We start from the raw sequence: 57,671 nt of genomic DNA, 5'->3' as shown, positions 1-57,671 counted from the left end.
TATAGAATATTAAATAAATAGAATATAAATGGAGGGTTTAGATATGGAAAGACCTAAGTTTGCTTTTATGCTTATGGGACCTAAATATGATAAAGATAAACATAATGTGTGTTTTGAAACAGAAACCAAAGATACTTATATTGTGTCTGTAAATAATTTTGAGGAAGCTTGTGAAAAGGCTAAGGAACTTTCTGAAAAAGGTTTTGGGGCGTTGGAACTATGTGGTGCCTTTGGGGAAGAAAAAACAAGAAAACTTATAGAAATAACTGAAGGAAAAATGGCGATTGGATATGTAACTCATTTTCCTAGTGAGGATGATAAGTTTGTAAAATTTTTTGGAAGAAAATAAATTACGATAAATGAGCATAGGAGGAAAGATGTCTGATATTAAAGATTTTGAAGTAAATAGCGTAAACAACTCAGCAAAACCGCTAGGAGAACAGATTTCGGAACGTATAATTCAATTAATTATAGAGAATGATTGGAAAGCTGGTGATAAGTTACCTAATGAGTACGAACTTGCAGATAAACTTGATGTAGGAAGAAGTACTATTAGAGAGGCTATAAAAGCTTTAGTTTCGCGAAATATTTTGGAAATAAGACGTGGCGCTGGAACTTTTATTTCTGAAAAAGGTGGAGTTGCAGATGATCCGTTGGGGTTGACGTTTGTTAAGGATAAATATAAGTTGGCTCTTGATTTATTAGAAGTAAGATTTATGATAGAACCATCCATAGCATCTATAGCTGCAGTAAAGGCTACGAATGAAGAAATCGAAAAAATGTCGAGCTTGTACGATGAAATAGATGAGCTCATTCTGAAAAAACAACCGTATCTAGAGAAAGATATAGAATTTCATGCTGCTATAGCGAAAAGTAGTAAAAACTTAGTTGTAGGAAATTTAATTCCTATTATTAACAGATCCATTGCAATATTTATTGATATTACTAATCAAAAGTTAAGAACTGAAACAATGGAAACACATAGAGAAATTTTAAATGCAATTAAAAATCATGATGCTAACGGTGCACGTGATGCTATGTTTTTACATTTAGTATATAATAGAAGAAATATTAAAACTATTATAGGGAAAGAAATTACTAGCTAAATATTTGATATAGGAAAATACATCCGATCTGATTAGAGAACGGATGTATTTTTTTGGAATTATTGGTTATACATCAGATGTATTTTAAAGAAAGAGAAGAAAAAATCAAGAGTATAAGTTGGGTTATGGATAGAATATGTAAAAATATTTTAAGAAAAAGGTTTTTGAGAAATAATATTGACAAAAACATAGGTTGTGATATTATAAATACATCAGATGTATTTAAACGGTATCAAATATTAACTAGGAGAGAAGTAGTATGATTAGTCAAGAAATAAGAAAAATTGCACCAGAAATGGACCCACTCCGTAGGGGAATGGGATGGACAACCGAGGACCTGGCAAAGCCACAAATTATTGTAGAAAGCACATTTGGGGACAGTCATCCAGGGAGTGTTCATCTCTTGAAATTTGCTAACAAAGCTGTAGAAGGGATTACTCAGTCGGGAGGAAAAGGAGCAAGATATTTTGCAACAGATATTTGCGATGGAATGTCACAAGGACATGATGGAATAAATTATTCTTTGGCATCTAGGGATACATTAACTTCATTAATAGAAATTCATGCCAATGCAACACCGTTTGATGGTGGAGTATTTATTTCAAGTTGTGATAAAGCAGTGCCTTCGCATCTTATGTCTATTGGAAGATTAAATATACCAGCTATTATAGTTACTGGAGGAGTAATGGAAGCAGGTCCAGATTTATTAACATTAGAGCAAATAGGTGCTTATAGTGCTATGTGTCAGCGTGGAGAAATTACTGAAGAAAAATTAACTTACTATAAAGAAAATGCTTGCCCGTCTTGCGGGGCTTGTTCATTCATGGGAACAGCAGCTACAATGCAGGTAATGGCAGAAGCGCTTGGATTAATGCTTCCAGGAAGTTCATTAATGCCCGCTACATGTGAAGATTTAGAGGATGTTGCATTGAAGGCTGGTAGACAAGCTGTAGAATTAGCTAAGATGAATCTTCGTCCAAAGGATATTGTTACAATTAAAGCCTTTGAAAACGCTATTCTTGTTCATGCGGCTATATCAGGATCTACTAATTCACTTTTACATTTACCAGCTATAGCTCATGAATTTGGATTATATATTGATGAAGAGACTTTTGATAGAATACACAAAGATGCACATTATTTGTTAGATATACGCCCAGCTGGGAAATGGCCTGCTCAGTATTTCTATTATGCTGGAGGAGTACCGGCAATAATGGAGGAACTAAAACATTTACTTCACTTAGATGTAATGACAGTAACAGGTAAAACTTTAGGTGAAAATTTAGAAGAACTAAAGAATAATGGATATTATGAAAAATGTAATAGTTATTTAGAAAAAGTTGGATTAAAGAGAGAGGATGTCATTCGTCCGTTTAATAATCCAATAGGTACCAATGGATCAGTTTCAATATTAAAAGGAAATATTGCTCCAGAAGGTGCAGTTGTAAAACATTCTGCGGTTCCAAAAGAAATGCATGAAGCTGTATTAAAAGCAAAACCTTTTGATAGCGAAGAGGATGCAATTAATGCGGTTTTAAAGAAAATAATTAGACCAGGAGATGCAGTTATTATAAGATATGAAGGTCCAAAAGGAAGTGGAATGCCAGAAATGTTCTATACAACAGAAGCGATTTCTTCTGATGAAGAGTTGGCTGCAAGTATAGCACTAATAACAGATGGTAGATTTTCAGGAGCGTCTAAGGGGCCGGCAATTGGACATGTTTCACCGGAAGCTGCAGTGGGTGGACCAATAGCATTAATAGAAGAAGATGATTTGATTGAAATTAATATTTCCAAAAGAGTACTACAGATTATCGGAATAAAAGGTAAGAAGTGTAGCGAAGAAGAAGTAAAGAAAGCACTAGAAGAACGTAAAAATAATTGGAAGCCAAGAAGGCCTAAGTATGAGTCGGGCATCTTAAAGCTATTTTCAGAAAATGCAGTATCACCAATGAAGGGTGGATATATGAAATAAATTAATATACATAAAGTAAGGTTTCTACCAATCTAAGATATAGATTATCTATCGTTAGGTAGAAACCTTATTTGTAATATATAAATAAAATCTATTTTTGCTCCTCAACAGTATATTTTCTGCTCTGGATAGTTTTATTTTGTTTCATAAGATTTATATCGATATGTTTACCGTTTGCAAGTATTCTTAGATATAGATAATCTATAATAGTTATTTGTGAAATATACGATGAAAGCTTTTCAATAACCGTTTTAGGATTAATAGGGTAAGTATATATAAATTCATTAACCATTTTCGCAAAAGGAGAATTTGGATTACTTGATAAACCTATTATAGGAACATTATGATCTTTTAATATATCTACAAGTGCAATAGTATCTCTATTCATACCAGAGTTGCAAAACACTAGTGCTAAATCATCAGAACTTAACTGTGATGTTAATTTTAACTGCATATGATAATCTGCATTGCATATACAAAATAAACCGGTATCTATGAATTTATTATATGAATTTAAAGCTAATTCTCCAGATGAACCTAGACCTAAAAAAGCTATTTTCTTGGCTCCCATCATAGTTTTAGCTATTCTATCTAATAAGGATGTATCTAGTTTATTAGAAGTTTCTTGAATATTATTCGCATATAAATCGGTCATATATTTGTATGCATTTGATGAAGCATCAATACTATTTTTTTTATTTTCGTTCAAATTGTTTGTAACTTCACCAGCCAATGATACTTTAAAGTACTGATAGCCAGAATAACCAAGCTTCTTTACAAATCTGAATACTGTGGCATCAGATACATTAAGCTCTGTCGCAAAATCTTCAATTGTATAATATAAGACCTTTGTTGGGTTTTTTAATATAAAATCAGCTATAATTCGTTCTTTTGAGCTGAAACTATCATATCTATCGCTAATTTGTAATAAGCAACTATTTTTCAAGTAATTCAACACCTTTCAAGTAATTCCTAGATAGTTTTAGAATAAAGATTTTAGAATCTTTATTTTATTATAGCATAAAATACTAATTAGAAAAAAAGAAAATGAAATAAAATTTCATGTATTGAAATTTTATTTCATATGTAGTATAATTTGAATCAAGATAATGAATAATAAATTTAGCGGCCGAAAATATTTGATGTCATTATTGTAAACATTTAAATAATATTTTGGAGGTACAATTATGAATGGATTTATAAATTTCCTAGAAGAAAAAGCAATGCCTGTTGCAGGTAAAATTGCAGCTCAAAGACACATTAGAGCTTTACGTGATGGTTTAGCAATAACAATGCCTTTAATAATAATAGGATCTATATTTATGATTTTAGCAAACTTCCCTGTGACTGGCTATGCCGACTTTGTAAACGGTATATTCGGCGCTGGATTTACTACTAAACTTTTATATCCAGTAAGAGTAACCTTTGATATTGTTGCAGTACTTGCAGTTATTTCAATTTCATATCAATTAGCGAAAGATAAGGAAGTAGATGGCTTATCAGCCGGAGCGCTTTCGCTTGCAGCATTTTTAATGTTAACTCCAGTGCAAACTATTAATGTAGTATTAGAAAACGGGGATAAATTAAACTTGGGGAAAATTTTACCAACAGCTAATTTATCAGCAGGCGGATTAATAGTTGCTATACTTACAGCTATAATTGCCACAGAAATATTTATATTTGTAGTTAAGAAAAATTGGGTATTAAAAATGCCTGAATCTGTTCCGCCAGCAGTTGCAAAATCTTTTACAGCAATAACACCAGGGCTTATTATATTAGTTTCATTCTTCTTCATACGTTTAGGCTTTGAAAGTACATCTTATCAAACAGTATTTGCATTTGTAACTAAATTTGTTGGAGCACCATTAGCTTTAGTAGGATTATCTTTTGGTGGTATGGTATCAACCATTTCACTTTATAGTTTCTTCTGGACTTTAGGAATACATGGAACTCGTGTAGTTTTCGGAGTTATGGATTCGATATTATTACCAGCAATGGATCAAAATCGATTAGCATTAGAAGCAGGGCATCAAGCTCCTAATATAGTAACATTACAATTTTATGATAATTTCGTTAACAGTTTAGGCGGATGTGGAGCAACTTTAGGACTAATTATATGTATAATATTGCTTGCAAAATCAAAACAAGCAAAATCGATAGGAAAATTGGCGCTTGCACCAGCAATATTTAATATCTCTGAACCAATAATATTTGGTATTCCAATTGTTATGAACCCAATAATGATGATTCCATTTATTTTAGCACCTTTAGCTGTAGGATCACTTACGTATATAGCGATGGCAACAGGATTAGTTAGTTATCCAGCAGGAATAGCAGTGCCTTGGACCGTACCATCATTTTTCTCTGGATTTTTAGCTACAAATGGAGATTGGAGAGCAATAATTCTTCAAGGAGTAAATATAATTGTTTCAGCTTTAATTTACTGGCCATTCTTAAAGGCTTGGGATCATAAGATGGTTCAGCAAGAACAAGAAGATTCAAATGCAATCTAATTAATAATAAATATGTAGGTTTATGAAAGGAAGAGATTATTATAATGGAGAATTTAGAACAACAAGCATTTTCTTTAATAGTTCACAGTGGAGATGGAAGAAGTTATGCGTTTGAAGCTATCAGGGCATCAAAGGAGAAGGATTTCGAAAAAGCAGAGGAGTTATTAAAATTATCAAGTAAAGAGTTTGAACAAGCACATCATGTTCAAACAGAATTATTAACAATGGAGGCTGATGGTAATTCAAGTATACTTTCATTATTATTAATTCATGCTCAAGATCATTTAATGACAGGTATAACTGTAAAACAATTAGCTGAAGAACTTATAGAAATACGAAGAGAAATAAATATGGATAAAGAAAAAAACAAGAATATTCAATAAAAAATGAGATGTGTGAAATGGGCATATTTCACACATCAAATTAAAAATAATTGATAAATATTTTCAAACTATAGTATAACATAAAAAATAAATTAATTAAATATTTAGTATATTACTGGATAAGTTTATGGTGATTAAATTAACAAAATTAAAGTAATACTAAAATTTATAATATATTTGGAGGTAGGACATGGAGTTAAATAAAAGCACATTTAAACTACCGGAGAACTTTTTTGTTGGAGCATCATCATCTGCGTGGCAGACAGAGGGATGGACAGATAAAAAGGATGGACAAGATTCATATATGGATTTGTGGTATAAATCTACACCACATCTTTGGCATAATGGTTATGGACCTACATTAGCAACGGATTTTTACAGAAGATATAAAGAAGATGCAAAACTTATGAGTGAAGTGGGTTTACAAAAATATAGAACATCAATTGATTGGTCTAGATTTATAAAAAACTATGAAACTGCCGAAGTTGATGAAGAAGCCCTTGCGTATTATAACAACATGATAGATGAAGTTATTAAAAATGGTGTTGAGCCAATGATATGTCTTGAGCATTATGAGTTACCAGCAATATTGTTTGAAAAATACGGTGGATGGGGTTCTAAGCATGTAGTAGATTTATTTGTGAAATATGCTGAGAAAGCTTTTGAGGCATTTGGAAACAAAGTCAAGTATTGGTTTACTTTTAATGAACCTATAGTAGTTCAGACTAGAGTATATCTGGATGCTATAAGATGGCCATTTGAGCAAAATACAAGAACTTGGATGCAATGGAACTATAATAAGATTCTTGCAACAGCAAAAGTAGTAGAAGCTTTTAAGTCAGGTAATATCGGAAAAGATATTGGAGGAAAAATTGGTGTTATTTTAAATCCAGAAGTAACTTATGCAAGATCCTCTGCACCTCATGATGTAAAAGCTGCTGAAATGTATGACCTTTTCTTTAATAAATTATATCTTGATCCAAGTGTAAAAGGAGAAATTCCACAAGAATTATTTGAAATTCTTAAGAAACATAATTGTTTATTTGATTATAGCGATGAGGAATTAGATATTATTAAGAATAACACAGTTGATTTATTAGGGTTAAACTTATATTTTCCGCATAGAGTAAAGGCTAGAACAAGTGGCTGGAATTCAGAAGCTCCATTTCATCCATCCTATTATTATGAGATGTTTGAACTGCCAGGCAAAAAGATGAATCCACATAGAGGATGGGAGATATATCCTAAAATAATGTATGATATGGCAATGAGAATCAAAAATGAATATGGAAACATTGAATGGTTCATTGCTGAAAATGGAATGGGAGTAGAAGGAGAAGAAAAATATAAAAATGAAGAAGGCGTAATACAAGATGATTATAGAATAGAATTTATATCTGATCATTTAGTATGGTTGTTAAAAGCTGTTAAAGAAGGCTGTAATTGTACTGGATATATGTTGTGGGCGTTTACTGATAATGTGTCGCCGCAAAATGCATTTAAAAATAGGTACGGTTTAGTTGAAATAAATCTAGATGATAATAGAAATAGAACTATTAAAAAATCGGGTCATTGGCTTAAAAAATTATCTACTGATAGATGTTTCGAAGCAAAAAATACAGAAATAGTTTATAAGTAAAAATATTTAACACAAGAATTTAAAGCAAAATATGTAAAAAAAAAATTTATTATGAGGTGATTTTAATGAAAATTTTATTAGTGTGTTCAGCAGGAATGTCAACAAGTTTATTAGTTACAAAAATGGAGAAAGCAGCAAAGGAACAAGGAATAGAGGCAACTATATGGGCAGTGTCTACTGATGCAGCAGATTCTAATATGGCGAAGGCAGATGTAGTATTAATTGGGCCACAAATCCGTTTTCAACTTCCAGAAATGAAGAAAAAGGGTGAAAAGTATAGTATTCCAGTAGAAGCTATCCCATCTGTAGATTATGGTATGTGTAATGGACCAAAAGTTCTAAGCTTTGCAATTAATTTAATAAATGACAATAAGTAAGCCTAAAGTTATAGCTTAAGGATACTAAAATAAACCGTGTCAAATAATTTTGGCACGGTTTATTTTAAGTGAATAAAATTATTTGATCCTCATATTTTTCTTGAAGTGCTAATTTATAGATTAATTTTGAAGTGTTGAAGGTATAAAGAGAAAAGTTAATTGAATTATATACATGAAAGAGCACATAGATTAATAAAAATTATAGTAAATAGAATTCTGGAATGATATAATTTTGAAAAGGATCTATTTGTAGGATAATTTATAATAGCTTGGAGGGTGTTATGGAAAAAAAGCTTTACTTATCATCAACAGATAAAAAGTTAGCAGGTGTATGCGGTGGATTTGCTGAATACTTCGGACTTGATTCAACTCTGGTTAGGCTTGGTTACTTGGCCATGGTTCTTTTAGCAGGAACTGGAATACTTTTGTATATAATTTGCGCATTAGTCATGCCTAATAAACCAGTAGAGTAGTAAATATATAAATTCGAAAATGTACTTAAATTATATTTTTAATCCAACGTTATACAGATAGAAAACTTAAGTAATAAAAAAATAATATAATAAACATATTGAATATAGATTATGGTAAACAATTAGGAGGAATCCATGGAGAAAATAAATAATTTAATAAACCAAGGTCAGCTACATATAACAACAAATACACTAGTTTTATTAGTGATAGCTATCGTTGCCATATATATACTACTAAAGGCAATTGGGAACTTAATAAAAATAGTAGCGATGATAGGAGTATGCTGGTTCGTGTTAATGTCTCTTCAAAGTACAAATCTTGTAAATATACCAGTTATAAAAGAGACATATACAACAATAGAAAAAATGATTCCATCAAAAGAATTATGGACGGAGGCTTTGGATAAAGCCGATAAAATCAATAAAGTCGTTAATGACCTAAAGTAGAATTTATTGTGAGCTTATTAATAAAAGTTAGAAAAAGATATACATAAATTATAGTTATAAAACAGAGAATAATCATAAAATATATTTGATAAAAAAACGGGCAGAATAATTTGCGCCCGTTTTATTATATATAAGGAGTGAAAAAACATGAAGACTTCGATTCATAGAATTGCTATTCCATCAATCTTAGAAGTAGGAAAAGGGAATATCAATAATGTAGGAAACTTGATTAAAAAGGGAATGTTTCAAAATGTATCATTATATTTTGGAGAAGGTATAGAAGAATTGTTTGGAGCGTCTATTCAAAATTCTTTAAAGGAAGCTAATATTGAAGTATCCAATATAGAAACTATCTCAGATATAAATTTTGAAGAGGTAAGTGTAAAAGCCTTTGAAATATCAAATGAGGTAGAAGCTCTAATTGGTATCGGAGGCGGAAAGGCCATTGATGCAGTAAAGTATATGAGCTTTTTAAAAAAGCTGCCGTTTATCAGTATTCCAACTTCTACTTCAAATGATGGATTTTCAAGCGCAGGCGCATCACTTTTAGTTGCCGGAAGGCGCATGTCTCTTCCGGCTAAAACACCTTATGGAATAATTATAGATATTGATGTAATTAAGGGAGCACCAGAAAAATTTATTTATTCAGGGATTGGAGATTTAGTTTCAAATATAACGGCATTGTACGATTGGAAGTTTGAAGAAGAGAATGGTAAAGTGATTATTGATGATTTTGCAACTATGATTTCTAAAAAGGCAGTAAATAGCTTCGTACGAACTGAATTTAAAACTATTAAAGATGATTTGTTTTTAAAAGAACTTGTGGATTCACTAACATTAAATGGTATATCAATGGAGATAGCAGGAAACAGTTCTCCGGCTTCGGGATCTGAACATTTAATATCTCATGCTTTAGATAAATTTTTGGAAGTGCCTCAGCTCCATGGTATACAGGTAGGAATAGCAACTTATATTATGGCTAAGGTACAAAATCATAGATTTGAAAGGATAACAAAAGTACTAAAGGAAACAGGATTTTTTGATTATGCTAAAACATTAAATATGAGAAAAGATGATTTTAAGAGAGCTATAGATATTGCCTCTTCAATGAAACCGAATAGATATACGTATATACACATTGAAGAAAATAGAATACTTGCTAAGAAAATTGTTGATACAGATGAAATATTAGATTATGTATTAGTATAGATAATTTACTTAAGTAAATTATGTTTTTACTGTGAAAACAACAGGCGAGCGAATTGTTTATTTAATAAAATCAGGTATTAATTTTAGTTAATGATGATAATTGTATTTATATGAATAAAAATGGTATAATTAACCGTAATTTAGTTGTAAAAGTTTATGTGAATACATATTAATATATAGGAGGAGTGAATAGGTTGGAAAAGGGAATTTACGTACTTCAAAATAAGTTGAAAGAATCAAAGATTGAATTCATATTTTCGGGAACATTTTCTCAAGGATTAATAGAGGAACTTGGTGTTGCATTAAAACAAAGATTACAGCTTCAACAAGCAACGAAAAGTAAGATTAGTACAGCATTTTTTACTTTTGTTGAGCAGACTCAAAACATAAAACAGTATGAAGTATCAAAAGAAGAAACAAAGGATTTTTCGGTTATTGCAGGATCAGCTATAATAGCTATTTCAAAAATAGAATCAGGTTACCGCGTGTATTCTGGGAATACAATATTAAATGAGGATATTGTGGATTTAAAAGAGAAGCTAGATAAAATAATATCTATGAATAAAGATGAACTAAATAGTTACTTTAGAGAAGTTTCCAGGAAAGAAATAGATATGAGTAACGGAAGAGCAGGACTTGGACTGATTCAAATTGCTAGAAAAGCAGCTGGAAAAATAGAGTATAAATTTGAAAAGATAGATGACAGTTACTCCTATTACACATTAACTGTTACAGTGTGAGGTTAGATAGATGAATGATTTTATTACACAAAATACAAAAAGTACTCCATATGTTGAGTTCATTAATGAGCAAAAAAGATTGATTTTTAAGGGAGAATCTTATCCGGAAAATGCTTATAACTTTTATGAACCTATTTATAAATTTATAGATGAATATCTAAGTGATTTTAATGAATTAATTATAGAATTTCAACTTTCTTATATAAATACTAGCAGCATAAAATGTTTAATTATATTATTTGATAAACTTAATGAGAACTATCAAAGTGGGAAAAAAATCACTATAAATTGGTATTACGATGAAGATAATGGCTTTGATTATGATATGGGACAAGACTTTAGTATGGATATAGATATTCCTTTTAATTTTATTTCAATAAGTGATGAGGAATAGGAAGTGAAGGAAAAAGAGACTCTTAAGGGGTATAGTCAATCATATATAAAAAATATTTTTAGAATAATTCTTATAGCTAGTATAATTATATCACTTGCTGTTATAATTACAGGACTTTTAGGATATACAAATACAAAAAAGTCACTAATTGATAAGGAAAAATCACAAGATATTGTTTTTATAGTGAAATCAATGGCATCTAAGATAGATAGTCGTATCAATAGAGCGGTAGAGACTTCTTATATTTTAGCAAGAGATCCCTTAAATATAAAATGGTTAGCAGATGAAGAGAAGGATAAGGATTCAGGGAAAATTGTATTAAGTAAAATAGAGAGTATAGCTAATTCCTATGATTACAGTAATACATTTATGGCAGGTGTAAAGACAGAACATTATTATTTTAGAGAAAATTCATATGTAAACAAGAATAACGAGGATTTTGTGGTGTTATCTAAAGATAATACTGCGGATAAGTGGTTTTATGAAATGCTAAAATCCAAGAAAGAAATTCTTCTTAATGTTGATTATAATAGAACAATGGATGACTTTTTTCTCTTCGTGGATGCAATTGTGGGCAGTGTAGATAATCCTGTTGGAATAACAGGAGTTGGATTAAGCCTTAATGAAATAACAAAGGAATTTAGAGAATTTAAGGTGGGGAAGAATAGTAAACTCTGGATGGTAGATGACAGGGGTATAATACAATTGTCTGATATACGTGAAGATATAGGGGAAAATTATTCAGAATTTCTACCTAAAGAGGTAATATCAGAAATTAAAGATACATATTCAGATAGTAAAGAAAACGTAAAGGTATCAGAATACACAAATAGTAACAAAGAAATTGTAGATTATGCGTATTGCAAGTTAAGTTCAAGTGATTGGATTTTATTTTATGAAATACCTAGAATGGAGAATTTGTCTCAAATTAATTCTCTCAGAAACAATACAATAGTAAATGTTGTTCTGGTTTTATTATCTTTTATGATATTATTTTATATTATTTCTCGTAAAATTGCTAATCCGTATAAACAGGCTCTTTTAATTAATATGGAGCTTGAAGAGAAAGTTAATATTAGAACTCAAGAATTACAGGAGTCTAATCAAAAGATAAGTGACAGTATAGAATATGCAAAAAGGTTACAAGAAGCAATATTGCCTTCAGAGTACGAATTAAAAAGAATATTTAAGGATCATTTTTCTATCTGGAGACCCAAGGATACAGTTGGAGGAGATTTTTTTTGGTTAAGGGAAATAGATGATGTAATTATATTGGCAGTTGGAGATTGTACAGGTCATGGGGTTCCAGGTGCATTTATGACAATGACTGTGAACGCAATATTGCATAATATAGTAACAACAATAAATAAAGATAATCCTAGTAAAATTATTAGAGAACTTCATATACAGTTAAAACAAGCTTTGAATAAGGATTCTAATAGAAATAGCGTTGATGACGGGTTAGATATCGCAATATTTTGTATAAAGAACAAATCTAAATTGATATATTTAGGAGCTAATTTGGATTTATATATTAAGTGTGGTAAAGAAGTTCAGATTGTAAAGCCTCAGAGTAAAGGAGTAGGATACAGTTATATAGAACTAAAGGAAACGTTAAATAATGAAATCATAGATATAAAAGAAGGGGATATATTTATAGTTACGACTGATGGATTTATTCATCAAAATGGAGGACAAAAAAATTATCCTTTTGGAAAAAAACGATTATATGAAATGATACAAGGTTATGATAGTGAGAATTTCGATTCTATAAAAGATGAATATGAAACCAATCTAGAAACATATATGAATAATGAGCAGCAAAGAGATGATATTACTGTCTTTGCATTTAAGGTAAAATAGATACAAATATTGGGGTGATTATATGACAGGAATTGAACCAAGTTTTTTTGAAAATGAGAAAGCTCTACTCAAAGACGCAAAAGAATTAATTGAAGATGAAAAAAGAGATGAAAAAAGTGTATTTAACAACTTCTCAGTAATTGTTAAACAATTTGATAAGGTAATTAGAGATGTTGAGAAAATAATTAGAATTAGTGATGGACAACAGGAATATCTTCATAGAATTCAAAGTGATTTAAAAAAGGAAATTGAAGATAGAATAAGGGCAGAAGAAAAGCTGAAATATTATGCTGCAATTGACACACTTACTGGAGTTTACAATAGAGGAATGGGGCTAGCTTTATTGGAAGCAGAAATTAAATCAATAAGAAGAAATAAAGATGTTTTTTCTATGTGCTATATTGATCTTGATGGATTAAAACATGTAAATGACAATTATGGACATCCTGAAGGGGATGAACTTCTTGTAATAACATGTAAATTAGTAAAAGAAGTAATAAGAAATAACGATATTTTATGCAGGGTTGGTGGAGATGAGTTTATAATTCTTTTTCCAAATATGCAAAAAGAAGATGTAGATGAAGCTATGAGAAAAATAACATTAAATATAGTTAAAGAAAATGAAAAGAAATTAAGACCTTATGATATTTCTTTTAGTTATGGAATAGTCCAAGTAGAATGTGATGATGGTAAAAGTATTGATGAAATCATTCAAATGGCCGATGCTGATATGTATAAATTTAAGAAAAAATATAAGAAAAGTTGTTTTTGCTAGTGCTAAGAATATGGTTTCATAATAATTTTTATAAGATAGCTTGAGTAGGATTTTGAATAAATATTTTTCTGATGGTAAAACTACCTTTAGATTTTAGTATAACTAAAGGAGGAAATCTAATGGAAAAGTTAAAAAAAGGCGAGCATGAAAGAGCCATGGAAAAGGCAAAAGAAATGTTAGATAAAGGTTATGGAATGGGAGAAATCGTAGAGGGAACAAAACTTAGTGAAGAAAATATATTAAAAGCAAAAAGAAAATGGGAAGATCGATCATAACACTATAGTAGATATAGCGTGTGTTGTATAAAAAATAAGGTTAACGGCATAAATGCTATTAAGTTATTCATAATAACTTAATAGCATTTATACTTATAATAGATAGGTATAATATCGTTTATTATCAAAATAGATATCTATATTCTTAAGTTCATAATTTTTATAATACAATTTCATTGTATGAATAATATTTCTTATAAGTAAAAACATATAATATCAGCATTAAATTATGAATATTTATGAATAAATATACAAAAATGATGAATATGTTGTATAATGAGATTATAAAATGAAAAGTAGAGGAAAAGATTATGGATAATATTACATATAAATATATAAAGTATGATGGTAAAGAATTTGAGCAGGTTATTAATTTGAGATTTGATGTACTTTTTAAACCATATGGGAAAATTACTAAGTATGATTATGATGAATTAGATAATATAAGCTTTCATTTAGTAGCAGTATGCGAGAATACGGTTGTTGGATATTCAAGAATGACTAATTTTAACGGTGAAGGCAAAATAACAAATGTAGTTGTTTCTCAAGATTATACTAAAAGAGGAATAGGTTTTGAAATGTTAAAAAAGCATATAATTAAAGCAAAAGATGAGATGATGATGAATTTACATTTAAATTCTAGATTGGAGACTGTTAATTTTTATGAAAAGGTTGGATTTATCAGTATTGGAGATACTTTTTTATCTGATAAAAGTGGGTTGATACTACAAGAAATGTGTTTTAAGGTAAGTTGAAAATTACAAGATATATATTAATGCAATAAAAATCATGTATGAAGAGATTAGATTCTTTTTGTGTATGATTTTTTTTATCTATAGAAATTTATATGATATGTTTTTTTGAGTCAATTTTTACTTATCAACTTAAGAAATAATTAATCCTAAATAAAAAAATAAATTGGAAGTTATAACCATATAATGTAAAATTGTTATATGGTTATTAGGAAGATAAATTTTATTTAATATTTGATACAAATTAGTAAAAGCTTCAAATATAAAGTTAAGGTGGTTTTATTATTATGTCAACGTTTAAAGAAAATGGTTTTTTAAAATCAATTTTCTCATTATGGCAATCTAAAGAACAAGTAAATGAAGAAATATACGTAAATGATAAGGAATCTGAAAACATAATTTTAGTTGAAAAACCAAAGGGTAAAAAAAGAATATGGAAAAAGGATTGTAGTCCTATAAGAAGTGTAGTCTTATGGGGTAGAGATAACGATAATAATCCTTCCTTTCTCATTCTTTATGGTGAACATAAATTTAAGAGTACTGAGGATGATGGAGAACCAATTAATAGAGTTTTAGAAGATAATGTGAAATACACTAGTTATGCAGTATTCAAAGGAAAAGAAGGACATTTTCCTGCTTTCCAAGCTGTAAAAATTATAGATGAGGGAGGATATCATAATAGAAGAGGAAATAATTTACCCAAAATGTATTATAAGACTGGAATAAAATCTTATTGGAAAAGAGATGAAAATTATACAGTACAAGAATTTGTGATTTTAAAATCAGAAGAGCAGATTATATTACCTTACTTTAAATTTTCTTATAAAGAATGTATAGAAAAAATTGAGGAGCAAGGCATTAACTTTCAAGATTTTATCTTGGCAAAGCATCCTAACGAAATTTTAGAATTAAGTGAAGATTTTTTAGAATATTATCAACTAATTTATGATCTAGTAAGTAATGAAAATCTTTATTCCAGAAAAAAGAGATTAAACGAGTTACTTGATATGAAGCCATCAAAAGCAATGTACGAATATCTTATTAAAATAGGAAGTACTGAGCACGTAAGTGGTCTATTTTTGGAACTTGCAAAAAGGAAGGATTCAATATTAGTTGAAGAAGCAAAAATTATTTATGAATCAGAAATACATTGGGGAGAAGAAAGTTATATAAAGGGTGTAAAAAGATGCGCACGAATATATATTTCAACTTTAGATGATAAATTAAAAGAAGATCGAGCTAAATCCATTTGTGAATCATTACCATATATGGATCTGCACCTTATTAGGATTAAGGACAGCAATATCTTAGAGGGGAAGATAATTGAAGGGGCAACTTATCGAAAGTATGCTAATCAAGGACTACTAAGGGAATATCAAGGAAGATACGATTATTCTAAGCGTAAATGGATAGAGCAGAGATGCTCCCAGCGCTATAAGATAAGTAATTATAGTGATGGTGTAATATTAAATACTTTAGAACTAAAAAATACAATACAAGAAGCAGAAGCTTATGGACTTGCGGATGTTATTGGGAAAATAGCATATTACTTAGACTCGCCAAGGCTGACATATTATTTTAGAGGTAATGATAAAACGAAAGAGCTAAAATATTATAAACGATATATACAAAAAATTATTGATTTTTATGGACAAAATGATCCAGAGAGATTTATGCAAGCTATGAAATCTCTACTAACAAGCTATACAAAATATGATTATGTATGTAAATTTCGAGGTAACTTTCAATTTAATGAGATTTTAAAGCATTACTTATACTATGAATTTAAGGATAAACCACCTGTTGGATGGGAAAACTGGGAAGCTAGAAGCAGGTGGATGGAAAATGATCAATTAATGAAGCTTCAAGGGCGATATGAATTTATGAAGAAAATTTGGGACAATCATCTTGAAGATGTATTGGATATTGCTAGCAAAGCAAAAATAGACCCAATTTTAAAGGCTTGCTATTATATTCTAAAAGATTCTAAGAATACTAAACAATTTGTTAATAATATGCCTTACACAAAATTAGTAAAATTGACAGAGGGATCTTATGAACCACTTGCAAATATTTTTAGGCAATTACTTTCAGAGAAATTAAAGTCTGTTGGTATCTTTAAATCTGAGATAATGTTTGCTTTAATGAACAGTTGCAAGAAGGAAAATCATGATTTGGCTAGAGACTATATGAATAAAACCAATGGAGCTTTTTCAGCAAGTGATTTAGTAGTTTTAATTAGGATGAATAATTTTGAAATATGGTCTGAAGTGTTTAAAGAAAACTTACTTTTTTTAGATGCAAGTGAATACTTTAATTTTGTGAAAGCTATCATAAAAAATAGTGAAAAGTTTATAAGTGTTAATTTTTCTAAAGAAATTAAAGATATACTTTCATTTTCTACTAGCAAAATACAGAAGGTTTCAGAAAGTGAAAAAGTAAATCTTTTAGAAAATATGATTTATGAAATATGCAATGCTAATAAAATATCTGACTGGATTCATGAATTTGTCGAAGAAGTTATATTCTCAGTATCCTATGAAGAATTAGACGCTTTACTTAAGAAAGCAAAAATACGACAAGTGACTAAGGCCATTTCACAAAGGAGTAGACAAGTTATTTCGATACTTGAAACAATACAAAATAAGAAATTGCCTTCAGATTCGGATTTTATAGGTATATTAGAAACGGGCACTTCGAAAATGATAACTGTATTATTTACAGCAATTACTGAAAGTAATGAGGAACTAAGTTTAAGATTTTCAACTTTACTAATCATGCTTGAATCAGATATTACTATCCTTAATAAAAAGGCAGAAGAAATTTTTGATAACATGACTGAAGAAAAAAGAAGAAAATTACATGCTATGATAATAGATTCGCCTGTTAATAAGGTGTATTCTTTTGGAATTAGAAAACTAGATGAAATATATAAGGAGTTGATTCCTAAAGAGATCATTATTCAGATGTTAGAACACACATCAAGTGAAGTTAAGGCCTATATTTCTAACAAGACAAACGAGATATTAAATAATTTAGGCAATGGAGATAAGGAACTTTTTATATATTATATTAGGACTTTGCTATTCTTGCCTAATAAGATTTCTAGAAGTAAAGACAATCTCTATGAGGCTATTCCAAAATTTGTACTAAAATATATTGATAAACGGGAGGAAGTTGAGGATATTTTGCTTGATATTGGAGGCTCAAATATAATAAAAGATTCAGAGCGCGCTCTTACTACTCTTGCCCAAATTAGAAAGGGGGTCGTGCTAATTGAAGGTTAATTATCAATACGCAAGTCCATCGATGTGTGTAAACAAAGGAGAAGAGACTGTTTTAGGTCTTAGTCCAGATCTTTCTAGAGATGAAAAAGTTTCCTTCTTAGGTAAGTTAAAGCATCCGTTAATTTTTAGAGATGCAATGTTAATGCTTCGGGAAATTGTTATTTCAGATGCTCGTATAAAGAAAAAAGAAAGAGTAGAATTCTTTGAATGGCTTGAGAGTGAAATTGAGAGGAGAATTCTAAAGCATGAACAATATTTGCCGGGAGTTAGGGAAAATTTAAGTAAGGATATGAGTAGGTTATTAAATACATTGGATGAAAATAATAGTCAGATATCCAAGTTTATTGACATTAAAAATAATCTTAAAAAGGAAATTGATAATCATGATATATGGAAAGATTATTACAAAATTGAAAGGGATTTTTGGAAATTTATAAAAGATAGGGATTTAGATCTTTGGTTTGTGTTAGACCCGGTAATAACAGTACATCCAGATCAAGTTTCATTTGAGGCCTTTTCAATAGATGAGTCAACCTATGGGTGTTTATCGATAGATATGGAGGAATTTGAACTTCTTCAAAAGCCTGAATTGGGTACTACTAATATAGATTTTTCATCTAAATTAGCTAAAGAAATAGAAAGGTTTAGAACCTATAATGAGGTTCAATTATCAGTTAATCCAGAAGGTTTTACAGTAGATACGGGGATAATTCCAGAGCATATGGAAAAGAAAATAGATTTGCCGGAAACTTGGATAAAAGGATTTAACCAGGTTTCATCAGCTGCAAGTTTAGGAGGTACTAATATAGAATTATCCCCTACTGATATATATGATATTTGTTCACTTTTAAGAAGGCATAAAGAACAAAAAAGTCCGAGATATATGAAGTGGATATTAGAGCCTCAAGAGCCAGTTAAAATCATTTTTGAACCCTTTGGCAGTGAACTGACTTTAAAAGCAATATATAATGGAGAAAAATATAGAGAGGAAAAAATATGGGGAAGAAGGAGATGGCTTGTAATAGAAAAAATAATTCCTTTAGCTAAATCTTTCAAAGTAAGGTTACTTGGTTTTGGAATGCCGCAATTTATTACAGCAGACCTTGGTAGAATGAAAATGACTATAGGATTTTCATCATGGTCATCTAATGATTGGGTTAAAGGAACGGCCCTTAACATTCTAGGCGGATTTATTGGTGATGGAAACTATGACAAAGTATATAATTTATTGAAAGAAAAAAGATGTTTATCCATGGAAAGCATATATGATTATCTAAAGAGAGATTCAAATGCTAAAAACAAAGCAGAAATTAAAGCTGGAATTGGCATGCTCTTAAAACGTGGTGAAGGTTATTTTGATGCTATAAATGATACTGTAAGGTTTAGAAAATTATGCAATGAACCTATTCCGAAAGAATTATATGAAACCACAGAAATGGAATTTAAAGTTAAAGAGTTTATGAATGAAGGAATGGATAATTTCTCAGTAGGGGTAAAAGAAAATAATGAGTTTATATTTAAACATTCCTTCAAAATGCCTAATAGTAAATATAAGAATTGGAAATTTCGAGGAACAGAAGACTATAATAGAGAACATGATTTAACAGAAACTCGATTAGAGATAGATGAAGATGGACAAATTTCTAAGGTGAAATGCAAATGCAGAGAGTTTAATAGGGGACCTAGAAATATTTCAGCTCCATGTGCACATATTCTGGCACTATATTTAATATCTTCAAAATTTACAAGATTACAATTAGAAAAAGATAGAGAATATAAAATAAATGATATTATGGAGAGTTTATTATGATGGAGAATCAAGAAACATCTAAAAATAAAAGGCAGGACTATAGAGAAATAGTAAATCAAATGGGTAAAAAAGAATTTACCTTATTAAAGATGCAGGAATATGGATTTTGGCCAAAGAATTTACCTACACCTTATGAAAGACAAGAAAATGAGACGCAAGAGGAATATGCACATAGAAAAAGTTTAATAAAGAAATATGAAAAAATAATAAAACAAATTTCTGACTTGTATAATGAAAAAGATAAAATAAATCAGAAACTTCGTGAGCTTAAAAAAAGATATAATGAGACATGGGACTATGAAAAAATTAGATCAGATGTTGCGAAAGCAATAATGGAAGAATCTATAGCTAGGCGTAAGGAGAGAAAAGAAAAAAGGGCACTTGAAAAAGAGCAAAAAAGTGAAGATTGGAAGAAAGAAAAAGAAAGAAGAATTGTTTTTATCGGTAAAGGTTATTCTAATTCACTTTTTGACAAGGAGAGCGATACGGAGAGATTATTATCACTAGGATTGCCTATTATTGAAGATGATAAAGAGCTATCTGAATTGTTTGAGATTGAATACACAAAGCTGAGATTCTTAGCCTTTCATAGAGATGTAGTAACACTAGATCATTATCATAGATACACAATTCCAAAGAAAAAAGGTGGAGAACGAAATATAGCAGCTCCAAAATCTATCTTAAAAAATGTTCAACGAAAAATCCTAGAGAAAATTTTATCAAAAATTCCTGTATCACATTATGCACATGGATTTCTAAGAGGAAGGTCAGTTGTCTCAGGAGCGAAGGCTCATGCAATAGATGAAAAACATGTAATAATTGAGGATAGCAGAATAAGTAAAAATATTGATACTGAGAGATCTGCCCAGGAAAGAGTTCCATTATTAATTAATATAGATATTGAAGATTTCTTTGGAACTATAACATTCGAAAGAGTTAGAGGAATGTTTAAATCATTTGGTTATTCAGGATATGTTTCATCACTTCTTGCTATGCTTTGTACTTATTGCGAACGAATGCCTATAGAAGTGAGAGGCGAAATAAAATATGTTAAAACATCAAATAGAATTCTACCTCAAGGATCGCCAGCAAGTCCTATGATTACAAATATTATTTGCGGCAAGTTGGATAAGAGATTAAGCGGAATGGCATTAAAAAATAATTGTGGTTATACAAGATATGCAGACGATATGAGTTTTAGCTTTAAACAAGAAATAAATAAGCAAGAACTTAGGAATTTCATAGGATTAACATCAAAAATAGTAATGGAAGAAGGGTTTAAAATAAATCATAAAAAAACACATTTTCTAAGAAATAACAATCGTCAATGTATCACTGGGATTGTTATAAATAACCACGAAATCGGAGTGCCTAAAAAGTGGATAAAAACACTAAGAGCAGCAATTTATAATTCTAAGAAACTTATAAAGAGTGGAGAAAAGGTGCCGATGAGTACCATAAATGAAATAAGTGGGATGGTTTCATGGATCAAAAGTGTCAATGAGGAAAGATATGTAAATATAATTGAGGAGGGCACGAATTTAATAAAAGAATTAACTTATACTCCATATTCTTAAAAATACTTTTAATTGTAAGGTAGACAGATATAGGTACGCGTAGTTTAATACATTAAAACTTAAAATTATTAGAAGTACAAATTTATTATTACTAATATTATGTAAAAAGTTGAATCAATTTCCTTAATATGTTATAATGATTGAGGTAAAGCTGAATCAAAGAGATAGGTTTCTTGGCCTTTATACTATGGTGGTGCGCCATGGTGGAGATTTGTTAGACACACATCATCAGGTTGCGCGCAATTCGCTACGCTACCAATACTGTGCGCTTTTAAAACCGATCCTTCGGTTAAGCGACAGTATTGGTGCTACGCTGAAGTGTCACAACCAAATACAAGAATAGTTAGCAAGAAATCTATCCAACTATATTAGGATTATCTCCAGTTCTATTTAAGTGGAGGTAATCTCTTTTACTATAGAATGTATATTTTATTAAATTTATGAGACGAAGATTGAATAAAATATGTATTCTAAACTAAGAAATGAGTAGAGAGGGTTGTAGTATCATGTGGTTAAAATTCTTAATTGAGTATTTTAAATCGCCAAGAACAGTAGGCGCTGTAGCACCTAGTTCAGGAAAACTTGCTGAAAAAATGTCTGATGATATTGACTTTGAAAATGCAAAATGTATTGTAGAGTACGGTCCAGGAACAGGGGTATTCACTGAGAAGCTGGTTGAAAATCTAAAGAATCATACAGTATTGATTCTTGTGGAATATAATGAAGAGTTTTGCAAGCAGCTAGAGGAGAAGTATAGTGATTACAGTAATGTTTTAATAGTGAATGATTCCGCTGAAAATATTGATAAACACCTGAAAAAATATAATGTTAGTGAGGTAGACTACGTGGTTTCGGGATTACCATTTGCAAGCCTTCCTAAGAGTATGTCAAATAAAATATTAAAGAATACTAAAAATATATTAAAGAAAGATGGATTATTTATAACTTTTCAGTATACATTACTTAAGAAAGGTTATATAGCAAGTTATTTTGAAGATATAAGCTTTGAGAGAGTAATATTAAATATTCCACCAGCTTATGTTTTGAAGTGTCAAAATACCTAATCTATTGTTAACTTAAAATAAGACGGTAACTAACCGAAATAAGATACATTTATGTTTCATCTGATTAGTTAAAATTTCGCTGAAAAGTACTAAAAGGACAACCTCCATTAAGCACTTTCAATAGCTTATTTTTACATGCAGATTACACATACATGTATCTTATTTCGTTGTTTGTATGTTCGCTTAAGTTTTGAAACATATATTTTGAATATATATTAACATGTACAAATATTATGAGGAGGAACATGAAGAAAGAAATGACATTTATCAGAATATAATAGGTGAGAAAAATATAACGTTTTGTAGTAGAAGTGAGATAAACACATAAATTTCATATTGTAGACTTTTTCATTTTCAGAGATTATAATATTTGTAGACAAAGATAATAGTTGGGGGTTATTTATGGATACAATGGACTATAAAATATTAAAATGTTTAATGTCTAATGCGAGGAATAAAGCATCAGATATAAGTAAGGAAATTCATTTATCAGTTTCAGCGGTCCTTGAACGTATAAGGAAAATGGAGAAAAATGATATAATTAAAAATTATACTATCATAGTAGATCAAAAGAAATTAGGAAATGATATGAGTGCTTTAATGGAAGTTAGTTTAGAGCACCCAAAGTTTTATGAAACTTTTACTACTTCAATTAAGAAAAACCCTAATATTGTCTCATGCTATTATCTTACTGGAGATTTTGATTTTATTCTTAAAGTATTCTGTAGATCATCAGATCATCTTGAAAGGATTCATAGAGAGATAAAGAGTCTAGAGGGTGTGTCATCTACAAAAACGCATTTTGTTTTAAAAGACGTAAAAAATGTATATAGCGTAATACCCGAAATAGATGAATAATATAGATTTTTGTTTAGTAAAAAGTTATACAGATTATTCGCATTGAGCCATAAGGATTTAATTTTGAGATTTAAAAGTTTAAATAAAAGTATTTTCTTAGTTTTAGTAAACCGAAGTATGTTCCATTTAATCGTATAAAAAACATGCCTGGAAGTTAAGTTCCAGGCATGTTTTTTTAGTATATCCATATATTGTTTTTATGAATCCATTCTTAATTTTATATACTCTTTAATATATTTAACGCATTTTTCAAAACCTAATTTACTTGTGTCAAGAGATAAATCATAATTTTTAACATCTTCCCACTTCTTACCTGTATGATAATAGTAGTACTCACTTCTATATTTATCTAATCTCTTAATTTCCTTTATTGCTTCTTTTTCTGAAGCGCCAAGGATATCCATTTCGTGTTTAATACAATAATCTTCAGATGCATGAATAAAAATCTTAAATACATTTGGTTTATCTTTTAAAATATAATCAGCACAGCGTCCTATTACAACATATGATTCTGTTTCAGCCAATTCACGTAATACCTTAGCTTGATAATTAAATAAATTATCATTTGAAGTAAAATCATTACTTTCAGGTGGAATTAATTCACCGTTGTATATTTTCTTAGAAACTTTATACAGTAAGCTATTTTTTACACCTTCGTCTGCATTAGCAAATAGGGCCTCATTTATACCACTGTCATCTGAAGCTAGACGTAACAATTCCCTGTCATACATATTTATCCCAAAATCGTTAGCTAGCATTTTACCTATTGTTGTTCCACCGCTTCCGCAAGTTCTAGTTATTGCAATTACAAACTTATCCATGTAATTCCCCTCCTTCTCTATACAACAATTATACCACATTTTATTACTCTCCTAAATATGCCTTTCTAACAGAATCATCATGTAATAATTTATCTGCTGGTCCATTTAATACAACGCTGCCTGTTTCAACAACATATCCACGATCTGCAATTTGAAGTGCCGCATTGGCATTTTGTTCTACTAAGAGAATGGTGGTTCCATCTTTACGAATATTTTTTATAATTTCAAATATTTCTTCAACTACAATAGGAGCAAGTCCCATAGATGGTTCATCAAGTAGTAGAAGTTTTGGATTTCCCATTAGTGCTCTACCTATAGCAAGCATTTGCTGCTCACCACCTGATAAAGTTCCAGCGAATTGCTTTCTTCTTTCTTTTACCCTTGGAAACCAATTAAATACCTTTTCCATTGATTCTTTAATTTCAGCTTTATTTTTAACTAAATAAGCACCAAGTAGAAGATTTTCTTCTACTGTCTGGTCGCCAAAAACCCTTCTTCCTTCAGGAACTTGGCTAATTCCTTGAGCTACTATTTTATGTGCACCTAAATTGCTAATTATTTTATTATCATAGGTAATTTCACCAGATTTTATTATGTTTAAGCCACTAATAGCTCTAAGAGTGCTTGTTTTTCCTGCACCATTAGCCCCGATTAAAGTCACTATTTCTCCGTCATTTACTTCAAGACTTAAATCATGAATTGCATGAATAGCCCCATAAAACACATTAATATTCTTAACTTTTAACATATTATAGCGTAGCCCCCTTTCCTAAGTAGGCCTCAATTACTTGAGGATTTTTTTGGATTTCTTTTGGAAGTCCTTTTGCAATAATTTGGCCGAAGGAAAGTACATAGATATATTCACATACATTCATTACAAGCTTCATATCATGCTCAATAAGTAAAATTGAAATTTTGAATTCATCTTTTATCCAACGTATTAATTTAGTAAGCTCTGCAGTTTCTTGAGGATTCATACCAGCGGCTGGCTCATCAAGAAGTAAAAGTTTGGGCTTAGCAGCTAGAGCTCTAGCTATTTCTAATCTTCTTTGTTGACCATATGGAAGATTTTTAGCCAATTCTTCTGCCTTATCATCTAGTTTGAAAATCTTTAGAATATCTATAGCATCTTTTTTCATTTTAATCTCTTCAAATATTTGAGCAGGAGTATTAAGAATAGAGGCTAATAAACCAGATTTTGCTTGAAAGTTGAAACTAATCATAACATTTTGAAGTACAGTTAATTCAGGAAAAAGTCTAATGTTTTGAAAAGTTCTAGCTATACGTTTTGAGGTAATATTATAAGGTTTAGTTCCATCAATACGTTCTCCATTTAATGATATTTTTCCTTGAGTTGGCTTATAAACACCAGTAAGCATATTAAAAAGAGTCGTCTTACCAGCCCCGTTTGGTCCAATTAGACCGATTAATTGATGTTCGCCTATTTCGATGTTTACGTCAGAAACAGCAGTTAGACCACCAAACGTTATTGTTAAATTTTCTACTGAAAGTAAAGACATGCTATTCACCAACCTTTTTATTTTCTTCTATGTTTTTTAATGATGGATTTTTAAATTTCTTAAAAAATTTTCTTATATTAGTTACTGAAATTTCCCTTGTTCCAAGAATACCTTGTGGACGGAAAATCATCATTATTACAAGTAAAAGAGCATATATAAGCATACGATAATCCTTCATTACATCACTAAGTCCCCTCAAGGATTCAGGCAAATAAATAAGGATTGAAGTTCCAAGGACAGTTCCAGATATACTTCCCATACCACCTAATACAACATAAGTAATTAACTCTATTGATTTAGCAAAGTTAAAGCTTGCAGGATCAATAAAAGTATTAAAATGGGCGTAAAGACCACCTGCAAGACCAGCCATACTACTACCTATAATGAAAGAAATCATTTTATATTTTGTAGAATTAATACCCATTGCTTCAGCAGCTATTTCATCTTCTCTGACAGACATAATTGCTCTGCCTTTTGAAGAGTTGATCAAATTCTTTAATATTGCATAGCAAAGTGCAGCTGATAAAAATACCATCAAGAAAGAAGTTTTTGTCGGAATTGCTGAAATACCTCTAGCACCTCCAACATAATCAATATTTTGAATTAATACTTTAACTATTTCTCCAAAACCTAAAGTACAGATAGCTAAGTAATCACCCTTAAGTCTTAAAATTGGATAACCTATTAAAGCTGCGAGTATTGCTGCGAGTATTATTCCAACAAGTAAAGAAATAGGGAAGGGCATATTAAAATTCTTAGTCATTATTGCAGAACCGTATGCTCCTATAGACATAAAAGCAGCATGTCCCATAGTAAATTGTCCAGTAAAACCTAATATAAGATTAAGTCCTAAGGCTGCAATTAAGAAAATTCCAATTTGCTTCATAAGTCTAAGAATATAGTCACTAATTATTCCCTGATTAACAAAGAGCATTAATATAGCATAGATTATTAAAAGTACTACGAATGTAATTACGTATCTTGTATATATAGCTTTAACTAAGTTTGAGCTTAGATTTTTTTCGTTTTTGGTTATATTATTATCCATCCTTATCACCTACACCTTCACATTGTCTTTCTTACCAAATAAGCCAGTTGGTTTTACAATAAGAATTATAATTAAAATTGAAAAAGCAATTGCATCTGATAAACCTGAGTTAATATATACCTTTGATAAGGTCTCAATAAGTCCCATTGCAATTCCTCCAAACATTGCTCCTGGTATAACCCCAATTCCTCCTAGAACCGCTGCTACAAAGGATTTCAGTCCTGGCATAACGCCCATAGCAGGCTCAAGTCTAGGATAAAGCATACCAACAAGTACACCAGCAGTTGCAGCTAGTGCTGAACCTAAAGCAAAAGTTAAAGAAATAACTCTATTTATATTTATTCCCATTAGGGCTGCAGCATCTCTATCATAAGAGGTTGCTCTCATTGCTCTGCCTGTTCTAGTTTTGTTTACTATAAATTGTAATATAATACATAGTAATATTGTGACTGCAAGTGCGATTATTTGAAGATTACTAATAGTTATTGGACCTAACTTATAAGAAACCAAAGGAATTACTTGTGGAAAGTTTCTTGTATTTGGTCCTGCAATAAAATCAGTTTTTACAAAATTCTGCAATAAAAGTTCCATACCCATGGTAGTAATTAATAGTGTAACCTTAGGTGAGTTTCTAAGTGGTTTATAGGCAATTCTTTCAATTAACATACCTATAACAGCACACGAAATCATAGAAAAAAGCAAACATGGAAGAAATCCAAAGCCTAATACTGTTGCTGCAAAGTATCCTGTAAAAGCACCAACCATATAAATATCACAATGGGCAAAATTAATTAACTTAATAATGCCGTACACCATCGTATAACCGATAGCTATTAAGGCATATACGCTACCAAGGCATATGCCATTTACAATTTGTTGTAACAAAGTACTCATGTCAATCTCTCTCCTTTAAAATTGCTGTATTAAAAGCTTACACGTATCGGTGCTTAGACTATTTATACAGTCATTTGATATTAAATATATAAGACTTTATTTTTCTTTGATTCCCTAATAAGCTAAATTTAGGCACATGAAAGGAAATAATAAATCAAAGATACTCTCTATTTTTTCATGTGCCTTAATTAACATGAAGTGAAAACTCACGTTAATTATTTTTTATTTGATTTCAGTTTCGAACTCAAATTGTCCTTTTACAACTTTATTAATAACAACACTCTTTATTGGATTGTGTTTATCATCAAATTTATAATGAGTAGTTCCGGCATCAACATCTAATTTTGCCATTGCATCTTTAAGTGCAGCTTCATCTGTGCTTCCAGCTTTCTTTATTGATTCTGCTACAATATATACTGAATCGTAGCTAAGTACTGAGAAGGCACTTGGATCGCTGTTATATTCTTTTTTGTAATTATCAACGAACTTTTTGATTGCAGCATTATCTGATTTTAATGATACGTGATCTGTGAAATATGCCCCTTCAACTGCATCTCCACCAACCTGAACTAGACCTGGATCACTCCATGAATCACTACCAAGTAAAGCTGCTTTTATACCAATTTCTCTTGCTTGTTTTGCTATTAATCCTATAGTTGAATAGTTATCTGGAAGATAAAGAACATCAACATTTAAATCTTTAATTTCTGTTAGGAATGCTTTAAAGTCACTTTCCCCAGCATTGTAAGTTTTTTCATAAGCTACAGTACCGCCAAGAGATTCAAAGTTTTTCTTGAATTCTTTTGAAATACCTACACAATAGTCGTTACCAACATCATAAAGCATGGCTACTTTTTTAGCTTTTAAGTTTTGAGCAGCAAATTGTGCACCAACTTTACCTTGTAATGGATCTATAAAACATGCCCTGAATACATAATCTCCACCCTCAGTAGTTACTTTTTCGTTTGTTGACCCTGGTGTAATCATAACTACCTTTGAGTCTTTCGCTACTGCCGCCATTGGAATTGAACATTTACTTGCATATGTTCCAATTATTGCTGCGACCTTATCTTGAGTAATTAATTTTGTAATTGCATTTGGAGCCGTTGATGCTTGATTTTGATCGTCTTCAACAACAAATTCTAATTTTTTACCATTAACTCCTCCGGCTGCATTTATTTCTTTAATTGCAAGTTTTGCTCCATTGTCCATAGCTGCACCTAATGCAGGAACATCGCCAGTTAATGGGAAAACTCCTCCGAGCTTAATCGTGTCACCACCACTATTAGATGAACTTACTTTTGCAGTTTCACTACAACCGACAATCAGTGTAGTTGACAGCATTATTGCTGTCATAGCCCCTAATGTTTTTTTCAATAATGTTTTTCTTATCATGATAACCCCTCCATATTTAAATTTTTTAATATTTCATAATAAGTGAAAGTTGATTCAGATAAGGTTTAATCCCGTTTGAATCTTATATGAACTTATCTAGGGTCATGACACTGTTATTTCCTGCTTGAGAAATAAGAGTATTACAGTGGCTAGACATTAGATAAATTGATAATTCTGAAAACTTATTATAAAAAAAATAGGACTAGTGTTTTTTACACCAGCCCTTGGTTATATGCTATATAATACTATAAATAACTTATTTGTCAATATAGATAATAATTGTTATTTTATGAAAAAAATTATTCTTAAATTATTTAATTATGAAAAAAATAAAATCAAATATGAATTTGAAAGATAGGATAAAAGCAGTAATTTACTGGGTTTGTAGGTATTATAATTTGGAGGAAAAAAAGGCGATAAAAAGCTAAATTAAAATGAAAAGAAACCACTCAAAACGTAAAAAATTTCTTTGGGAAAGTTAAAAATATTAAAAAACGATAAAATTTTTTGAAAAAGATATAAAAACAATAAAATAAACTGTATTTATAAAAAATATTGAAAAAATTTTTTCTGAAATATATGATGGACTTAAGACAATGGTTTACTTTTACAAACCAGATATATTTTAGACAAAGAAGTCAAATTTCACCGTCTAAGATGTATCTGGTTTTTTTATTTTATATAAAGTGAAAGTTGGTTCAGGTGGGGATTTATCCCCAGTTGAATCCTAGTTGAACCAATACCCTTAGGGAATACAATGTCCAGGAGGGTGCAGCCGTTATCTCCTGCTTAAATAAGTGGGAGTGTTACAGATGCTAGCTATCGAATAAAATTTAGGAGGCAGATATATATGGAGAATTTGGGATATTATAATGGGAAGTACGGTTTATTAGAAGAAATGACAATACCTATGAATGATCGTGTATGTTATTTTGGCGATGGAGTTTATGATGCTACCTATAGTAGAAATTATGTGATTTTTGCATTGGACGAGCACATTGAACGTTTTTTTAATAGCGCTGGTCTATTAAAGATAAAAATTCCTTATACAAAGGAACAAGTAAAAGAAATTATAAAAGATATGGTGAAGAAAGTAGATTCAGGAGAACAGTTTGTTTATTGGCAGGTAACAAGAGGAACTGCAATGCGTAATCATGCCTTTCCAGGAGATGAAGTTCCAGCAAACTTGTGGATTATGTTAAAGCCTTTAAAAATCAAGGATATGTCACAAAAAATAAAACTAATCACCTTAGAAGATACGAGATTCTTACACTGTAATATTAAAACATTAAATCTATTACCAAGTGTAATGGCGGCTCAAAAAACCGAGGAAGCAGGATGCCAGGAAGCCGTATTTCATAGAGGCACAAGAGTGACAGAGTGCGCTCATAGTAATGTATCGATTCTAAAAGATGGTATTTTAAAAACTGCACCAGCAGATAATTTGATATTACCTGGGATTGCAAGGGCTCATCTCATCAAAATGTGTAAGCTATTTAGTATTCCCGTTGACGAAACAGCATTCACATTAAAAGAATTGATGGAAGCAGATGAAGTTATAGTTACTAGTTCTGGTCAATTTTGTATAACTGCTTGTGAAATAGATGGAAAGCCCGTAGGAGGAAAGGCTCCAGAGATTGTAAAGAAATTACAGGATGCGCTATTAGTAGAATTTTTAGAAGAAACAAAGGCAGAGTAGGAGGCATCATATGAATCAAGAAGAATTAACAATATTTAATTTGGGAGAAAATCTAGATAATTTAATGAATTTAGACCCAAGAGGATATGGGGTATGCCGAATTTTATATTCTGCTTCGAGGGAATATACAAAGGAACCTCTAACTACGAATGCTGCAAAAAAGTTAGTGAATACATTAAAAGAAGGAGATTTGGTTTATATAATGACTGGATTTGTACTGCTTCCGTTTAAGAAGGCTGAAATGGATGGCATTGTGAGCTCTATTCTTTTAGCAAGATCTTTAATTAAGGCTTTTAATGTAAAACCAGTTATTATATGTCCTGAAGACAATATGGAGGCTGTTAAAAATCTAGCCCAGGTAATGGGATTGCATTTCTATGATAGTATAGAAGAATTAAATGAATATCCCATATCCATATCAGCTGTAGCATTTACAAAAGATGTGAATGAGGCTGAAAAACAGGCTGATGAAATTATATCTAAGGGATTACCAGGTGCAGTTATCAGTATTGAATGTCCTGGGGCTAATTCTGTTGGTACCTATCATAATGCTGTAGGCTTAGATGTTACTGAATTAGAAGCAAAGCAAGATATTCTATTTACTAAATTACAGGATAAAGGCGTTCTTAATATAGCAATAGGAGATCTTGGAAATGAAATAGGTATGGGGACTATTAAAGAGCATTTGGAAGAATATATTCCATATGCAGCTGAAGGAAAATGTAATTGCGGATGTAATGGAGGAATTGCAGTGGACACAAAAGCAGATAATATTATAACTGCTACTGTCTCAGACTGGGGATGCTATGGATTAATTGCAGCAATTGCTTATCTTAGGAAAGATTTAGATATACTACATACAAAAGAATTACAAGAAGAAGCAATGGTGGTTGCATCAAGAAGTGGAATGATAGATATGTATGGATGGCTAGTACCTGCTATAGATGGTTTTGGTTTATCTCTAAATCTTTCAATGGTTAATTTAATGAGAGAATGTGTATCGTATGCTATCAAATTAGAAAAGACATGTGCCACATGGTTTGAAAAGGTCATTGAATTAGGTTTCTATGAAAATGTTATGTAAAGAATCTAAAGGATGGAGGAAGAAAGCATGAATTATTCAGAAATGAAACCTAGTGAGGTTCGTAAATTAATACGTGAAGGTAAGATTACAGGTCCAACTTCAGGAATGTGCGCAGGATATGCTCAAGCTAATTTAGTTATTTTACCAAAGGATTTGGCTTATGAATTTCTTTTATTTACTCAAAGGAATCCAAAATCTTGCCCTATATTAGAAGTTAGTGATGTAGGAAGCAGAAATCTAAAGTATATTGCAGAGGATGCTGATATTGCTAGGGATATTCCTAAATATAGGGTATATGAAGATGGTATATTAACTGGTGAATATACCAGTATAGAGCATCTATGGAGAGATGATTTTGTAAGTTTTTTTATAGGCTGCAGCTTTTCTTTTGAATCAGAACTTTTAGAGGCTGGTGTACCCGTTAGGCATATAGAGGAGAGCTGTAACGTTCCTATGTTTGTAACTAATATAGAATGCGAGCCAGCAGGAATATTTAATGGAAAAATGGTTGTGAGTATGAGACCTATTCCTAATAATCAAGTCGTAAAGTCAGTAATGGTAACAGGTTCTATGCCAAGGGTTCATGGGGCTCCAATTCATATAGGTGATCCTTCTGTTATTGGTATATCAAATATCAATAAGCCTGATTTTGGTGACTGTGTTAAAATAAAGGAAGGAGAAGTGCCAGTGTTTTGGGCTTGTGGAGTTACGCCACAATCAGTAGTTATGAATGTTAAACCTAAAATCGTAATTACACATTCTCCAGGGCATATGCTCATAACAGATACTAAAAATATAGACTTGAAATTTTGAGAGGAGGACACTTATGTATAAGGTAGATTTAAATTGTGATTTAGGAGAAAGCTTCGGAAATTATAAACTTGGTTTAGATGAAGAAGTGATTTCGTATATATCTTCAGCTAATGTAGCATGTGGATTTCATGCGTCAGATCCATTAGTAATGGCTCATACAGTTAAATTAGCCAAAGAATCTGGAGTATGTATTGGAGCACATCCAGGATTTCCTGACTTAGTGGGGTTTGGAAGGAGAAACATAAATGTCTCGCCAAAGGAAGCTAAGGCTATGGTGCAATATCAAATTGGTGCGTTAGATGCTTTTTGCACAGCTGCAGGAATTAAAATGTGTCATGTAAAGCCACATGGTGCTTTATATAATATGGCAGGAAAAGATTTGAAACTTGCCGAGGCTATTTGTGAAGGAATATTTGAAATTAATCCTGAATTAATTTTACTCGCCTTATCAGGAAGTGAAATGGTAAGTGCCGCACAAAGTATAGGATTAAAGGTAGCACGAGAGGCTTTTGCCGATCGTGCTTATGAGGAAGATGGTTCTTTAGTTGCAAGAACCAAAGAGGGAGCGATGATTACAGATGAAGATGTTGCTATTAATAGAGTTATCAAAATGGTAAAAGAAAATAAGGTAGAGGCAATTACAGGAAAAGATATACCTATTAAAGTAGATTCAATATGTGTTCATGGAGATGGAGAGAAGGCTTTAGAGTTTGTAAAAAAAATTAAGGCAAGATTAGAATCGGAAGGTATAAAAATTCTTCCATTAAATGAAGTGATTTAAGTTTCATATGGCTTACTATATATATTCTAAAGAATATTAGAATATATATTCTGAAGAGTATGAACCTATAAAAAAGTGCATTATGACAATTGAAAAATACGTTTTATATAAAGAAGGCTTGTGGTTATGGAAAGATATCTTAGAACTTATGCTGAAATAGATTTGGGTGCTGTTTTAGACAATATAAATGAAATTAAAAAACGAGTAGAAAAAAACACCAAAGTAATGGCAGTAATCAAAGCAGATGGATATGGACATGGTGCTGCCGCCTTAGGAAATTTTTTAAAAACTGAGGTGGATTATTATGGAGTTGCTACAATAGAAGAAGCATTAGAGCTGCGTTATGAAGGGATAGAATTGCCCATATTAATTTTGGGGTATACATCACCAAGTCAGTATACAGACTTAGTAAAAAATGATATTACTCAAACGATATATACTTTGGAAATGGCTAAGGAAATATCAAAAGTGGGGGAAGCATGCGGAAAGCAAGCTAAAATTCATATTGCGCTAGATACAGGAATGACTAGAATTGGTCTTGATGTAGATGAAATAGGTATTTCAGTGGTTGAGAAAATTTCGACTTTACCTAATTTGTTGATTGAAGGTTTATTTACTCATTTTGCGACTGCAGATGAGAAGGAGAAAAGTTATAGTAAATTACAAATGGATAGGTATGATAATTTTGTAAAGTTGCTAGAAAGAAGAGAAATACATATTCCCATTAAGCATATGTGTAATAGCGCCGGAATTATTGAGTTTGATCATCACCGATTTGATATGGTACGAGCAGGAATAATTATTTATGGGCTTTATCCATCTGAAGAGGTTGATAAAAATGCTGTTAAAATTAAGCCGGCATTAGCTTGGAGAACTCATGTAATAAATGTGAAATCTGTAGATGAAGGGCATGGAGTAAGTTATGGAAAAACTTTTATTACTAGAAGTAAAACCAAGATAGCTACTCTTTCGGTGGGATATGCTGATGGATATCCAAGAGCTCTATCATCAAAGGGAAGAGTATTAATTCATGGTGAGTATGCTCCGATTATAGGAAGAATTTGCATGGATCAAATGATGATTGATGTTACACATATAAATGATGTGGAGATTGAAGATGAAGTAACGTTAGTAGGAAAAGATGGCGATAATATTATTTCAGTTGAAGAATTAGCTGGTATGTCTGGGAGTTTTAATTATGAATTTGTCTGTGGAATCGGAAAAAGAGTTCCGAGGGTGTATAGATAAACAAGATGTATATTGGATTTATATGGTGACTCGCCGAAACAACAGAGTATCCATTCTTTCTGGTGTGGCATATATTTCAAAGCATAAGTCTAACTAGTAGTTTGTATATCTATACAAGGAGGATGTGATAAAGTCTGTTTTAGAAGTCAAAATCAGTATTAAGCATACTGATTTATAAGGGTTTATCAAGTGTGAAATATTGGTTGATAACATCCTCCTATACTGAGTATAGTATAGAGAATACTTTAACTTAGTTATTATATAGTTAATAGTTAAATATGAGTATACTATAGAAACAGGGCAATAGAAAATTTTTGGAGGGAACGTAGTTATGGAAAAAAGTAAATTTGAGATTGAAGTTTCACAAATCAGTGAATTTTCAGCTTTGATTGAGTTTGGAAATGAAATTAATGAAGATATAAATAAAATTATAAGAACCTTTTGCGCATATATGGATGAACATCCATTTGAGGGGTTTGTAGAATATATTCCTTACTTTACAAGTGTTTCTGTAATTTACGATCCTTTAAAATTTAACAGTGATTCTCCTTTTGAAATTGTTAAGGTTAATCTAGAAGATATAGTATCTAATCTTGATTTTTCTTATATGGATAAAGAAAATATTGTTGAAATTCCAGTTTGCTACGGTGGTGAGTTTGGACCTGACCTTGAGCATGTTGCTGACATAAATAATATTTCTATAGAGGAAGTAATAAAAATTCATTCTGAAGGAAGATATTTAGTTTATATGATTGGCTTTGCTCCTGGATTTCCTTATTTAGGAGGAATGTCTGAAAAAATAGCTGCTCCAAGGCGTGAAACTCCAAGAACAGTAATTCCAGCTGGAACAGTTGGAATTGCAGGAATGCAGACAGGTGTTTACCCAATAGAAACTCCAGGTGGGTGGCAACTTATAGGAAGAACGCCTATAAAACTATTTGATTTAAATGAAGAACCCAAAAGTCTTTTGAAATCCGGAGATATAGCTAAATTTTATCCTATTTCTTATGATGAATACTTAAGGTTAAAGGAGGAAAAATAGTGAGTATTACTGTTTTAAATCCAGGGCTTCTTACTACTATTCAAGATTTAGGGAGAAATGGATATCAAAAATATGGTGTTATTGTTAGTGGCGCTATGGACACATATGCAATGAGACTTTCCAATATTGTTATTGGAAACAAAGAAACTGAGGGCGTTCTCGAAATTACTATGGTTGGACCAGTATTGCAGCTACAAAAAGGAATATTGTTTTCTATAGCGGGCGCAGATATTTCGCCTACCATTGAAGGTAAAGCAGTTCCTATGAATAGACCTATTTATATAAAGGAAGATTGCATACTTAAATTTGGTGCTTGCAAAAGTGGATGTCGTTCTTATTTGGCAGTAGCTGGTGGTTTTGATATTCCAATTGTAATGGATAGTAAAAGTACATATTTAAGAGCGCAATTAGGTGGACTTGAAGGAAGATCCTTAAGAAAAAATGATGTAATTAATGTCAGTATACAAAGTACAATTTCATCAAGAATAGTAAGCAAATTAATGGAAATTAAATGTGATGGAGATTTTACAGCAGCAAGGTGGTATGTAAAAGGCTATGCTGAGAAGAAGTGTGAAAATACAGTTATCAGAGTTTTTGAAGATAGGCAGTTTAAGTATATTTCCCATGAAAGTATAAATAAATTTTTTAGCTCAGAGTTTAATATAGATACAAAATCTGATAGAATGGGATATCGTTTATATGGCCCTAAAATTCAACTTAAAGAAAAGTTAGAAATGATATCTGAGGAAGTTTCTGTTGGAACTATTCAAATTCCCCCTGATGGAAATCCAATTATTCTTTTAGCTGATAAGCAAACAGCAGGAGGATATCCCAAAATAGCGCATGTAGCATCTGTTGATGTTCAAAAAATAGTTCAGCTTAAGCCTAATGAGAAAGTAACTTTTAAAAAAATTACTCTAAAAGATGCGGAGAAACTATATTTTCAAAGAGAAAAATATATAGATAATATAAAAAAATCTATAAAATTGATAACTATGTAGTTAAATCACATATAATTTAGATTTATAATATAGGTGACTGAAAGAACATAAAGACATATTCTAGAATATAAATTTTACTGACCACAAAATAGTGGTCAGTAAAAAGTATTGATAAAAAGCACCTCTGAAAGTGCTTTTTATTTTAGAATTCTTATGAAGTTTGAGCGATTAGAGTAAGTTTGAACATAAAGTAAAAAAAGACTCTCCTCTACACGAATGTATACATTTTTCATGATATTTTAAGTTATCCTTTACCTGCTTGTTTTATCTAGAACAAATTCATCTAATTTATTACCGTTTAAACCAATGGCACACACCTTAATATAATCAACTTCTATATCTACAACTAAATAATGGTACACTGCAATTGGAGCAACTACAATTCCGCGTTTACTTTTATATTTATCTCTAAGCTTTTCACCACCACCACCAGTAATTACTTGAGTAACTTTTCTTTTATAGCAGTTATCTACATTACCAAAGGAATTATCAACTATTCTTCTTGAGTAGTTATGCTCGTGGCCTGAGAAGACTATATCTATACCACATTCATCAACTATTCTCCAAAAAGCATCCCTATATTCTGGATATAAATCTAGACAATGGCCAAGATGGGCACCAGTAGGAAAGGCCGGGGAATGAATAAAAACAAGCTTATTCTTTATGCATTTAGAAGCTGCTTCTTTAAACCAACTAAGTTGGTCTTCACTAATTTTATGAGTTGAACCAAAGTGGAAGGCATTAAGAATTATAAGCCTTGTATCCTCGAAATCTTTATAATAAACAGTTTTATTATAACCCTCCAGATGAGAGTCGGGGGTTAAGTCGTTATAAATTTGGCTGAGGACTTTTTCAAATTTATCATCTATAGGTTCTATATTAACTTCATGATTGCCTACTATTGGAAGTAATAGTTTGTTGGGATGATATTTCTCAACTATGTTTCGGAATCTACTTAACTGTGAGGTTAGAATTTCTTCTTTGTTGCTGCCTGCAACTGTATCTCCACACATTACAATAAATTGTGGAGATGGTTCTATTTTAGAGCTTTCGTCCATTATTTTTTTTAGCACTTTTTCATTTATCCCACTTTTTTCTTTACCTTTAGAGTCACCAAAAACTATAAATCTCATTGTATACGCTCCTCAAAAAATATTATAAAATATCTATTAATAATTCATCCCTTTTTATTTAACCATTTCTTATAGAGTTCAGGTTTATTGCATTTAACAAAGTTTAAAAAATCTTTTTTGTATCCTAAATCGTCTAAACCTTTAATAATTAAAGAAGGATATATGACTTTCTTTTTCATTGCTCTGGCAGTATCAATGAGCTTAATTCCATTTGAAGGAGTTAGAAAAATATGAAATGGTGCGGCATCTAAGCGTCTATATCCTACTGAATCCATGGCTTCATACAGTTCGATAATTTCAAGTGAAATGCTGTCAGTAAGAGGAGTGGATAATAAGAATTTATCTAATTCTATTCCATTAATGTACTCACGTATTATATAGTTCTCACCAAAGGTGTAGAGCTTAGGAAAATGTGAATCCATTTGTGCCATTGCTAAAGTCTCTATTTCATCTGCACATATTTGCTCTTTTTTAAAGATCTTTATACACTTTTGTGAATCAATTTTATATACTTTACCTTGTGTACCTGACCCTAGAAATTCAAGATTATCTATATCTAAACCAGAGTATTTCTTAATAATAATCACCTTATCAATAAATTAGTGTCAATATTAGCATATGACTAAAAGATGATTTTGCTATATTAAAATTTGTAGGTCGTGTGAATTTAAAGATTATATGTATATATCTAGTCATAATACTGAGAAACTATAATAAAATATTATCAGCATGCAATTTATCCGATAGTTAGCGTCTGCAACACTCCCTCTTCTTAAAGGGAGCGGTAACTGATATACACTCTTGGATGAGGCATCCCTTGAGGGCACATTGTGACCCTTATGGTTATAAGTTCAACTAAAATTCAGATGGATAAAAAACATACCTGAATCAAGTGTCACTTGATACTATATTTTTATGGAAGGGAGGAATTTTATGATTTATAACATTCTAATTGGAGGAGCTGCAGGGCTAGGCATGGAGACTATTTCATCCATATTAGAAAAAGTTCTAAAAAGAAAAGGCTTTGAAATATTTACTATACAAGATTATATGTCAAGAGTAAGAGGTGGGCATAATTTTTTCCAAATACGTTTTGGAAATGAGGAAATAAATTCTCATTGGGATGAGATTGATGGGATAATTGCTTTAGATAAAGAAACAATAGATTTGCATTTAGGTAGATTGAAAGAAAATAGTTTTATCATTTCAGATGAGCAAGTTAAGATTGAAGATAAAAGATTTCTTGGTCTTCCTCTTAAAGCTACATCTAAAAATATTGGAAATTCTAAAGTATACGGAAGTGTAGCACTAGGTGCTTGCATAAAGTTATTTGACATTGATTTAAGCGGTGTTAAGGAAGTGCTCTCAGAGAAGTTTAAAGATGAGATTGCAAATAAAAACTTTAGTGCATTTGAAGAAGGATACAAGCTCGTTACACCTAAATATCAAATTCAGCCTAAGAGCAAAGACAGCAGTGTTTTGCTTGGAGGAAATGATGCTATTGCCCTTGGTGCCCTTGCCGCAGGATGTAAGTTTTACTCCGCATATCCTATGACACCATCAACTAGTATAATGAATTACCTAGCATCAAAAATGAATGAAGCAGAAGTTGTTGTTGAGCAGGCTGAGGATGAAATTGCTTCAATAAATATGGCTATCGGAGCTTCTTATGCAGGGGTTAGGGCTATGACAGGATCATCAGGAGGAGGATTTGCACTGATGGTTGAAGCTGTAGGCTTATCTGGTATGCTTGAGGTGCCTCTTGTAATAGCAGAAATACAAAGACCAGGACCTACCACGGGCTTGCCAACAAGAACAGAACAGGCAGATTTAAGATTTGTTATTTCTTCATCACCAGGAGAAATTCCTAAAATGGTAATAGCACTAAGAGATCCTGAAGATGCATTTTATCAGACAATAAGAGCCTTTAATATTGCAGATAAATACCAAATACCTGTTATTATACTTGGAGATCAATTTTTAGCAGACAGCATAAGAACCATAAAACCATTCGATTTTGATAAAATTAAGGTAGAGAGATGTTTACATGATGATGAATATATTAATGTTAAGGATTATAAGCGTTATGAAATAACAAAGACAGGTATTTCGCCACGTATTACTCCAGGTAAAATACCAGGTCTAACAGTACTTGTTGACAGTGATGAGCATGACGAATATGGTCATATAACAGAATTAGCAGAAATACGAAATAAAATGAATGATAAGAGACTTAGAAAGATTGAATACCTAAAAGAGGAACTTTTAGAACCAGAATTAATAGGAGAAGAAAATGCAGATACTTTACTGTTGGCATGGGGATCATTGTATAGCCCAGTCAAGGAAGCTGTAAAACTTTTAAATCAACGTTCGGGAAAAAATAAATATTGCTCATTAATATTTGGCGATATATGGCCTTTACCAGATAAAGAGCTCAATAAGTATGCTAAAAAGGTAAAAAGTATAATAAATATAGAACAAAATGCTACTGGCCAATTAGCAGGTCTTATAAGGGAATGCACTGGTATTGAATGTAATAGCAGCATCTTAAAATATGATGGAAGACCTATTTCATCTCAGGAAATATATAATAAGTTAACTGGAGGTGAGCAATAATGGATAAGGAGATATTCTTAACATCAGAAACAGCTTGGTGTCCGGGTTGCGGAGATCATAACATTCTTGATGCTCTTAAGCAATCGCTTATAGCTTTGGGAAAAGCGCCACACGAAGTACTTATTGTCGGTGGGATAGGCCAAGCAGCTAAAACACCGCAGTATATAAATACTAATGGATTCTGCGGTCTACATGGGAGATCGTTGCCACCGGCAGTTGCAGCAAAAATTGTGAATAAAGAATTAACTGTCATAATAAATACTGGTGAAGGTGACTGTTATGGTGAAGGTGGAAATCACTTTATTCATAATATTAGACGAAACGTTGATATAACACAATTTGTTCACGATAACCAAATATATGGATTAACAAAAGGGCAAGCTTCACCTACGACTGATATAGGACATGTAACAGATGTTCAACCAAATGGATCAAATAATATTCCAATGAATCCTGTGGCTTTAGCGATAACTCTTGGTGCTGGTTTTGTTGCAAGAGCATTTAGTGGAGATAAAGAACATTTAAAAGAAATTATGATTGAGGCTATTAAACACAAAGGATATGCCATTGTTGATATCTTACAGCCATGTGTATCATTCAACAAAATTAATACATTCCAATGGTATAACAAAAGAGTTTATAAGCTAGGAAAGGAATACAATCCGAGTGATAAATTAAAAGCTATTGAAAAATCTATGGAGTGGGGAGATAAAATTCCTTTAGGAATTTTATATAAGGAAGAAAAGTCTGATTTTCATGATAAAGTTAGTTTCTTAAAAGACAATAAATCGCTTGTAGAGAGTGAAGTTAAAACAATTAAAATTAAGGAATTTATGAAAGATTTTGTTTAGTATAGAAGAATGCTTAAAATAATAAAAATTAGTTATTAATCTTAATGAAGAACCTGCTATGCATAATTTATGTATAGCAGGTTTTCTAGGTGAGAAAATATTGATTTTTGTTTATTTTGAACAAAAACACGAACGATTAAAGAAGAAATCTTAAAAAAATACACAAAAATATTAAAATACTATTGATTTATGTCGTAAATTATTGTAGGATTATGTATGTAAAATAAAGCTCTATATATTGCATGAAAAATATATTACATGATATATTTGTTTTGCTGAATTTTCGGTAAAAATGAAAAATATAGAAAGTAGTATTTTTACACGTTATATATAAAAAATGAAATTTTACCCGTATATGCTTAGAAATAAGGTCTAAGCGTCTCTACCGGACTACCGTAAATTGTCTGACTATGGGTGTTTATAGATGCTTGATTTCTATAAACCCCTTTGTAATAACACAAAGGGGTTTATATTTTTGAAAGGTATCTTTAAATTCTTGTTATTATTTTTCATATTTTTTCATTGTTAGTGCAACATACTAACAAAGATATTATTTTAGAGTAGAGAATATTATTTATTTGTTTAACTCAAAAATAGGAGGAATTATTGTGGACAATGTTTCAAAAAAATCGGTAAAAACAACGGAGGAGAATGGTATGTTAGAAAAAATATTTCATCTATCAAAAAACAAAACAACTGTAAAAACAGAAATATTAGCAGGTATAACAACTTTTTTAACTATGGCGTATATCTTAGTGGTAAATCCAAGTATTTTAAGTCAATCAGGTATGGACATAAAAGCAGTATTTACAGCAACAGCTTTAGCTTCTTGTATTGGAACTATAATTATGGCCCTTGTTGCTAATTATCCATTTGGTATGGCACCAGGTATGGGATTAAATGCATTTTTTACATTTACAATTTGTTTAACAATGAAGTTTTCATGGCAAACAGCTTTAGCTGCTTCATTAATTGAAGGTCTTATATTTTTAGCTCTTAATTTATTTAAAATAAGACAAATGATTATTGATAGTGTTCCACAAACTTTAAAGTATGCAATTAGTATAGGTATTGGTTTCTTTATAGCTTTTATCGGATTACAAGATGCAGGTATAATTGTTGCTAATCAAGCGACATTAGTAGGTTTAGCAAGTTTAAAAAGTGTTACAGTTATATTAGCCTTTTTTGGGGTAGTATTAATAGCTGTACTATATCATAAAAATATAAAAGGTTCATTCATTATTGGAATGTTCTCTGTTTACATACTTGGAGTAGTATTTGGAGTGGCACAATTACCAAGTGGAATAGTATCACTTCCACCATCAGTTGCGCCAGTATTCATGCAATTTGATTTTAAGAGTGCAATGGTTATAGGAATAATTCCAGCAATTATGACTATGCTATTTATAGATATATTTGATAGTATCGGTACGTTAATAGGTTTAGCTTCAAAAGCAGGATATTTAGATGAACAAGGGAATGTAAAAAATGCAGATAAAGTTTTAACTGCAGATGCTGTTGGTTCAACAATAGGTGCATGTTTAGGAACATCTACACCAGTTGCGTTTATAGAATCAGCTGCAGGTATTGCAGAAGGTGGAAGAACTGGATTAGCTGGTTTAACAATCGCTGGAATGTTCTTCTTATCATTATTCTTTTCACCAATTTTAACTGCTATACCAGGCTTTGCTTCAGGACCAGTTCTAATTGTTTTAGGATTATTAATGATGGAACCAATAACAAAAATAGATTTTTCAGATTTCACTGAAGGATTACCTGTATTCCTTACATTAATATTAACACTATTAACATATTCAATTACAGATGGTTTAGCATTTGGATTCATATCATATGTGTTAATAAAATTATTCACAGGTAAATCAAAAGATATCCCTACACCGATGTATGTTATTTCAATTTTGTTTATCATAATGTTCGCGATTTAATATAAATTAGAGTTGAAAATTATTAATTATACTTCATAGTGGTATGAAACCACTATGAAGTATTTTTTGGTTTGATTACATTGGAATTAAATTTTATTGAATAAGAAATTATTAGGTAATAAATAATAGTATAATAATGTTATAATTATTATGTGAAATATATGGAAAGATAGGAGTAGTTAAGATGAATATTGATATTTTAAAAAATTATGCAGAACTTATAGTTAAGACAGGAATAAACTTACAAGATAAACAACAATTACTCATTAATTCACCAATTGAGTGTGCTGAATTTGCTAGAATAATAGCTGAAAAGGCTTATGAAGCAGGTGCTATAAATGTCATAGTAGAGTATAATGATGAAGAGCTTGCTTTAATAAAATATAATAAAGCTCCAATTGAAAGCTTTGAAAAGGAACCAACTTATGTTGCATTATCAAGAGAGGAGCTTATAAGGGAAAAAACTGCATTTATAAGTATATCAGCTCGAGATCCAGAACTGTTAAGTGGTGTAGATCCGAATAAAATCTCTACTTTAGCTAAGACCACAAGTAAGACAATGAGAAAAGTTAGTTCATCTATGATGAGCAATGAAGTTCAGTGGTGTGTTGTTTCTATACCTACAAAAGGATGGGCTAAAAAAGTATTTCCTGATGTATCAGAAGCAGAAGCAGTGGAAAAACTTTGGAATTCGATATTCAGCATAGTAAGAGTTGATAAGGAGTCACCAGTTTCTGAGTGGAATGAACATCTAGAAAATCTTAAGAAGAGAAAAGATTATTTGAATGAAAAAAACTTTAAATATCTTCATTATAAATCAGAGGGGACAGACTTAACTGTAGAGCTGCCAGAGGGGCATCTATGGCTAAGTGGTGAAGAGAGTACTAAAGATGGTATTACCTTTGTAGCAAACATACCAACTGAAGAAGTATTTACCCTTCCAAAGAAGGATGGGGTAAATGGATATGTTACAAGTAAAAAGCCATTAAATTATGGTGGAAATGTTATAGATAACTTTAAGCTGACATTTAAAGATGGAAAAATAATTGATTTTAATGCTGAAAAGGGAGAAGAAATTTTAAAAGGACTTTTAGATACTGATGAAGGTGCAAGGTACTTAGGAGAGGTTGCATTAGTAGGTCATGATTCACCAATATCAAATTCAGGATTAATATTTTTTAATACATTATTTGATGAAAATGCATCTTGCCATTTTGCTTTTGGAAAAGCATATCCAAGTTGCTTAAAAGATAGTGACAATATGTCAGAAGAAGAACTTTTATCAAAAGGCGTGAATGATTCATTAACTCACGTTGATTTCATGATAGGTTCAGCAGAACTTGAAATAATAGGTGAAACTATTGGCGGAGATAAAATTCAAGTGTTTAAAAATGGTGATTGGGTTATATAATCCATAACCTAAATTTGAAGTGTAAAAGAGAAGTAATATATAAGGATATTGAGTAGCTAACTGAATTTGTTAGCATTCAATATCTTTTTTTGAAATAGGTAATATTTTTTATTAAGATAAATTAGATATACTGACGAAGAGAAGACCGATGATTAAAACCTATAATAACATTAATTGACGAAGAGCACGTAAAAAAGTATAATGGTAATTAAATGCAAGTATTACAGAAAAGGGAGAATTTATGTTATGGTAAAGTGTAAAAATCTTTTTGAAAATAAAAATATTGAGGTAATAGAATCTAAAGGTGATGTAAAGGTTATTGAGTATAAGAAAGATTTGAGTGTGAATACTACAAGTGCAATGACAGCCTATTTTGCTTCGGAAATGAATGTTAGAAGAAGGCAAGTTCTAATTGAATTAAACGGAAACGCGTATACTATTAGTGCTGGAGCAATGCAATGGACAGCAGGAGCAGTTAGCATGGGCGCGGATGTCAAAGGATTTGGTGATTTACTTGGTAAAGCTCTATCTTCTAAAGTAACAAAAGAATCCGCAATAAAACCTAAATATCAAGGGAATGGGTTGTTAATGTTAGAGCCTACATATAAGCATATTTTACTTGAAGAAGTTTCAGAATGAGATGGAATGGTTTTAGATGACGGATTATTTCTTGCTTGCGATTCAAGAATTCAGCAAAAAGTTGTAGCTAGAACAAATCTTTCCTCAGCAGTACTTGGAAAAGAAGGATTATTTAACTTATGCCTCAAAGGTCAAGGGATAGCAGTATTAGAAAGTCCGGTTCCAAGAGATGAGCTTATAGAATTTGTGCTGGAAAATGATGAGGTAAGAATTGATGGAAATTTTGCTATTGCGTGGTCTAATTCTTTAGAATTTAGAGTTGAAAAATCAGGCAAAAGTTTAATTGGATCAGCTGTTTCAGGTGAAGGATTTGTGAATGTATATAGGGGAACCGGAAAGATACTTATGGCTCCAATAGCGTAAAGAACCTGAATAAAACAAAAAATAAAAATAAGAATTGATAATAAATAAATATCAATTCTTATTTTTATTATTTTTATCTGTTCTATGCATGTCTAAAAATTAATAATTATTCTCAATATTTATATTACATAGTGAGAATAAATTTTTATTGACATAATACACTATTGGCAAATTTAAGAGTTAATAGTTGTTGAAGCTTTTATTCACAATCAGATAATGATAATTCTGATTATCTTTTTACTTTCGTGCCAAAAGTTTGATCCCACATATTCAAAGCTTCCATAAAAGTAGATGTATCTAATTGTGTTGAAGTTGGAAGCGTTTGTATAGAAGTCTCATAAGATTGCCTTATAGCTGGTTTAACTTTATCTTGACTTTCTTTAGGAGCCATATCAAGGGTAACATCCTTAACTGAAGGGCCTGGATAAAAATAGCCGCTATCATATGTTATTGCCTGCATTTTTGGTGTCATAAGCCATTCCATTAGTTTTAAAATAGCATTTTTTTGTTCGTCGCTAAGTCCTTTTGGAATAGCCATGTATTGGGCATCGGCTACCAAGGTAGTATTGTTTAAAAAGAATCCTTGATAATTTTGTGGAATACCACCTATAATTCTTTGATTCATATCCCATCCTAATTGACTTGCTATAATTGATCTCTTACCATCCTTTAATTCTGTAAATGAAGTACCAGTCTTTGCTGGATAATAATCTATATATTGATCTAGTTCTTTAAGGAAAGCCCAAGTCTTGTCCCAAGTTTTAGGATCTTTAGGGTTTTTATCTCCTAAAATATAAGGTAATCCTTGAAGAAATATTCTTCCGGGTCCTGAGCTAGCTGGTCTTGCATATGTAAATTTACCTGGATTAGCTTTAACAAAAGCTAAAAGTTCTTCAGGAGTATTCGGTACATTTTTAACAGCGTCTGGGTTATAAGTAAAGAACGGACCGCTAGGGGAATATACATAAGTGATACCATAACCTTTTACTAAATCATATGTAGCTTTGGCACCAGCGCTATAATTACTTTCTAAATTAGGAAAGTTGTTTTCATAAGTTGGCATAATATTTTCAATAACATCTCTTTCTATGCACGTAGAAAGACCATCAATTCCAGTGAAAATTAAGCCGGTTTGCATATTTTCAGATAAAATTTGAGCTTTTAGTAAAGATGGTGCTTCTAAGGCAGTAGATTTTTTTACTACGACATCTCCGATTAAGCCAGGATTTTCAGCCTTAAATTGATCTATAGCGTCTCCAACTAACTGCATACTCCCTGAAATATCTATTATGTTTAATGTAATAGGTTGTGAAACTTTTGGAGTGTTTTTCAAACCACAACTTGTTAATATAGTTGTCATAAAAACTATCACAAGCGCGATATTTAAAGATTTCAACTTTTTCATAATTATCCTCCATTTTTATTTATAAAATGTTTTGCAATTTATTTTGAATAAAATATTTAAGTATAATATAGGAACTATGTATAAAAGAAACTATAATTTGAATTTATTTACTTCATTCATCATAGAATTTGTTAAGTTTGATAAAGTTTGTGCTGAATTCGCCACATCGTTAAATGATGAATTTATTTGCTGTACTGAAGCTGCTATTTCTTCTGCTGAAGCTGCATTTTCTTCTGATACTCCAGAAATATCTAAGGTTCTTGAAATTATAAGATCTTTTTCAACATTTATATCTTCAATAGATTTATTTATGCTATCTACTCGCGGTAGTATAGAATTAATAGCTTTAAATATCACAGCAAAAGATTTTATAGAATCTTCGATTAGTGTTGACTGATTGATTAAACTATCTTTACCTAAATCAGTAGTAGTAACTGCTACTTGGGCTTCTTTATTAATATTCGAAATTAAGCCACTTATATTGCTAGCAGATACTTTAGATTGTTCTGCTAATTTTCTGATTTCTTCAGCAACTACAGAAAATCCACGACCAACTTCTCCTGCTCGAGCGGATTCTATGGCAGCATTTAATGCTAATAAATCTGTTTGCTCGGCAATGGAATTAATAATAATTGTTATGTTATTTACTTCTTCTACGTGGTTGTCTAAATCAACGACTTTATTTCTTACAGTATCAAAAGATTCGTTTACATTTTTTATAGAATCAAATAAAAACTTCAATTTGGAATTACTATCTTCTGCCATAGTATTAATGTTATGTATATTCGAACTTACATCATTAATAGATGAAGTTATTTGATCTAATGAATCAGCAAACTTATCCAAGGAGGACTTTACATTTATTAAATCGTTAGATTGATCATTTGCAGCAGTAGCTACTTCTTGAACGGCTGCATTTATCTCTTGTGCAGATGAAGACATTTCATCTGAAGCCACTAATAAGTTATTTGCTTGCATATTTACAACATTCGTTGAAGTTTTTACTTCTTCAAGCATAAGTGAAATGTTTGAAATTGTCTTGTAAATTGACTTTTTCATTCTTCCAAACTCATTTTTAAAGGTGGTATTAATTTTTATACTGAAATCACCTTGTGCAACAGTATCCAAATCAGAAATAATTTCCTGCATAGATTTTCTTATGACTAAAACTATAATTGAAGAAACTGCTATCATTAAAATGAAACCGATTATAAAGGTTATAAAGAAAATGCCAGTACTTCTTGTATACAAATAGATATTATCATTTTGAAGATTATTAGCTGTATTTGAACTATACGTTACTAAATTATCAAGGAAAAGCTGCATTTCATTTCCGAGTTGGTTGAATTTTTCTAAGTCTATCCCATATAATTTATTACCTTTTTCAAGATCTTTAATTTGTGAATAATACTTATTAGAATCATTTTTAAATTCATTTAAATTATTTTTTTCTATGGAACCTAAAGATAAATTTTCATATGCGCCCACCATGTCGTTCATAGCTTTATAGTCGTTATCTATAGAAGCAACATCATCAGCATTAAAATCCGAAATAGAGATTCTATTAACATTTAATCTTATATTTGAGTACTTTTGTCTAATTTCCTCTGTTTTCATAATTTTTGTTAATGCACCATCATACATTAATGAGGAATTTTTGTTAATCGTTTTCATATTGCTATAACCAACAATAGCAATAGAGAAAGACACTATTGTAGATAAAATAACCATTAATATAATAAGATTAATAACTTTAATATTTCTCAGCATATTATTACCCCTTTCAAAATAAAAAATATTGTTATAATTTAGATATTATATTGAAAATAAATATAGTTAAAATTAGAAATTTAGCTTGTGAATAAAATATATACCTTATATAGACATTTTTCTTTAATTTACTCACTATTTCAAGATATATCACTTTTTTAGGATAATTAAATCAATATTCTACATATTATAACAATAATTTAGATAAAAAAGGAATCATAAAAATAATAGTTTAATTTAAATATTATTTTTAGAAATTATAAAATATCCACTTGACATTGTAAACGGTTATGATAAAATAAAAACATAACTACCATACAAGTATGGCAGAAAACACTTATATTCGAAAGTAATATAATTATTTGATAATAATGTTATAAGTTAAAATTAACTACCATACAAGTATGTTAGTTGGAGCTTTCGAAATATAAAAGATGAAGTTATAGAAATTCAACTACCATACAAGCATGGTAGTATGAGAGGAGAATATCAAGATGGTTTTAGAAATGAAAAAAAATACAACAAGTAAAACCATATATTATGCGCTTCGAGAAGAAATTATTAATTTATATCTTGAGCCAGGCACAAGCATTTCAGAGAAAGAGCTTTCAGAAAAATATAGTGTAAGTAGAACTCCGGTTAGAGAAGCGCTTGTTCGCTTAGCGCAAGAAGGATTAGTAAATATTTACCCTCAAAAAGGCACAGTTATTTCTTTAATTGATTTATCAGCTGTTGAAGATGGCAGATTCTTACGTGAACATTTAGAAAGAGCTGTAGTAAAGGAAGCGTGCAGAGAATTTTCTCCAGAAAATATATTGGCACTAGAAATGAATTTGAAGCTTCAAAAAATGTATATAGAAAACCATGATTATAAAAAATTATTTGAAGCAGATGAAGAATTTCATAAGATAATTTTTGAAGGAAGTAATAAAAAAAGAATATGGGATAGCATAAATGATGGTAGTACCGAGTTTCAAAGAATTCGTATGCTTAGATTAACAGCTAACTCTAGCTGGGATAATATTTATTTACAGCATCAAGAAATATTTGATGCTATAAAAAACAAAGACCCAGAGAAAGCAGAAGAATTCATGAAGGAACATTTAAATATGGTTACTTTTGATAAAAATGAAGTAAGAGAAATCTATCCGAATTATTTTAAATAATAAATTAATTCTAGATTATTCTTAGCTAATAATTAAGGGAGGTGAGGCTTATATAAAGTATGAAATTTGAACCATTTAGGTTCCTAAAGAAATTATATAGCTGAACTAAAGTTAAATAAAATGCAAGTAAAAATGCAGGAGGGATATTACTATGAAAATGGGATTTAGATGGTACGGTGAAGGAAATGATACCGTAACACTTGAGCAAATCAAACAAATTCCAGGCGTGGAATCAATTGTTTGGGGTCTTCATGACATGGCGGCTGGAGAAGAATGGCCAATGGAAAAAATTCTTAAAGTTAAGGAATCAACTGATAAATATGGATTTAACCTTGATGTTGTTGAAAGTGTTAATGTTCATGAAGATATTAAGTTAGGTTTACCAACAAGAGATAAATATATTGAAAATTATAAAAAGACAATAGAAAAGTTAGCAAAGGTTGGGGTTAAGGTAATCTGCTATAACTTTATGCCTGTATTTGACTGGTTAAGAACAGACTTATATAAAAAAGCAGAAGATGGATCAACAGCTCTTTTCTATGAAAAAGCAAGAATTACTGACATAGATCCAATGGAACTAGTTAATAAAATTGCATCGAATCCAGATCTTACAATGCCAGGTTGGGAACCAGAAAGATTAAAGAATTTAACACAGCTTTTTGATGCTTATAAAAATGTAACAGAAGAAGATTTATGGAATAACTTAAAATATTTCTTAGAACAAATTATTCCAGTAGCTGAAATTAACGATATTAAGATGGCTATTCATCCGGATGATCCACCTTGGCCAATATTTGGACTACCAAGAATAGTTAAAAATAGAGATAACTTAGCAAGATTATTAAAACTTGTTGATAATCCATATAATTGTCTTACTCTTTGTAGTGGTGCTATAGGCTCAGATCCTAATAATGATGTGCCAGCAATGATAAGAGAATTTGGTGATAGAATTGCTTTTGCACATATTAGAAATGTAAAGATTTATGAAAATGGTGATTTTATCGAAACTTCGCATAGAACTTGTGATGGTTCATTAGATATATGTGATATAGTAAAAGCTTATCATGAAGTTGGATTTACTGGATATGCAAGACCAGACCATGGAAGACATATTTGGAATGAACAATGTAGACCAGGTTATGGACTTTATGATAGAGCACTTGGAATCATGTATATATGGGGAATATGGGATACATTACAAAGAAATAAATAGGCATATAGAGGCAAAATGAAATTGGTATGTCCAAGAAAATCTTGTCTCTGGGAATTTTAATATACAAAAGACAATTGATATTAATCCTATTAACAATAGTTTTGAAGAGGTGAAAATAGAAATGAGTAACGCTAAAATAGTACTAAGCAAAGAAAGTATTAAAAATAGTGAATTATGGGAAAAAGCAGGGATAGAAATTCCAAAGTTTGATCATGATAATATGTCAGATTGTACTAAGGAGAATCCTACCTGGGTTCACTTTGGAGCAGGAAATATATTTAGAGGATTTATAGCAATGCTGCAACAACAACTTTTAAATAATGGAAAAGTAAATGGTGGTATTGTTGCTGTTGACGGACATGATTGTGATATGATGGACAAAATCTATACACCTTATGATAATTTAAGTTTACTTGTAATTATGAATCCTGATGGAAGCTTAGATAAAAAAGTTGTAGGAAGTATAGGTGAAAGCTTAGGAGCAGATTATTCAAGAGAAGAAGAATGGAAGAGATTACACGAAATATTCTCAAATCCATCATTACAAATGGCAAGTTTCACGATAACAGAAAAAGGCTATAGCGTAAAAAATATTTCTCAAGATGATTTAACAGATGGCTTAAATCACCCAAAAAGCATCATGGCTAAGGTTGCATCATTAGCATACACAAGATATAAAAATGGACAATTACCTATTGCTTTTGTTAGCATGGACAACTGTTCACACAATGGAGAAATACTTCATAACTCAATTGAAACAATCGTAAAAAAATGGATTGAAAATGGCTTAGTGGAAGAAGATTTCCTTAAGTACATTAATAATAATGAAAAAGTATCATTCCCTTGGAGTATGATAGATAAAATTACACCAAGACCTTCAGGAGATGTTAAAGACTCTCTAGAAAAAGAAGGATTTGAAGGTATGGATATTATATGTACAGAGAATAATACTTATGCTGCACCATTTGTTAATGCAGAAGGCCCACAATATCTTGTAATCGAAGATCATTTTCCAAATGGACGTATGCCACTCGAAGAAGCAGGCGTATTTTTAACAAACAGAGAAACAGTGGAAAGAATTGAAACAATGAAGGTTTGTACTTGTTTAAATCCATTACACACTTCTCTAGCAGTATTTGGATGTCTTCTTGGATTTAACTTAATAGCAGATGAAATGAAAGATCCAGCCTTAAAGAAATTAGTTGAAAAGATTGGATATGAAGAAGGTATGCCTGTTGTTGTAAATCCTGGAATAATAAATCCTGAAGACTTTATTAAAGAGGTAGTTGACGTTAGACTGCCAAATCCATATATACCTGATACACCTCAAAGAATTGCTTCAGATACATCTCAAAAAGTTGGCATAAGATTTGGTGAAACAATTAAAGCTTACGGTGCGAGAGAAGATTTAGATCCAAAACAACTTAAATATATTCCACTTGTTATTGCAGGTTGGTGCAGATATTTAATGGCAATAGATGATAATGGTAATGCAATGGAATTAAGTCCAGATCCATTATTAGATGAACTAAAGAAATATGTAGCTAATGTAAAATTAGGTACTAAAGAATTAGGTGAAGATACATTAAAACCTATACTAATAAATGAAGAAATTTTTGGTGTAAATCTTTATGATATAGGCTTAGGAGAAAAAATCGAAGGTTATTTCAATGAAATGATTTCAGGCGTTGGTGCTGTCAGATCAACTTTAGAAAAATATTTAGAGTGTAAATAATTTAAGATAATTAAATACATCAAAAAATAAACATTTTTATCATTCTCCGTTTACTTTACTCTGCCAAATAATATAAACAAAGAATGATAGAAATGTTTAAGAAAATTAATATGAAGTACATTATAACATAAACCATGCTAATTAACAACTTTCCTTAGAGTAAGAGAGCGTATTGAAATGATTGGAAAAATTTAAGATACGATTATATTAAGGACGTTAAATTAGTATAATTTTTAACAATCATAAATATCTTAAGGTCAATTTATAAACTATAAGAAAACGTTATGGTAAAGGATTGAATAGATGCAGATTACAATAATGTGCGTGAATTAATATATCGTATATTATTAACCCACTAAGTTCAATACTTTACAAATATGAAATAATTATTTGAAAGTAGGATGATGAGTATGAAAAATTTCATGGATGACAACTTTTTACTATCTAATCAAACAGCCATAGATTTATATCATAATTATGCTAAAAATCTGCCAATTATAGATTATCATTGTCATATTGATCCAAAAGAAATATATGAAAACAAGAAATTTAATAATATAACTGAAGCATGGCTTTATGCTGATCATTATAAATGGAGAGCAATGAGAAGTAATGGCATAGATGAAAAAAACATCACAGGAGATGGAAGTGATTATGATAAATTCTTAGCTTGGTCACAAACTATACCTATGTCTATAGGAAATCCGCTTTATCATTGGACTCATTTAGAACTTCAAAGATACTTTGGAATAGATGAACCTCTTGACGAAGATACGGCTCCTGAAATTTGGAAAAGAGCTAATGAATTACTTAGTGGAGATGGCTTTAATGTTAGAGATTTGATAACAAAATCAAACGTTGAAACTATATGCACAACAGATGATCCTATTGATACATTAGAATATCATATAAAACTTAAAGAAGATGCTAGCTTCAATGTAAATGTTTTACCGACTCTTAGACCAGATAAAGGAATTGAAATCAATTTAGATGGCTTTGTTTCTTGGGTAAAAGATTTAGAAAAAGTATCCGAAATATCTATGGATAATTATGATGAATTTTTAAAAGCTCTTGATTCAAGAATAAAGTTTTTCCATTCAGTTGGATGCAGAATGGCAGATCATGGTATAGATGGTGTAGTAGTTTATGCAGATTCAACAAAAGAAGAAGCAGCAGCTATATTCGCAAAAGCTTTGAAAGGCGAAACTGTAAGTATTGATGAAGAAAAGAAGTATAAAACTTATACATTAAGACATGTATTTAAACTTTATCATGAGTTAGGGTGGACTATGCAGCTTCATATAGCAGCGCTTAGAAGCAATAATACAAAAATGTATGAAAAAATTGGAGTTAACACAGGTTTCGACTCAATTAATGATGAAAGTATAGCTTATCCACTTTCTAGACTTTTAGATTCTGTGGATAGAGAGGATTCTCTTCCAAAAACTATTGTATATACATTAAATCCAAAGGATAACTATGTACTTGGAACCATGATTGGAAATTTCCAAGGTGATGGAATTCCAGGAAAAATGCAGTTTGGTGCAGCTTGGTGGTTTAATGATAACAAAGATGGAATGATTGAGCAAATGAAAGCTCTAGGGAACCTTGGATTATTAGGAAGATTCGTTGGCATGTTAACTGATTCAAGAAGCTTCTTATCATACACTAGACATGAATACTTTAGAAGAATTGCTTGTAATTTAATTGGAGAATGGGTAGAAAACGGTGAAGTACCTAAAAATGATAAATTACTAAAAAGAATTGTTCAAGGTATATGTTACAACAATGCAAAAGAATATTTTGGATTCGATGAAAAGTAATTAGAAAATACTGAAGTTAAGAAAGAGGGGACAAACAAATGTCAAATAAAAATAGAAAAATTACAATAGCTAGAGGTGTAGGTTACGGACTAGTTGATTTAATGGGTGGTGGTGCATTTACCATTATTGGAGCATTCTTATTATTTTTTTACACAACATTTGCAGGATTAACACCAATAGAAGGGGCTTCTATTATTGCGGTAGCTCGTATAGTTGATGCAGTTGCCAGTCTTTTTATAGGTAGTATATCTGATAATTTTTATAAGACTAAACTTGGTAAAATGTTTGGAAGACGTCGTTTCTTCTTATTAATCGGAGCACCTTTAATGGCAGATTACGTGCTATTATGGGTAACAGGAAGAAGTTATTGGTTCTATTTAGCTACTTATTTAATATTTGAAATTGTTGCAGCTATGGTATTAATTCCATGGGAAACATTACCTGCTGAAATGACTAAAGATTTTGATGACAGAACTAAATTATCAGCATCAAGAATGTTTATTTCTGCAACAGGTACATTCTTAGCTACTTTTGTTCCTGGAAGATTAATAGCTTTCTTCGGTGATAAAAATCCACAAGCATATTTTATTAATGGATTATTTTTTGCAATCATATATGCTATATGTATATTGATATCATATAAAGTAACTTGGGAAAGAGATCTTACACCTGAGATGGAAGCTGAATTACTAAAGAGCTCTGAAAAGAAAACTTTTGGTGAGCAAATAAAAGCTATGATTGAAGTAGCAGCTGATTATATATCTACATTAAAGATCAGAGCATTTAGACAACATTTAGCAATTTATATATTATCATTCACAGCTAAAGATTTATTTAACTCTGTATTTATATATTTCTGTGTTTATGATTTATTGGTTTCATCTACTCTTGCGGCTAATATACTTTCACTTAGTCTTATTGGTATACCAACAACTATTGTAGGTGGATTCTTAATGATCAAGGTTGGACCAGGAAACTTATTTAAAATATCATATACAACTATGATTGTTTGTTTATTAGGATTCTACAGTATCTATAAAATGGGATTAGGTGCTAATACTTCTTTATTATTCTTAGTTGGTGCTGTATATCAAATAGGTAGAAGTTTATTAGAATTTACTCCGTGGAATGTATTCCCATTCATACCAGACGTTGATGAAATGGTTACAAGAAAAAGAAGAGAAGGATTATTTGCAGCAGTAATGACTTTCACTAGAAAGAGTAGTGTAGCAATATCTACATTTGCTATCGGTGTTATATTACAAGATAGTGGATTTGTTAAAGGACAAGCAACTCAACCAGAAAACGTAATTACAACTATTGCTAATGTTTTACTTTATGGATGCATAGGATTACTTATATTAGCATTAATCTGTGCAGTAACTTTCAAACTTAATAAGAGAACACATGGTATATTAGTAGATGAAGTTGAACGTCTAAAAAACAACGGTTCAAAACAAGACGTTACTCCTGAAACAAGAGCAATTGTTGAAAATCTTACTGGATATAAATATGAAAATGTTTGGAAAGAAACAGCAGTATAACATATTTTTAATTACTAGAAGGTTAATAAGTTAAAATATAAACAAAGTTACAATCCTATCTCTCAAAATATTTTAACTTAACTCTTATGGCTGTCTTAAGATAGAGAATAAATTTCTATTTTAAGGCAGCTAATTTTAAATAAAATAATTATATAAGTGAGGAGATTTTAATATGAATAACAAAATTAACTGTCTATACTGTGATAAGGACGAAAAACTTGATAATTTAATGATTGAAATATGTAAGCTAGATGTATCTACTCTTTATTTGTTTAAGGAACAAAGTCATAAAGGAAGATGTATTGTTGCATATAACAAACATGTAAATGAATTATTTGAGCTAGAAGAAAAAGAATTAGAGTTATTTATGAAGGATGTTACAAAAGCAGCTTCTGCGATTAAAAAAACTTTTGCACCTGATAAAGTAAATTATGGGGCATACTCAGATACACTTCCTCATCTTCATTTTCATTTAGTTCCTAAATATAAGGATGGCTTTTCATGGGGTGGAGTATTTGAAATGAATCCTCAAAAAACGTATTTAAGCGATGAAGAATATAGTGAAAGAATAAAACTTATAAAAGAAAATCTATAATTTGTATGAAAATATAGAGGGGTATTTAAAAGAATATGTCTCCTTTATATCAAAGAAAATTAGCTAATATAAAGCAAAGATGTAATATAATAGCCCTAAAAGCGTTAAAACTTTTAGGGCTATTATTTATACTGCCTGATTATTAGAATTTGAACCAGTAAATTGACTGTTATATAGGTCTGCATAGAAACCTTTTTTAGCAAGAAGCTCATTATGGTTACCCATTTCAATAATACTTCCTTTATTCATAACAAGTATTAGTTCTGCGTCTCGTATTGTAGAAAGTCTATGCGCAATTACAAAACTTGTTCTATTCTGCATAAGCTCTGTCATAGCTTTTTGTATATATATTTCTGTTCTTGAATCAACGCTGCTTGTAGCTTCATCAAGAATCATAATAGTTGGATTTGCAAGTATTGCTCTAGCTATTGTAAGCAATTGTTTTTGTCCTTGAGAAATATTTGTAGCTTCCTCATTTAAAACTGTGTTATATCCATCAGGAAGTGTTTTGATAAAGTGATGAGCATGAGCTGCTTTCGCTGCTTGAATAATTTCTTCTTTTGTTGCATCTTCTTTACCATAGGCAATATTATCAAAA

At 30.8% G+C, this 57,671-nt stretch carries 51 protein-coding genes, 1 pseudogene and 1 riboswitch (1 of these 53 cut by a window edge); of the genes and pseudogenes, 40 read left to right on the top strand and 12 right to left on the bottom strand.

Annotated features, from left to right (window positions below):
• Positions 1–43 precede the first annotated feature (43 nt).
• The 4 genes from D2A34_RS00975 to ilvD are packed head-to-tail and all read left to right on the top strand — an operon-like array spanning position 44 to position 3,081.
• The gene (locus D2A34_RS00975) at positions 44–349 is read left to right on the top strand and encodes a DUF6506 family protein (protein ID WP_079438665.1); all 306 of its coding nucleotides are present in this window, start codon (positions 44–46) and stop codon (positions 347–349) included.
• A 28-nt stretch (positions 350–377) separates the two neighbouring features.
• Positions 378–1,106: a FadR/GntR family transcriptional regulator gene (locus D2A34_RS00970; protein ID WP_119365439.1), complete on the top strand. Its 729-nt coding sequence runs from the start codon at positions 378–380 to the stop codon at positions 1,104–1,106.
• Between the two features lie 53 nt (positions 1,107–1,159).
• Complete coding sequence (locus D2A34_RS26540) at positions 1,160–1,369, top strand: hypothetical protein (protein ID WP_079438667.1); 210 nt, start codon at positions 1,160–1,162, stop codon at positions 1,367–1,369.
• Positions 1,366–3,081, top strand: coding sequence for a dihydroxy-acid dehydratase (gene ilvD / locus D2A34_RS00960; RefSeq protein ID WP_079438668.1), 1,716 nt, complete (start codon positions 1,366–1,368; stop codon positions 3,079–3,081). Before D2A34_RS26540 ends, ilvD begins: the two co-directional genes overlap by 4 nt.
• A gap of 91 nt (positions 3,082–3,172) precedes the next feature.
• Here the strand turns inward: ilvD and D2A34_RS00955 are convergent, their stop codons facing one another.
• On the bottom strand, positions 3,173–4,027 hold the full coding sequence (locus D2A34_RS00955) for a MurR/RpiR family transcriptional regulator (protein WP_079438669.1): 855 nt from the start codon (positions 4,025–4,027) through the stop codon (positions 3,173–3,175).
• 241 nt (positions 4,028–4,268) lie between these two features.
• Between D2A34_RS00955 and celB the strand changes: the two genes are divergently transcribed.
• The 18 genes from celB to D2A34_RS00870 all read left to right on the top strand — a co-directional run bounded on the left by celB (position 4,269) and on the right by D2A34_RS00870 (position 23,517).
• Complete coding sequence (celB, locus tag D2A34_RS00950) at positions 4,269–5,594, top strand: PTS cellobiose transporter subunit IIC (protein ID WP_079438670.1); 1,326 nt, start codon at positions 4,269–4,271, stop codon at positions 5,592–5,594.
• Positions 5,595–5,638: 44 nt separating this feature from the next.
• Entirely contained in the window at positions 5,639–5,977 is a 339-nt protein-coding gene (locus D2A34_RS00945) for a PTS lactose/cellobiose transporter subunit IIA (protein ID WP_079438671.1), read from the top strand.
• A 190-nt stretch (positions 5,978–6,167) separates the two neighbouring features.
• Complete coding sequence (locus tag D2A34_RS00940) at positions 6,168–7,616, top strand: glycoside hydrolase family 1 protein (RefSeq protein WP_079438672.1); 1,449 nt, start codon at positions 6,168–6,170, stop codon at positions 7,614–7,616.
• A gap of 65 nt (positions 7,617–7,681) precedes the next feature.
• Complete coding sequence (locus D2A34_RS00935; RefSeq protein WP_079438673.1) at positions 7,682–7,993, top strand: PTS sugar transporter subunit IIB; 312 nt, start codon at positions 7,682–7,684, stop codon at positions 7,991–7,993.
• 281 nt (positions 7,994–8,274) lie between these two features.
• The gene (locus tag D2A34_RS00930) at positions 8,275–8,466 is read left to right on the top strand and encodes a PspC domain-containing protein (RefSeq protein ID WP_079438674.1); all 192 of its coding nucleotides are present in this window, start codon (positions 8,275–8,277) and stop codon (positions 8,464–8,466) included.
• Between the two features lie 135 nt (positions 8,467–8,601).
• Positions 8,602–8,913: a hypothetical protein gene (locus D2A34_RS00925; RefSeq protein ID WP_079438675.1), complete on the top strand. Its 312-nt coding sequence runs from the start codon at positions 8,602–8,604 to the stop codon at positions 8,911–8,913.
• A gap of 147 nt (positions 8,914–9,060) precedes the next feature.
• Positions 9,061–10,122, top strand: a complete 1,062-nt coding sequence (locus D2A34_RS00920; protein ID WP_079438676.1) for an iron-containing alcohol dehydrogenase family protein — start codon at positions 9,061–9,063, stop codon at positions 10,120–10,122.
• A gap of 194 nt (positions 10,123–10,316) precedes the next feature.
• Positions 10,317–10,862, top strand: a complete 546-nt coding sequence (locus D2A34_RS00915) for a SiaB family protein kinase (protein ID WP_079438677.1) — start codon at positions 10,317–10,319, stop codon at positions 10,860–10,862.
• A 10-nt stretch (positions 10,863–10,872) separates the two neighbouring features.
• Positions 10,873–11,256: a DUF1987 domain-containing protein gene (locus D2A34_RS00910; protein ID WP_079438678.1), complete on the top strand. Its 384-nt coding sequence runs from the start codon at positions 10,873–10,875 to the stop codon at positions 11,254–11,256.
• A 3-nt stretch (positions 11,257–11,259) separates the two neighbouring features.
• Positions 11,260–13,119, top strand: a complete 1,860-nt coding sequence (locus D2A34_RS00905; RefSeq protein ID WP_079438679.1) for a SpoIIE family protein phosphatase — start codon at positions 11,260–11,262, stop codon at positions 13,117–13,119.
• Between the two features lie 22 nt (positions 13,120–13,141).
• Positions 13,142–13,894: a GGDEF domain-containing protein gene (locus tag D2A34_RS00900; RefSeq protein WP_079438680.1), complete on the top strand. Its 753-nt coding sequence runs from the start codon at positions 13,142–13,144 to the stop codon at positions 13,892–13,894.
• 119 nt (positions 13,895–14,013) lie between these two features.
• Positions 14,014–14,169, top strand: coding sequence for a hypothetical protein (locus tag D2A34_RS26535; protein WP_169896763.1), 156 nt, complete (start codon positions 14,014–14,016; stop codon positions 14,167–14,169).
• 311 nt (positions 14,170–14,480) lie between these two features.
• A complete protein-coding gene (locus D2A34_RS00895) occupies positions 14,481–14,924 on the top strand; it encodes a GNAT family N-acetyltransferase (protein ID WP_079438681.1) in 444 nt (147 codons plus the stop codon).
• Between the two features lie 284 nt (positions 14,925–15,208).
• Positions 15,209–18,208 carry a hypothetical protein gene (locus D2A34_RS00890; RefSeq protein WP_119365438.1) on the top strand — a complete coding sequence of 1,000 codons (3,000 nt, stop codon included), beginning with the start codon at positions 15,209–15,211 and terminating at the stop codon, positions 18,206–18,208.
• Complete coding sequence (locus D2A34_RS00885; protein WP_119365437.1) at positions 18,198–20,018, top strand: hypothetical protein; 1,821 nt, start codon at positions 18,198–18,200, stop codon at positions 20,016–20,018. Before D2A34_RS00890 ends, D2A34_RS00885 begins: the two co-directional genes overlap by 11 nt.
• Positions 20,015–21,595 (top strand): reverse transcriptase family protein, encoded by a 1,581-nt coding sequence (locus D2A34_RS00880; protein WP_079438685.1) that lies wholly within the window; start codon positions 20,015–20,017, stop codon positions 21,593–21,595. Before D2A34_RS00885 ends, D2A34_RS00880 begins: the two co-directional genes overlap by 4 nt.
• Positions 21,596–22,101: 506 nt before the next feature.
• Positions 22,102–22,659 carry a class I SAM-dependent methyltransferase gene (locus tag D2A34_RS00875; protein ID WP_079438686.1) on the top strand — a complete coding sequence of 186 codons (558 nt, stop codon included), beginning with the start codon at positions 22,102–22,104 and terminating at the stop codon, positions 22,657–22,659.
• Between the two features lie 402 nt (positions 22,660–23,061).
• Complete coding sequence (locus D2A34_RS00870) at positions 23,062–23,517, top strand: Lrp/AsnC family transcriptional regulator (RefSeq protein ID WP_079438687.1); 456 nt, start codon at positions 23,062–23,064, stop codon at positions 23,515–23,517.
• Between the two features lie 197 nt (positions 23,518–23,714).
• On the opposite strand, the gene D2A34_RS00865 is transcribed toward D2A34_RS00870, so the two are convergent.
• From D2A34_RS00865 to D2A34_RS00840, 6 genes are all read right to left on the bottom strand, one after another.
• Positions 23,715–24,338, bottom strand: coding sequence for a cytidylate kinase-like family protein (locus tag D2A34_RS00865; RefSeq protein WP_079438688.1), 624 nt, complete (start codon positions 24,336–24,338; stop codon positions 23,715–23,717).
• 43 nt (positions 24,339–24,381) lie between these two features.
• Positions 24,382–25,086: an ABC transporter ATP-binding protein gene (locus D2A34_RS00860; RefSeq protein ID WP_079438689.1), complete on the bottom strand. Its 705-nt coding sequence runs from the start codon at positions 25,084–25,086 to the stop codon at positions 24,382–24,384.
• 1 nt (position 25,087) lies between these two features.
• Positions 25,088–25,858, bottom strand: coding sequence for an ABC transporter ATP-binding protein (locus D2A34_RS00855; RefSeq protein WP_119365436.1), 771 nt, complete (start codon positions 25,856–25,858; stop codon positions 25,088–25,090).
• A gap of 1 nt (position 25,859) precedes the next feature.
• A complete protein-coding gene (locus tag D2A34_RS00850) occupies positions 25,860–26,906 on the bottom strand; it encodes a branched-chain amino acid ABC transporter permease (RefSeq protein WP_119365435.1) in 1,047 nt (348 codons plus the stop codon).
• Between the two features lie 9 nt (positions 26,907–26,915).
• Positions 26,916–27,800, bottom strand: coding sequence for a branched-chain amino acid ABC transporter permease (locus tag D2A34_RS00845; protein WP_079438692.1), 885 nt, complete (start codon positions 27,798–27,800; stop codon positions 26,916–26,918).
• A 222-nt stretch (positions 27,801–28,022) separates the two neighbouring features.
• Positions 28,023–29,195: an ABC transporter substrate-binding protein gene (locus D2A34_RS00840; protein ID WP_079438693.1), complete on the bottom strand. Its 1,173-nt coding sequence runs from the start codon at positions 29,193–29,195 to the stop codon at positions 28,023–28,025.
• 850 nt (positions 29,196–30,045) lie between these two features.
• On the opposite strand from D2A34_RS00840, the gene D2A34_RS00835 reads away from it, so the two are divergent.
• The 7 genes from D2A34_RS00835 to D2A34_RS00805 all read left to right on the top strand — a co-directional run bounded on the left by D2A34_RS00835 (position 30,046) and on the right by D2A34_RS00805 (position 36,863).
• Positions 30,046–30,894 carry a D-amino acid aminotransferase gene (locus tag D2A34_RS00835; RefSeq protein ID WP_079438694.1) on the top strand — a complete coding sequence of 283 codons (849 nt, stop codon included), beginning with the start codon at positions 30,046–30,048 and terminating at the stop codon, positions 30,892–30,894.
• A gap of 10 nt (positions 30,895–30,904) precedes the next feature.
• Positions 30,905–31,978: a DUF4392 domain-containing protein gene (locus D2A34_RS00830; RefSeq protein ID WP_079438695.1), complete on the top strand. Its 1,074-nt coding sequence runs from the start codon at positions 30,905–30,907 to the stop codon at positions 31,976–31,978.
• 27 nt (positions 31,979–32,005) lie between these two features.
• Positions 32,006–32,791 carry a putative hydro-lyase gene (locus D2A34_RS00825; protein WP_079438696.1) on the top strand — a complete coding sequence of 262 codons (786 nt, stop codon included), beginning with the start codon at positions 32,006–32,008 and terminating at the stop codon, positions 32,789–32,791.
• 13 nt (positions 32,792–32,804) lie between these two features.
• A complete protein-coding gene (locus D2A34_RS00820; RefSeq protein WP_079438697.1) occupies positions 32,805–33,572 on the top strand; it encodes a LamB/YcsF family protein in 768 nt (255 codons plus the stop codon).
• A 126-nt stretch (positions 33,573–33,698) separates the two neighbouring features.
• Complete coding sequence (gene alr, locus D2A34_RS00815) at positions 33,699–34,820, top strand: alanine racemase (protein ID WP_119365434.1); 1,122 nt, start codon at positions 33,699–33,701, stop codon at positions 34,818–34,820.
• A gap of 331 nt (positions 34,821–35,151) precedes the next feature.
• Positions 35,152–35,862: a 5-oxoprolinase subunit PxpB gene (pxpB, locus tag D2A34_RS00810; RefSeq protein ID WP_119365433.1), complete on the top strand. Its 711-nt coding sequence runs from the start codon at positions 35,152–35,154 to the stop codon at positions 35,860–35,862.
• Positions 35,862–36,863 (top strand): 5-oxoprolinase subunit C family protein, encoded by a 1,002-nt coding sequence (locus tag D2A34_RS00805; RefSeq protein ID WP_119365432.1) that lies wholly within the window; start codon positions 35,862–35,864, stop codon positions 36,861–36,863. The genes pxpB and D2A34_RS00805 overlap by 1 nt, the downstream gene beginning before the upstream one ends.
• Before the next feature lie 251 nt (positions 36,864–37,114).
• Here D2A34_RS00805 and D2A34_RS00800 read toward each other — a convergent pair whose 3' ends face one another.
• Entirely contained in the window at positions 37,115–37,996 is an 882-nt protein-coding gene (locus tag D2A34_RS00800; protein ID WP_119365431.1) for a metallophosphoesterase family protein, read from the bottom strand.
• Between the two features lie 44 nt (positions 37,997–38,040).
• On the bottom strand, positions 38,041–38,583 hold the full coding sequence (locus tag D2A34_RS00795; RefSeq protein ID WP_182629286.1) for a hypothetical protein: 543 nt from the start codon (positions 38,581–38,583) through the stop codon (positions 38,041–38,043).
• 346 nt (positions 38,584–38,929) lie between these two features.
• Between D2A34_RS00795 and D2A34_RS00790 the strand changes: the two genes are divergently transcribed.
• The 5 genes and pseudogenes from D2A34_RS00790 to D2A34_RS00770 all read left to right on the top strand — a co-directional run bounded on the left by D2A34_RS00790 (position 38,930) and on the right by D2A34_RS00770 (position 45,822).
• Positions 38,930–40,612: a 2-oxoacid:acceptor oxidoreductase subunit alpha gene (locus D2A34_RS00790; RefSeq protein ID WP_119365430.1), complete on the top strand. Its 1,683-nt coding sequence runs from the start codon at positions 38,930–38,932 to the stop codon at positions 40,610–40,612.
• Entirely contained in the window at positions 40,612–41,463 is an 852-nt protein-coding gene (locus D2A34_RS00785; RefSeq protein ID WP_119365429.1) for a thiamine pyrophosphate-dependent enzyme, read from the top strand. The genes D2A34_RS00790 and D2A34_RS00785 overlap by 1 nt, the downstream gene beginning before the upstream one ends.
• A 329-nt stretch (positions 41,464–41,792) precedes the next feature.
• A riboswitch (purine riboswitch) is annotated at positions 41,793–41,894 on the top strand.
• 225 nt (positions 41,895–42,119) lie between these two features.
• The gene (locus tag D2A34_RS00780) at positions 42,120–43,409 is read left to right on the top strand and encodes an NCS2 family permease (RefSeq protein WP_079438710.1); all 1,290 of its coding nucleotides are present in this window, start codon (positions 42,120–42,122) and stop codon (positions 43,407–43,409) included.
• 184 nt (positions 43,410–43,593) lie between these two features.
• Positions 43,594–44,820, top strand: a complete 1,227-nt coding sequence (locus D2A34_RS00775; protein WP_079438704.1) for an aminopeptidase — start codon at positions 43,594–43,596, stop codon at positions 44,818–44,820.
• Positions 44,821–45,066: 246 nt separating this feature from the next.
• A pseudogene (locus tag D2A34_RS00770) lies at positions 45,067–45,822 on the top strand (AIM24 family protein).
• Positions 45,823–46,051: 229 nt separating this feature from the next.
• Here the strand turns inward: D2A34_RS00770 and D2A34_RS00765 are convergent.
• Positions 46,052–47,227: an ABC transporter substrate-binding protein gene (locus tag D2A34_RS00765; protein WP_119365428.1), complete on the bottom strand. Its 1,176-nt coding sequence runs from the start codon at positions 47,225–47,227 to the stop codon at positions 46,052–46,054.
• Between the two features lie 90 nt (positions 47,228–47,317).
• Positions 47,318–48,997, bottom strand: coding sequence for a methyl-accepting chemotaxis protein (locus tag D2A34_RS00760; RefSeq protein ID WP_119365427.1), 1,680 nt, complete (start codon positions 48,995–48,997; stop codon positions 47,318–47,320).
• Between the two features lie 494 nt (positions 48,998–49,491).
• On the opposite strand from D2A34_RS00760, the gene D2A34_RS00755 reads away from it, so the two are divergent.
• From D2A34_RS00755 to D2A34_RS00730, 6 genes are all read left to right on the top strand, one after another.
• Positions 49,492–50,163, top strand: coding sequence for a GntR family transcriptional regulator (locus D2A34_RS00755; protein ID WP_079440901.1), 672 nt, complete (start codon positions 49,492–49,494; stop codon positions 50,161–50,163).
• Positions 50,164–50,314: 151 nt separating this feature from the next.
• Positions 50,315–51,376, top strand: a complete 1,062-nt coding sequence (gene uxuA, locus D2A34_RS00750; RefSeq protein WP_079440902.1) for a mannonate dehydratase — start codon at positions 50,315–50,317, stop codon at positions 51,374–51,376.
• 121 nt (positions 51,377–51,497) lie between these two features.
• The gene (locus D2A34_RS00745) at positions 51,498–53,111 is read left to right on the top strand and encodes a mannitol dehydrogenase family protein (RefSeq protein ID WP_119365426.1); all 1,614 of its coding nucleotides are present in this window, start codon (positions 51,498–51,500) and stop codon (positions 53,109–53,111) included.
• Positions 53,112–53,521: 410 nt separating this feature from the next.
• The gene (gene uxaC / locus D2A34_RS00740; protein WP_119365425.1) at positions 53,522–54,934 is read left to right on the top strand and encodes a glucuronate isomerase; all 1,413 of its coding nucleotides are present in this window, start codon (positions 53,522–53,524) and stop codon (positions 54,932–54,934) included.
• Positions 54,935–54,972: 38 nt separating this feature from the next.
• A complete protein-coding gene (locus D2A34_RS00735; RefSeq protein ID WP_079440905.1) occupies positions 54,973–56,478 on the top strand; it encodes an MFS transporter in 1,506 nt (501 codons plus the stop codon).
• 172 nt (positions 56,479–56,650) lie between these two features.
• Complete coding sequence (locus D2A34_RS00730) at positions 56,651–57,073, top strand: HIT family protein (protein ID WP_079440906.1); 423 nt, start codon at positions 56,651–56,653, stop codon at positions 57,071–57,073.
• Between the two features lie 126 nt (positions 57,074–57,199).
• Here the strand turns inward: D2A34_RS00730 and D2A34_RS00725 are convergent, their stop codons facing one another.
• Positions 57,200–57,671 carry the 3' portion of an ABC transporter ATP-binding protein gene (locus D2A34_RS00725; protein ID WP_079440907.1) on the bottom strand. The gene runs 1,463 nt beyond the window's last position, so 472 of the gene's 1,935 nt are visible here — the last part of the coding sequence; its start codon lies beyond the right edge, outside the window; the stop codon is at positions 57,200–57,202.

Origin of the sequence: Clostridium chromiireducens, from assembly GCF_003575225.1 — a bacterium.
Lineage (GTDB): Bacteria > Bacillota > Clostridia > Clostridiales > Clostridiaceae > Clostridium > Clostridium chromiireducens.
Note: the sequence above shows the minus strand (reverse complement) of the source record. Positions and strands in the feature narration are given on the sequence as shown.

Excerpts from the sequence above, each read along its gene's own strand:
- D2A34_RS00975 (WP_079438665.1), top strand. The coding sequence starts at position 44 with ATGGAAAGACCTAAGTTTGCTTTTATGCTTATGGGACCTAAATATGAT.
- D2A34_RS00970 (WP_119365439.1), top strand. The coding sequence starts at position 378 with ATGTCTGATATTAAAGATTTTGAAGTAAATAGCGTAAACAACTCAGCA.
- ilvD (WP_079438668.1), top strand. The coding sequence starts at position 1,366 with ATGATTAGTCAAGAAATAAGAAAAATTGCACCAGAAATGGACCCACTC.
- celB (WP_079438670.1), top strand. The coding sequence starts at position 4,269 with ATGAATGGATTTATAAATTTCCTAGAAGAAAAAGCAATGCCTGTTGCA.
- D2A34_RS00945 (WP_079438671.1), top strand. The coding sequence starts at position 5,639 with ATGGAGAATTTAGAACAACAAGCATTTTCTTTAATAGTTCACAGTGGA.
- D2A34_RS00940 (WP_079438672.1), top strand. The coding sequence starts at position 6,168 with ATGGAGTTAAATAAAAGCACATTTAAACTACCGGAGAACTTTTTTGTT.
- D2A34_RS00935 (WP_079438673.1), top strand. The coding sequence starts at position 7,682 with ATGAAAATTTTATTAGTGTGTTCAGCAGGAATGTCAACAAGTTTATTA.
- D2A34_RS00930 (WP_079438674.1), top strand. The coding sequence starts at position 8,275 with ATGGAAAAAAAGCTTTACTTATCATCAACAGATAAAAAGTTAGCAGGT.
- D2A34_RS00925 (WP_079438675.1), top strand. The coding sequence starts at position 8,602 with ATGGAGAAAATAAATAATTTAATAAACCAAGGTCAGCTACATATAACA.
- D2A34_RS00920 (WP_079438676.1), top strand. The coding sequence starts at position 9,061 with ATGAAGACTTCGATTCATAGAATTGCTATTCCATCAATCTTAGAAGTA.
- D2A34_RS00910 (WP_079438678.1), top strand. The coding sequence starts at position 10,873 with ATGAATGATTTTATTACACAAAATACAAAAAGTACTCCATATGTTGAG.
- D2A34_RS00900 (WP_079438680.1), top strand. The coding sequence starts at position 13,142 with ATGACAGGAATTGAACCAAGTTTTTTTGAAAATGAGAAAGCTCTACTC.
- D2A34_RS26535 (WP_169896763.1), top strand. The coding sequence starts at position 14,014 with ATGGAAAAGTTAAAAAAAGGCGAGCATGAAAGAGCCATGGAAAAGGCA.
- D2A34_RS00895 (WP_079438681.1), top strand. The coding sequence starts at position 14,481 with ATGGATAATATTACATATAAATATATAAAGTATGATGGTAAAGAATTT.
- D2A34_RS00890 (WP_119365438.1), top strand. The coding sequence starts at position 15,209 with ATGTCAACGTTTAAAGAAAATGGTTTTTTAAAATCAATTTTCTCATTA.
- D2A34_RS00880 (WP_079438685.1), top strand. The coding sequence starts at position 20,015 with ATGATGGAGAATCAAGAAACATCTAAAAATAAAAGGCAGGACTATAGA.
- D2A34_RS00875 (WP_079438686.1), top strand. The coding sequence starts at position 22,102 with ATGTGGTTAAAATTCTTAATTGAGTATTTTAAATCGCCAAGAACAGTA.
- D2A34_RS00870 (WP_079438687.1), top strand. The coding sequence starts at position 23,062 with ATGGATACAATGGACTATAAAATATTAAAATGTTTAATGTCTAATGCG.
- D2A34_RS00865 (WP_079438688.1), bottom strand. The coding sequence starts at position 24,338 with ATGGATAAGTTTGTAATTGCAATAACTAGAACTTGCGGAAGCGGTGGA.
- D2A34_RS00860 (WP_079438689.1), bottom strand. The coding sequence starts at position 25,086 with ATGTTAAAAGTTAAGAATATTAATGTGTTTTATGGGGCTATTCATGCA.
- D2A34_RS00855 (WP_119365436.1), bottom strand. The coding sequence starts at position 25,858 with ATGTCTTTACTTTCAGTAGAAAATTTAACAATAACGTTTGGTGGTCTA.
- D2A34_RS00850 (WP_119365435.1), bottom strand. The coding sequence starts at position 26,906 with ATGGATAATAATATAACCAAAAACGAAAAAAATCTAAGCTCAAACTTA.
- D2A34_RS00845 (WP_079438692.1), bottom strand. The coding sequence starts at position 27,800 with ATGAGTACTTTGTTACAACAAATTGTAAATGGCATATGCCTTGGTAGC.
- D2A34_RS00840 (WP_079438693.1), bottom strand. The coding sequence starts at position 29,195 with ATGATAAGAAAAACATTATTGAAAAAAACATTAGGGGCTATGACAGCA.
- D2A34_RS00835 (WP_079438694.1), top strand. The coding sequence starts at position 30,046 with ATGGAGAATTTGGGATATTATAATGGGAAGTACGGTTTATTAGAAGAA.
- D2A34_RS00830 (WP_079438695.1), top strand. The coding sequence starts at position 30,905 with ATGAATCAAGAAGAATTAACAATATTTAATTTGGGAGAAAATCTAGAT.
- D2A34_RS00825 (WP_079438696.1), top strand. The coding sequence starts at position 32,006 with ATGAATTATTCAGAAATGAAACCTAGTGAGGTTCGTAAATTAATACGT.
- D2A34_RS00820 (WP_079438697.1), top strand. The coding sequence starts at position 32,805 with ATGTATAAGGTAGATTTAAATTGTGATTTAGGAGAAAGCTTCGGAAAT.
- alr (WP_119365434.1), top strand. The coding sequence starts at position 33,699 with ATGGAAAGATATCTTAGAACTTATGCTGAAATAGATTTGGGTGCTGTT.
- pxpB (WP_119365433.1), top strand. The coding sequence starts at position 35,152 with ATGGAAAAAAGTAAATTTGAGATTGAAGTTTCACAAATCAGTGAATTT.
- D2A34_RS00800 (WP_119365431.1), bottom strand. The coding sequence starts at position 37,996 with ATGAGATTTATAGTTTTTGGTGACTCTAAAGGTAAAGAAAAAAGTGGG.
- D2A34_RS00790 (WP_119365430.1), top strand. The coding sequence starts at position 38,930 with ATGATTTATAACATTCTAATTGGAGGAGCTGCAGGGCTAGGCATGGAG.
- D2A34_RS00785 (WP_119365429.1), top strand. The coding sequence starts at position 40,612 with ATGGATAAGGAGATATTCTTAACATCAGAAACAGCTTGGTGTCCGGGT.
- D2A34_RS00780 (WP_079438710.1), top strand. The coding sequence starts at position 42,120 with ATGTTAGAAAAAATATTTCATCTATCAAAAAACAAAACAACTGTAAAA.
- D2A34_RS00775 (WP_079438704.1), top strand. The coding sequence starts at position 43,594 with ATGAATATTGATATTTTAAAAAATTATGCAGAACTTATAGTTAAGACA.
- D2A34_RS00765 (WP_119365428.1), bottom strand. The coding sequence starts at position 47,227 with ATGAAAAAGTTGAAATCTTTAAATATCGCGCTTGTGATAGTTTTTATG.
- D2A34_RS00760 (WP_119365427.1), bottom strand. The coding sequence starts at position 48,997 with ATGCTGAGAAATATTAAAGTTATTAATCTTATTATATTAATGGTTATT.
- D2A34_RS00755 (WP_079440901.1), top strand. The coding sequence starts at position 49,492 with ATGGTTTTAGAAATGAAAAAAAATACAACAAGTAAAACCATATATTAT.
- uxuA (WP_079440902.1), top strand. The coding sequence starts at position 50,315 with ATGAAAATGGGATTTAGATGGTACGGTGAAGGAAATGATACCGTAACA.
- D2A34_RS00745 (WP_119365426.1), top strand. The coding sequence starts at position 51,498 with ATGAGTAACGCTAAAATAGTACTAAGCAAAGAAAGTATTAAAAATAGT.
- uxaC (WP_119365425.1), top strand. The coding sequence starts at position 53,522 with ATGAAAAATTTCATGGATGACAACTTTTTACTATCTAATCAAACAGCC.
- D2A34_RS00735 (WP_079440905.1), top strand. The coding sequence starts at position 54,973 with ATGTCAAATAAAAATAGAAAAATTACAATAGCTAGAGGTGTAGGTTAC.
- D2A34_RS00730 (WP_079440906.1), top strand. The coding sequence starts at position 56,651 with ATGAATAACAAAATTAACTGTCTATACTGTGATAAGGACGAAAAACTT.